The sequence below is a fragment of the Bradyrhizobium frederickii genome (assembly GCF_004570865.1).
GTDB lineage: Bacteria > Pseudomonadota > Alphaproteobacteria > Rhizobiales > Xanthobacteraceae > Bradyrhizobium > Bradyrhizobium frederickii.
The window spans coordinates 1-54320 of the sequence record NZ_SPQS01000035.1 but is presented as its reverse complement, the minus strand read 5'-3'; the positions used below and the strand labels follow the sequence as shown (position 1 = coordinate 54320).

General features: G+C 65.8%; 46 protein-coding genes and 1 pseudogene. 22 read left to right on the top strand and 25 right to left on the bottom strand.

What is annotated here, in order from left to right:
• The 5 genes from E4K64_RS35570 to E4K64_RS35550 all read left to right on the top strand — a co-directional run.
• The coding region (locus E4K64_RS35570; RefSeq protein ID WP_135167438.1) for a tetratricopeptide repeat protein at nucleotides 1–640 on the top strand (640 nt) is incomplete at its 5' end.
• A gap of 144 nt (nucleotides 641–784) precedes the next feature.
• Nucleotides 785–1456, top strand: coding sequence for an OmpA family protein (locus tag E4K64_RS35565; RefSeq protein WP_167772427.1), 672 nt, complete (start codon nucleotides 785–787; stop codon nucleotides 1454–1456).
• A gap of 158 nt (nucleotides 1457–1614) precedes the next feature.
• Entirely contained in the window at nucleotides 1615–2544 is a 930-nt protein-coding gene (locus E4K64_RS35560; protein WP_135167436.1) for an RND family efflux transporter, read from the top strand.
• Nucleotides 2544–5693 (top strand): efflux RND transporter permease subunit, encoded by a 3150-nt coding sequence (locus E4K64_RS35555; protein WP_135167435.1) that lies wholly within the window; start codon nucleotides 2544–2546, stop codon nucleotides 5691–5693. The genes E4K64_RS35560 and E4K64_RS35555 overlap by 1 nt, the downstream gene beginning before the upstream one ends.
• Before the next feature lie 60 nt (nucleotides 5694–5753).
• The gene (locus tag E4K64_RS35550; protein ID WP_135167434.1) at nucleotides 5754–5993 is read left to right on the top strand and encodes a DUF433 domain-containing protein; all 240 of its coding nucleotides are present in this window, start codon (nucleotides 5754–5756) and stop codon (nucleotides 5991–5993) included.
• 133 nt (nucleotides 5994–6126) lie between these two features.
• On the opposite strand, the gene E4K64_RS35545 is transcribed toward E4K64_RS35550, so the two are convergent.
• Nucleotides 6127–6801: a Crp/Fnr family transcriptional regulator gene (locus tag E4K64_RS35545; protein ID WP_028133182.1), complete on the bottom strand. Its 675-nt coding sequence runs from the start codon at nucleotides 6799–6801 to the stop codon at nucleotides 6127–6129.
• Nucleotides 6802–7038: 237 nt separating this feature from the next.
• On the opposite strand from E4K64_RS35545, the gene E4K64_RS35540 reads away from it, so the two are divergent.
• On the top strand, nucleotides 7039–9105 hold the full coding sequence (locus E4K64_RS35540) for an AsmA family protein (protein ID WP_135167433.1): 2067 nt from the start codon (nucleotides 7039–7041) through the stop codon (nucleotides 9103–9105).
• 172 nt (nucleotides 9106–9277) lie between these two features.
• Nucleotides 9278–11725, top strand: a complete 2448-nt coding sequence (locus E4K64_RS35535; RefSeq protein WP_135167432.1) for an adenylate/guanylate cyclase domain-containing protein — start codon at nucleotides 9278–9280, stop codon at nucleotides 11723–11725.
• 780 nt (nucleotides 11726–12505) lie between these two features.
• On the opposite strand, the gene E4K64_RS35530 is transcribed toward E4K64_RS35535, so the two are convergent.
• From E4K64_RS35530 to E4K64_RS35520, 3 genes and pseudogenes are all read right to left on the bottom strand, one after another.
• Nucleotides 12506–12679 (bottom strand): AbrB/MazE/SpoVT family DNA-binding domain-containing protein, encoded by a 174-nt coding sequence (locus E4K64_RS35530; RefSeq protein WP_135167431.1) that lies wholly within the window; start codon nucleotides 12677–12679, stop codon nucleotides 12506–12508.
• Nucleotides 12680–12758: 79 nt separating this feature from the next.
• Complete coding sequence (locus E4K64_RS35525) at nucleotides 12759–13085, bottom strand: transcriptional regulator (protein ID WP_135167441.1); 327 nt, start codon at nucleotides 13083–13085, stop codon at nucleotides 12759–12761.
• A gap of 5 nt (nucleotides 13086–13090) precedes the next feature.
• Nucleotides 13091–13387 (bottom strand): annotated as a pseudogene (locus E4K64_RS35520) (type II toxin-antitoxin system RelE/ParE family toxin); the annotation flags it as partial.
• A 102-nt stretch (nucleotides 13388–13489) separates the two neighbouring features.
• On the opposite strand from E4K64_RS35520, the gene E4K64_RS35515 reads away from it, so the two are divergent.
• Both E4K64_RS35515 and E4K64_RS35510 read left to right on the top strand, forming a co-directional pair.
• Nucleotides 13490–13792: a HigA family addiction module antitoxin gene (locus tag E4K64_RS35515; protein WP_135167430.1), complete on the top strand. Its 303-nt coding sequence runs from the start codon at nucleotides 13490–13492 to the stop codon at nucleotides 13790–13792.
• A 394-nt stretch (nucleotides 13793–14186) separates the two neighbouring features.
• Nucleotides 14187–15011 (top strand): hypothetical protein, encoded by an 825-nt coding sequence (locus tag E4K64_RS35510; protein ID WP_235884891.1) that lies wholly within the window; start codon nucleotides 14187–14189, stop codon nucleotides 15009–15011.
• On the opposite strand, the gene E4K64_RS35505 is transcribed toward E4K64_RS35510, so the two are convergent.
• Both E4K64_RS35505 and E4K64_RS35500 read right to left on the bottom strand, forming a co-directional pair.
• The gene (locus E4K64_RS35505; RefSeq protein WP_135167428.1) at nucleotides 15012–16301 is read right to left on the bottom strand and encodes a Spy/CpxP family protein refolding chaperone; all 1290 of its coding nucleotides are present in this window, start codon (nucleotides 16299–16301) and stop codon (nucleotides 15012–15014) included.
• Between the two features lie 361 nt (nucleotides 16302–16662).
• Nucleotides 16663–17730: a LysM peptidoglycan-binding domain-containing protein gene (locus tag E4K64_RS35500; protein ID WP_135167427.1), complete on the bottom strand. Its 1068-nt coding sequence runs from the start codon at nucleotides 17728–17730 to the stop codon at nucleotides 16663–16665.
• Nucleotides 17731–17909: 179 nt separating this feature from the next.
• Between E4K64_RS35500 and E4K64_RS35495 the strand changes: the two genes are divergently transcribed.
• Complete coding sequence (locus tag E4K64_RS35495; RefSeq protein ID WP_135167426.1) at nucleotides 17910–18602, top strand: hypothetical protein; 693 nt, start codon at nucleotides 17910–17912, stop codon at nucleotides 18600–18602.
• Nucleotides 18603–18930: 328 nt separating this feature from the next.
• Nucleotides 18931–21594 carry a bifunctional diguanylate cyclase/phosphodiesterase gene (locus E4K64_RS35490; RefSeq protein WP_135167425.1) on the top strand — a complete coding sequence of 888 codons (2664 nt, stop codon included), beginning with the start codon at nucleotides 18931–18933 and terminating at the stop codon, nucleotides 21592–21594.
• Between the two features lie 110 nt (nucleotides 21595–21704).
• On the opposite strand, the gene E4K64_RS35485 is transcribed toward E4K64_RS35490, so the two are convergent.
• The 3 genes from E4K64_RS35485 to E4K64_RS40720 all read right to left on the bottom strand — a co-directional run bounded on the left by E4K64_RS35485 (nucleotide 21705) and on the right by E4K64_RS40720 (nucleotide 23383).
• The gene (locus tag E4K64_RS35485) at nucleotides 21705–22682 is read right to left on the bottom strand and encodes a phosphatase PAP2 family protein (protein WP_135167424.1); all 978 of its coding nucleotides are present in this window, start codon (nucleotides 22680–22682) and stop codon (nucleotides 21705–21707) included.
• A gap of 292 nt (nucleotides 22683–22974) precedes the next feature.
• Nucleotides 22975–23097: a hypothetical protein gene (locus tag E4K64_RS41680; protein WP_283812351.1), complete on the bottom strand. Its 123-nt coding sequence runs from the start codon at nucleotides 23095–23097 to the stop codon at nucleotides 22975–22977.
• Between the two features lie 109 nt (nucleotides 23098–23206).
• The gene (locus E4K64_RS40720) at nucleotides 23207–23383 is read right to left on the bottom strand and encodes a hypothetical protein (protein WP_164718949.1); all 177 of its coding nucleotides are present in this window, start codon (nucleotides 23381–23383) and stop codon (nucleotides 23207–23209) included.
• 213 nt (nucleotides 23384–23596) lie between these two features.
• On the opposite strand from E4K64_RS40720, the gene E4K64_RS35480 reads away from it, so the two are divergent.
• Together E4K64_RS35480 and E4K64_RS41675 are read left to right on the top strand one after the other, a co-directional pair.
• Entirely contained in the window at nucleotides 23597–24739 is a 1143-nt protein-coding gene (locus E4K64_RS35480) for a lactonase family protein (RefSeq protein ID WP_135167423.1), read from the top strand.
• A 230-nt stretch (nucleotides 24740–24969) separates the two neighbouring features.
• Nucleotides 24970–25101, top strand: a complete 132-nt coding sequence (locus E4K64_RS41675; protein ID WP_283812352.1) for a hypothetical protein — start codon at nucleotides 24970–24972, stop codon at nucleotides 25099–25101.
• A gap of 8 nt (nucleotides 25102–25109) precedes the next feature.
• Here E4K64_RS41675 and E4K64_RS35475 read toward each other — a convergent pair whose 3' ends face one another.
• Nucleotides 25110–25721, bottom strand: coding sequence for a PAS domain-containing protein (locus E4K64_RS35475; protein WP_135167422.1), 612 nt, complete (start codon nucleotides 25719–25721; stop codon nucleotides 25110–25112).
• Between the two features lie 288 nt (nucleotides 25722–26009).
• Here E4K64_RS35475 and E4K64_RS35470 point away from each other — a divergent pair, with 288 nt between their 5' ends.
• Entirely contained in the window at nucleotides 26010–26900 is an 891-nt protein-coding gene (locus E4K64_RS35470; RefSeq protein WP_167772426.1) for an efflux RND transporter periplasmic adaptor subunit, read from the top strand.
• Between the two features lie 198 nt (nucleotides 26901–27098).
• Here E4K64_RS35470 and E4K64_RS35465 read toward each other — a convergent pair whose 3' ends face one another.
• Nucleotides 27099–27947 (bottom strand): caspase family protein, encoded by an 849-nt coding sequence (locus E4K64_RS35465; protein ID WP_135167420.1) that lies wholly within the window; start codon nucleotides 27945–27947, stop codon nucleotides 27099–27101.
• 442 nt (nucleotides 27948–28389) lie between these two features.
• Here E4K64_RS35465 and E4K64_RS35460 point away from each other — a divergent pair, with 442 nt between their 5' ends.
• The 3 genes from E4K64_RS35460 to E4K64_RS35450 all read left to right on the top strand — a co-directional run bounded on the left by E4K64_RS35460 (nucleotide 28390) and on the right by E4K64_RS35450 (nucleotide 32341).
• A complete protein-coding gene (locus tag E4K64_RS35460) occupies nucleotides 28390–30117 on the top strand; it encodes a hypothetical protein (RefSeq protein ID WP_135167419.1) in 1728 nt (575 codons plus the stop codon).
• 213 nt (nucleotides 30118–30330) lie between these two features.
• Nucleotides 30331–31053, top strand: a complete 723-nt coding sequence (locus E4K64_RS35455) for a thermonuclease family protein (RefSeq protein WP_135167418.1) — start codon at nucleotides 30331–30333, stop codon at nucleotides 31051–31053.
• A gap of 100 nt (nucleotides 31054–31153) precedes the next feature.
• Nucleotides 31154–32341 carry a pyridoxal-phosphate-dependent aminotransferase family protein gene (locus tag E4K64_RS35450; RefSeq protein WP_135167417.1) on the top strand — a complete coding sequence of 396 codons (1188 nt, stop codon included), beginning with the start codon at nucleotides 31154–31156 and terminating at the stop codon, nucleotides 32339–32341.
• Nucleotides 32342–32557: 216 nt separating this feature from the next.
• Here E4K64_RS35450 and E4K64_RS35445 read toward each other — a convergent pair whose 3' ends face one another.
• Both E4K64_RS35445 and E4K64_RS35440 read right to left on the bottom strand, forming a co-directional pair.
• A complete protein-coding gene (locus E4K64_RS35445) occupies nucleotides 32558–33661 on the bottom strand; it encodes a hypothetical protein (protein ID WP_135167416.1) in 1104 nt (367 codons plus the stop codon).
• Nucleotides 33661–35097: an MBOAT family O-acyltransferase gene (locus E4K64_RS35440; protein ID WP_135167415.1), complete on the bottom strand. Its 1437-nt coding sequence runs from the start codon at nucleotides 35095–35097 to the stop codon at nucleotides 33661–33663. The genes E4K64_RS35445 and E4K64_RS35440 overlap by 1 nt, the downstream gene beginning before the upstream one ends.
• 349 nt (nucleotides 35098–35446) lie before the next feature.
• On the opposite strand from E4K64_RS35440, the gene E4K64_RS35435 reads away from it, so the two are divergent.
• Nucleotides 35447–37552: a S9 family peptidase gene (locus tag E4K64_RS35435; protein WP_135167414.1), complete on the top strand. Its 2106-nt coding sequence runs from the start codon at nucleotides 35447–35449 to the stop codon at nucleotides 37550–37552.
• Nucleotides 37553–37739: 187 nt separating this feature from the next.
• On the opposite strand, the gene E4K64_RS35430 is transcribed toward E4K64_RS35435, so the two are convergent.
• The 5 genes from E4K64_RS35430 to E4K64_RS35410 all read right to left on the bottom strand — a co-directional run bounded on the left by E4K64_RS35430 (nucleotide 37740) and on the right by E4K64_RS35410 (nucleotide 42964).
• Complete coding sequence (locus E4K64_RS35430; RefSeq protein WP_135167413.1) at nucleotides 37740–38459, bottom strand: ribonuclease activity regulator RraA; 720 nt, start codon at nucleotides 38457–38459, stop codon at nucleotides 37740–37742.
• A 119-nt stretch (nucleotides 38460–38578) separates the two neighbouring features.
• Nucleotides 38579–40315 carry an L-arabinonate dehydratase gene (gene araD, locus E4K64_RS35425; RefSeq protein WP_209312012.1) on the bottom strand — a complete coding sequence of 579 codons (1737 nt, stop codon included), beginning with the start codon at nucleotides 40313–40315 and terminating at the stop codon, nucleotides 38579–38581.
• The gene (locus tag E4K64_RS35420) at nucleotides 40312–41172 is read right to left on the bottom strand and encodes an ABC transporter permease (protein WP_135167412.1); all 861 of its coding nucleotides are present in this window, start codon (nucleotides 41170–41172) and stop codon (nucleotides 40312–40314) included. Before E4K64_RS35420 ends, araD begins: the two co-directional genes overlap by 4 nt.
• An 11-nt stretch (nucleotides 41173–41183) precedes the next feature.
• Nucleotides 41184–41945, bottom strand: coding sequence for an ABC transporter ATP-binding protein (locus E4K64_RS35415; protein ID WP_135167411.1), 762 nt, complete (start codon nucleotides 41943–41945; stop codon nucleotides 41184–41186).
• On the bottom strand, nucleotides 41945–42964 hold the full coding sequence (locus tag E4K64_RS35410; RefSeq protein ID WP_135167410.1) for an ABC transporter substrate-binding protein: 1020 nt from the start codon (nucleotides 42962–42964) through the stop codon (nucleotides 41945–41947). Before E4K64_RS35410 ends, E4K64_RS35415 begins: the two co-directional genes overlap by 1 nt.
• 94 nt (nucleotides 42965–43058) lie before the next feature.
• On the opposite strand from E4K64_RS35410, the gene E4K64_RS35405 reads away from it, so the two are divergent.
• The 3 genes from E4K64_RS35405 to E4K64_RS35395 all read left to right on the top strand — a co-directional run bounded on the left by E4K64_RS35405 (nucleotide 43059) and on the right by E4K64_RS35395 (nucleotide 47956).
• The gene (locus tag E4K64_RS35405) at nucleotides 43059–43775 is read left to right on the top strand and encodes a GntR family transcriptional regulator (protein ID WP_135167409.1); all 717 of its coding nucleotides are present in this window, start codon (nucleotides 43059–43061) and stop codon (nucleotides 43773–43775) included.
• Between the two features lie 190 nt (nucleotides 43776–43965).
• A complete protein-coding gene (locus E4K64_RS35400; RefSeq protein WP_135167439.1) occupies nucleotides 43966–44385 on the top strand; it encodes a response regulator in 420 nt (139 codons plus the stop codon).
• Entirely contained in the window at nucleotides 44363–47956 is a 3594-nt protein-coding gene (locus tag E4K64_RS35395; protein ID WP_135167408.1) for a PAS domain S-box protein, read from the top strand. The genes E4K64_RS35400 and E4K64_RS35395 overlap by 23 nt, the downstream gene beginning before the upstream one ends.
• A gap of 159 nt (nucleotides 47957–48115) precedes the next feature.
• On the opposite strand, the gene E4K64_RS35390 is transcribed toward E4K64_RS35395, so the two are convergent.
• Nucleotides 48116–48751 (bottom strand): response regulator transcription factor, encoded by a 636-nt coding sequence (locus E4K64_RS35390; protein ID WP_135167407.1) that lies wholly within the window; start codon nucleotides 48749–48751, stop codon nucleotides 48116–48118.
• 256 nt (nucleotides 48752–49007) lie between these two features.
• Between E4K64_RS35390 and E4K64_RS35385 the strand changes: the two genes are divergently transcribed.
• Complete coding sequence (locus E4K64_RS35385) at nucleotides 49008–49211, top strand: hypothetical protein (RefSeq protein WP_347338647.1); 204 nt, start codon at nucleotides 49008–49010, stop codon at nucleotides 49209–49211.
• A 151-nt stretch (nucleotides 49212–49362) separates the two neighbouring features.
• Here the strand turns inward: E4K64_RS35385 and E4K64_RS35380 are convergent, their stop codons facing one another.
• The 6 genes from E4K64_RS35380 to E4K64_RS35355 all read right to left on the bottom strand — a co-directional run.
• A complete protein-coding gene (locus tag E4K64_RS35380; protein ID WP_126260585.1) occupies nucleotides 49363–49866 on the bottom strand; it encodes a response regulator in 504 nt (167 codons plus the stop codon).
• 141 nt (nucleotides 49867–50007) lie between these two features.
• On the bottom strand, nucleotides 50008–50325 hold the full coding sequence (locus E4K64_RS35375) for a PilZ domain-containing protein (protein ID WP_126260584.1): 318 nt from the start codon (nucleotides 50323–50325) through the stop codon (nucleotides 50008–50010).
• A 2-nt stretch (nucleotides 50326–50327) separates the two neighbouring features.
• Entirely contained in the window at nucleotides 50328–51206 is an 879-nt protein-coding gene (locus E4K64_RS35370; RefSeq protein WP_135167405.1) for a CheR family methyltransferase, read from the bottom strand.
• A gap of 59 nt (nucleotides 51207–51265) precedes the next feature.
• Entirely contained in the window at nucleotides 51266–51652 is a 387-nt protein-coding gene (locus E4K64_RS35365; RefSeq protein WP_018321619.1) for a response regulator, read from the bottom strand.
• A gap of 31 nt (nucleotides 51653–51683) precedes the next feature.
• Nucleotides 51684–52160, bottom strand: coding sequence for a chemotaxis protein CheW (locus E4K64_RS35360; protein ID WP_135167404.1), 477 nt, complete (start codon nucleotides 52158–52160; stop codon nucleotides 51684–51686).
• Nucleotides 52161–52184: 24 nt separating this feature from the next.
• On the bottom strand, nucleotides 52185–54320 hold a 2136-nt coding region (locus E4K64_RS35355; RefSeq protein ID WP_135167403.1), incomplete at its 5' end, for a hybrid sensor histidine kinase/response regulator.

The following is a 54320-nucleotide window of genomic DNA, read 5'->3' as shown; positions in this document are numbered from 1 at the left end:
ACCCGCGCCCGCGCCGGCCCCCACGCCGAAGCCGCAGGTCGAGGCAGCCCTGCCCCCGCCGCCACCGCCTCCGCCGGTGAAGCCGATCGATGCCGCGCCGGCGCCGACGAGCACGGACAGCGGGCCGAGTGCCGCGGCCCTGGCCGACGATCCCACGATCAAGAGCCTGACCTCCAAGATTGCCGCCAATCCGGACGACGTGAACGCGCTGTACCGGCGCGGCCAGGTCTACGCCAGCAAGGGCGCCTACAACCTCGCCATCAAGGATTTTGACGATACGCTTCGGATCAATTCGAAGGACGTCGAGGCGCTGAACAATCGTTGCTGGACCCGCACCGTGGTCGGCGACCTCCAGGGCGCATTGAAGGATTGCAACGAGGCGCTGCGGCTGCGGCCGAATTTCGTCGATGCGCTGGACAGCCGGGGGCTCGTCAATCTCAAGTCGGGCGCGGTCAAGAACGCCATCGCCGATTTCGATGCGGCCCTGAAGATCAACCCGCGCCTGACCTCCTCGCTCTATGGACGCGGCCTCGCCAAGCAGCGCAACGGCTCCGCCCAGGAAGGGGCGCTCGATATCGCCAACGCCAAAGCGATGGATCCGAACATCGTTCAGGAATTTGCAAGCTACGGAGTGCGCTAGTATTTTTTTGAGCTGAGGCCGGCGGCGCCTCGAACCCTGGGGGGTCCAGGCAAGACTAACGAACGGATGCCGCAGGCTCCCCACGGGGGGCTGATTGCAGGAATTTTCGAACCGCGCGAACTGGCTGCACTGGAGGGACTGGCTATGAAATCGGCTGCAAAGGGACTTACCGCGATCCTGTCCATCATCGCTCTTGGCGCCGCCCTGTCGCTGCCGGCCCCGCCCGCATTCGCCGGCGACGACGGCAACAGCAAGAACGTCACCGAGGACGACATCGTCCGCGCACTGGCACCGGCGCCGAAGAAGCCCCTGACCCGCGGCCTCTCGATCGCCCCGCAGGCCGATCCCGCGCCGAACGCGGCGGAGACCAAGCTGATCCAGTCGGTGCGCGGCCGCTCGACGCGTTCCCTGTCGTCGATCGAGCGCGAGGAGATCGCGTCAGCCGCCAAGGACAAGCCGAACATCGATCTCGAAATCACGTTCGACTACAACTCCGCCAATATCAGCGCCAAGTCGATGCCGTCCGTGCAGGCGCTCGGTCGCGCACTGACCAGTCCCGACCTGAAGGGCTCCACCTTCGTGGTTGCCGGCCATACCGACGCCGCCGGCGGCGAAGCCTACAATCAGGACCTGTCGGAGCGTCGCGCCGACGCGATCAAGCGCTACCTCGTCGACAAGTACAGCATTTCCGCGACCGATCTCGTCACCGTCGGCTACGGCAAGAGCAAGCTGAAGGATCCGAGCCAGCCGATGGCGGAGGTCAACCGCCGCGTGCAGGTCGTCAATATGGAAAACAAGACCACCGCATCGAAGTAAGCACGACGCAATCCTTTGAAGTGACCGGTCGTGATGTGGTGTAAAGTCTCGCTTCCAAAGCGCGTCCCGCAGCCTTGCGGGACGCCGCTTCGTTTCAGGGAAACGCGTTTCATGGGCCTCGCACGGACGGCCGTGAGCCAGGCCAGGATGATCCGGCGATGAATCTCTCCGAATATCTCAAGCCTGCCGGAACCGTGGTGTTCGTCGTGGCACTCGGCGTCGGCTATTATCTGTTCGAGCATCGCAAGCGCCCCGAGCCGAAGGAGACGCAAAGCGAGGCGCTCGTCATCGTGACGAAGTCGACCAATGCCTGCTTCTCCGACCTGGTGCGTGTGACCGGCTTCTTCGTGCCGCGCCGCGAGGCCGTGGTTATCGCCGACCAGGAAGGCTCCAGGGTCACCGACCTCCTGGTCACCGAGGGCGCAATCGTCGCCGACAACCAGGAGCTGGCGCGCCTGACCGCGCCGCCGCAGATCCCGGGCCAGCCGCAGCGACCGGGCCCGCAAGGTCCGATTTCGCTGAAGGCGCCGGCGCCGGGCCTCGTCACCGAGGTCCGCACCATCGTCGGCGCGCCGGCCTCGCCGCAGGCGGGGCCGATGTTCCGCATCGCGGTCAACAACGAGATCGAGCTCGATGCTCAGGTCCCGGCGGTGCACATGACCAAGCTCAATTCCGGCGCCACCGTGCGCATCAGCCGCGACGACGCGCCCGATCTGATCGGCCGGGTCCGGCTGGTCGCGCCCGAGATCGACCGCACCACGCAGCTCGGCCGGGTCCGCATCAGCGTCACCAACAATCCCTCGCTGAAGGTCGGCGTGTTCGCGCGCGCCTCGATCGACGCGAAGCGAAGCTGCGGCGTCTCGATTCCCAAGACGGCGATCGACCATCTCACCATTCAGGTCGTCAAGGGCAACACGATCCAGACGCGCAAGGTACGGGTCGGACTGTCGTCCGACAGTGCCACGGAAATCCTGGAAGGGCTCGAGGTCGGCGAGATCGTCGTCGCCGATGCCGGCTCTTCGCTCCACGACGGCGACCAGATCAAGACCATGTTCGCCGATGAACTCGATCGCACGCGGGTACGCTGATGGCTCTCAATATCTCGGCATGGTCGATCCGCAATCCGCTGCCGTCGGTCGTCTTCTCGATCATCCTGCTGATTCTCGGCTGGGTCTCCTTCACCAAGCTCGCGGTGACGCGGCTGCCGTCGGCCGACATTCCCGTGATCTCGGTCGTGGTCTCGCAATTCGGCGCGGCACCCGCCGAGCTGGAATCCCAGGTCACCAAGACGATCGAAGACGCCGTCTCCGGCGTCGAGGGCGTGCGGCACATCACCTCCTCGATCACCGACGGCGTGTCGGTCACCACGATCCAGTTTGCGCTGGAGACCAACACCGACCGCGCCCTCAACGACGTCAAGGACGCGGTGACGCGCGTGCGCTCCAACCTGCCGCAGAACGTCACCGAGCCGCTGATCCAGCGCGTCGACGTCATCGGCCTGCCGATCGTCACTTATGCAGCGATCTCGCCCGGCAAGACGCCGGAGCAGCTCTCCTATTTCGTCGACGACGTGGTCAAGCGCGCGCTGCAAGGGGTCCGCGGCGTCGCCCAGGTCGAACGCATCGGCGGTGTCGAGCGCGAGATCCTGGTCTCGCTTGACCCGGACCGCCTGCAGGCCATGGGCCTGACCGCCGTCAATGTCAGCCAGAGCCTGCGCGGCACCAATGTCGACGTCGCCGGCGGCCGCGCCGAGATCGGCAAGAATGACCAGGCGATCCGCACGCTCGCGGGCGCCAAGACGCTGGGTGACCTTGCCGGCACCATGATTCCGCTGTTCGGCGGCGGCGAGGTCCGGCTCGACGATCTCGGCACCGTCACCGACACCATCGCCGACCGCCGCACCTTCGCCCGCTTCAACGGCGAGCCGATCGTCGCGCTCGGCATCAAGCGGTCCAAGGGCGCCAGCGACGTCAAGGTGGCCGAGGCCGTTCAGAAGCGCATCGACGCGCTCAAGGCCGCCTATCCCGACGTCGACCTGAAGGTGATCGACACCTCGGTCGAATACACCAACGGCAATTACCACGCGGCGATCTCGACCCTGTTTGAGGGCGCCATCCTCGCCGTCATCATCGTGCTGCTGTTCCTGCGGGACCTGCGCGCCACCATCATTGCCGCGATCTCGTTGCCGCTGTCGATCTTCCCGGCGTTCTGGGCGATGGATCTGCTCGGCTTCTCGCTCAACCTCGTCAGCTTCCTCGCCATTACGCTGTCGACGGGTATCCTGGTCGACGACGCCATCGTCGAGATCGAGAACATCGTTCGGCACATGAACATGGGCAAATCGCCCTATCGCGCCGCGCTCGAGGCCGCCGACGAGATCGGCCTCGCGGTGATCGCGATCTCGCTGACCATCATCGCGATCTTCGCACCGGCAAGCTTCATGTCGGGCATCGCCGGACAGTTCTTCAAGCAGTTCGGCATCACCGTCTCGGTGCAGGTGTTCTTCTCGCTGCTCGCCGCGCGCTTCGTCACGCCGGTGCTGGCCGCCTACTTCCTTAAGCACGGCCATCACGAGGAGCCGCCGCCCGGGCGCATCTTGCGGTCCTATCACCGCATCGTGGCCTGGTCGGTGAAGCACTATTTCATCACGGTGCTGGTCGGCTTCGGCATCTTCGCCGCCTCGATCTGGAGCATCACGCTGCTGCCGCAGGGATTCCTGCCGGCGCAGGACAGCGCGCGCTCGCTGCTGGCCCTCGAACTGCCGCCGGGCACCCAGCTCGCCTACACCGAAAAGGTCACCGAGGACATCGTCGCGCGCCTGCGCAAACGGCCCGAGGTGAAGAGCATCTTCGTCGACGGCGGGCGCGTCCCGCCGGGCACGCAGGAAGTCCGGCGCGCCGCACTGATCATCAACTACACGCCGAAGGATGCCCGCGACATCACCCAGCGCGAGCTCGAATTCTCGATCAGCCAGGAACTGGAGAACATTCCCGACATCCGCTTCTGGTTCCTCGACGAGAACGGCCTGCGCGCCATCTCGCTGGTCGTGACCGGCGTCGACGCCAACATCGTCAACAATTTCGCGAGCGAGCTCGCGACCCAGATGAAGCGGATTCCCACCATCTCCAACGTGATCTCGGAAACCACGCTGGAGCGGCCAGAGCTGCGCGTCGAACCGCGCGCCGATCTTGCCGCGCGGCTCGGCGTCTCGACCGAAAGCCTGTCGCAGACCATCCGCGTCGCCACCATCGGCGATGTCGGACCCGCGCTCGCCAAATTCGACGTCGGCGACCGACTGGTGCCGATCCGCGTGCAGCTCGAGGATGCCGCCCGCGGCAATCTGAAGACGCTGGAGCAGTTGCGCGTGCCGCTCGGCGAGCACGGCGAGAAGGGCGGCGTGCCGCTCTCGGTCATCGCCGACGTCAAGCTCGACCAGGGTCCGACCAGCATCAACCGCTATGACCGCGAGCGGCAGGCCACCGTCGCCGCCGACCTCGTCGGTTCGGCCGCGCTCGGCGACGCCACCAAGAAGATCTACGACCTGCCGGTGATGAAGAGCCGGCCGAAGGGCGTGAAGGTCTCGCCCTCCGGCGACGCCGAGAGCCTGAACGAACTGTCCGAGGGCTTCGCCACCGCGATCACGGCCGGCCTGATGATGGTCTACGCCGTGCTGGTGCTGCTGTTCGGCACCTTCCTGCAGCCGATCACCATTCTGTTCTCGCTGCCGCTCTCGATCGGCGGCGCCATCGCGGCCCTGCTCCTCACCGGCAAGCAGCTCACCACGCCGGTGTGGATCGGCATCCTGATGCTGATGGGCATCGTCACCAAGAACGCGATCATGCTGGTGGAGTTCGCGATCGAAGCCATTCGCGCCGGCAAGCCGCGCGAGGAGGCCATGATCGACGCCGGCATGAAGCGCGCCCGTCCGATCGTGATGACCACGATCGCGATGGCCGCGGGCATGATGCCGAGCGCGCTCGCGGTCGGCGCCGGCGGCGAGTTCCGCTCGCCGATGGCACTCGCGGTGATCGGCGGCCTGATCTTCTCGACCATCCTGTCGCTGGTGTTCGTGCCCGCGATGTTCATGGTGATGGACGATTTCGGCGCCCTGATCTGGCGCTTCGCCAAGCGGCTGATCGTGCACAGCGACGACGCCGAGACGGACGGCCATCACGGAGCGGCGCCGGCGGAAGCGGGGCCAGCACCGAGGAATATCGTGCATCCCGCGGCGGAGTAGGGTTCGAAAGGCCGCGGTCGTGCACTGGCGAAAGGCGGCCGCTGGCGCTATGTTGTGCCCATGACGTTTACGCGTATTACGATCGATCCCGCGGTCTGCACCGGCAAGCCCTGTATTCGCGGGTTGCGGTTTCCAGTGGCGCGGCTGCTGGGCCTGCTGGCCGCCGGCGAAACCCGGGAATCCGTTCTGAACGACTACCCGTATCTCGAACGTGAAGACATTGACGAAGCGTTGCGCTATGCGGCCTTCCTCGCTGAGGACGAGGCCGTCGAGCTGCGTCCCACAGTCCCGGCTAAGTGAAGTTCCTCGTCGACATGCCCCTCTCGCCGGTGCTGTCGCGCTGGCTCACAGAGCTGGGACATGGCGCCGTCCACGCCTCCGCGATAGGACTTCATGATCGCGTCCGCCGACGCAGGCTGCCGATCGGTTGACCTCACTCGTTGCGCGCGATCGCGGTCAGCTTGGTCATGTTCCGCAGCAATATCCGGCCGCGCTGCAGATCGAGGATCGCCTCCTTGCGCCAGGCCTGGAGCTGACGGTTGACGCTCTCGCGGGCGGCGCCGACGAAGACGCCGAGCTGCTCCTGCGAGATGTGCACCTCGGAGCCGAAATCGGCGGCGAGCGCGCAGAGCCGTCGCGCCAGGCGGACCGGCAGCGGCTGCAGCATGGATTCCTCCATGCGCTCGCTCTGCCAGCGGATGCGCTGGCACAGCAGCGCGATGATCTTGATCGCGACCTTCGGCTCGCGTTCGAGGAAGCTGAGAAAATCTTCGCGCCGCAGCACGAATAATTCGCTGGCCTCGCCCGCGGTCGCATCCGCGGTGCGATTCTGGCCGTCCAGCACCGCGACCTCGCCGAACAGGTCGCCCGGTCCCATGAAATTCAGCGTCAGCCGGCTGCCGTCGGCGGCGCCGGTCTCGATGCGGACCTGGCCACGGCGCACGCCGAACAGCGCGTCCCCGGGGTCCCCTTTCTGGAACAGCACCTCGCCATTGCCCAGATGCTGGGTGTGGCAGAGGTTGGACAGCCGCTGGAGCTCGTCGGCACCGAGATCCGCGAACATCGCGTTCATCTTCAGGATGACCGCAAATTCGGCCTGCTTGCTCATTTGAATGTCCTTGTGAACGTTTCTGGTCCGTTGTCTCGGCAAATCGCTTGAAACCATCACCATCAGGATCGCGTAAAACCGCGTCGGAGAAGTGTGTCATAAGTCACATAACTTTGCAGCACCCCCTGACTATTTTTACGCGCTTGGAGCCGCTTCCCGTCCGGGGATAAACTCAGGGCGCGAAGGATGGGTGGCCGGCGGGATTCGACGCCGACCGTCCGTCATTGGAAAGTCGACATGAGAGCAGTGAAATTCGTCGGCGCGGCTTTGGCCGCCGTCATCATCGTGATCGCAACCCTGCTGGTGATCGGGATCCCATCGGGCTTCCTGACCTCGACGATCGCCTCGCGGGTCGAGAATGCGACCGGCTATCGGCTGTCGATCGACGGCACCACGAAGATCAGCCTGTGGCCGGCGCTGAACGTCACCCTGAACGACCTCACGCTTGCCGACCCCAGGGATCGCAGCGGCATCACGCGCCTGACGGTCGACAGCGTGCAGGCCGAGATGTCGCTCTCCAGCCTGTGGTCGGGCCGCCCCGAGATCAGCGAGCTCATCGTCACCCATCCCGTGCTCTACCAGCCGCTGCTGCGTGAGCGCCTGCCGAATGCCGGATCGTCCTCGAAGCCGCCGACGCTGAACGTCGACGGCGCGACCATCGACCGCGTCAAGGTCACCGACGGCGAAGTCGCATTCTCCCGCCTGCGCGATCGGGTCGATGGCCGCATCAGCGCCATCAACGCCGACGCGATCGTCGGCCGCGACCGCAGGGTCAACGTCACCGGCACCGCGCGCGTCGGCGATCATCCGACCAAGTTCGACGTCAAGGCAACCGCGCCGGCATCGCCGGCCGACCGGCCGACCGTTCCCGTGGATTTCGCCATCGACATGCCTGATGTGCTCAAGTCCCAACTCACCGGCCACGCCGAGATGCGGCTGAGCGGCGACGTCGTGATGATCAACGGCGTCAATGGCCGGCTCGGCGACGGCGTGTTCAACGGCTGGGCGTCGGTCGACATCGCGAGCAAGCCCCTGGTGAAGGTCGATCTCGACTTCCAGCGGCTGGCGATTCCGCTGGCGAAATCGCCGCAGGGCGCGGCCGGACAACCCTGGAGCAATGCGCCGATCGACGTCTCCGGGCTCAATTATGTCGATGCGCAGGTGAGAATCTCGGCGAACGAGGCCGTGATCGGCGATGCGCGCATCGCGCCGCTGGCGCTCGATGCAAAGCTCGCCGGCGGCGTGCTGAAGGCCGGCACCGCCAATCTCGGCGCCTATGGCGGCCAGGTGTCGGGCGAGGTGATCCTCGATGCGACCACCGGCGCGCCGAGCTTCGCCATGCATTCCGATCTGGTCGGCGTGCGGGCGCTGCCGCTGCTTCAGGGCCTCGCCGAATTCGACCGCATCGACGGCAAGCTGCAGGCCAAACTCGCGCTGCGCAGCGCCGGCACCAGCCAGCGCGCCCTGATGGCGAACATGCAGGGCACCGCCTTCGTCAATTTCCAGGACGGCGCCATCCGCGGCATCAACGTCGCGCAGATGATCCGCTCGCTGACGACGGGCACGCTGTCCGGCTGGCAGGACAGCCAGAGCCCCAGTCAGGAGCAAAGCACGGACCTGTCGCAGCTCTCGGCCTCGTTCCGCATCGACAAGGGGCAGGCGGTCACGACCGATCTCAACCTGATCGGACCGCTGGTGCGCGTCACCGGCGCCGGCACCATCGCGCTCGACACCAAGATGATGGGTTTTCGCGTCGAGCCGAAGCTGGTGATGACCACCGAAGGCCAGGGCCGCACCAATGAGCCGGTCGGCTTCGGCATTCCCGTGATGATCCAGGGCTCCTGGTCGCAGCCGCGGATCTACCCTGATATGGCCGGCATGCTGGACAATCCGGACGCCGCCTATGCCAAGCTGCGCGAGATGGGCAAGGGCCTGTTCGGCCCTGACGGCGCCGGGCTCGGCAACATTCTGGGCAGCCTTGGCCTTGGCGGTGCCAATGCGCCGGGCAGCGGCAATGCGGCCGGCAACGCCAATCCGCAGGCCCAGCAGCCCGGGCAGAACAACCTGCTCGGCGGCCCGCTGGGGGAGGCGCTCGGCAATTTGATTCAGCAGGGGTTGTCGGGTGGCGCGGGAAGCAGCACCGGCACCGCGCCAGGCAGCGGCCGCAGCCGCAGCCTGCCGGCGCCATCCTCCACGCCGGCGCCGCAGGCTTCGCCCACAGCCCCGACCCTGGACGACCCGCCGGTCGCGCAGCAGGACAGTCAGCCAATGAACGACGTGCTGCGGCAACTCTTCAACCGCTGATGGGGCTGCGACAATCCCTCCTTCCACCCCGCCCCGGCGTCCACGGCGGGTAACCACGCCGGCTTGTCTCCGGGGCGCGCGGCGGTCCTTTGGCCCAAATTGTGATAGAACGACCCCGCATGGGCCCATCGGCCCTTAGCGCCGGCGTCGATGGCGGCGCAAGAGGATCGGGATGGCGGGAGCGAACGACAAGACACGATCTCTGCGCGGGGGCCTGTTCGCCAAATATGTCGTCTCCCTCGTCGGCCTCGTCGTGTTCGTCCTCGCGGTCAACGGCGCGATGGAGACCTGGATCTCCTACCGCGCAACCAGGACCCAGCTGACCGACGGCCTGGAGGACAAGGCGCAAAGCGCGGCCCGGCGCATCGAGCAGTCGATCTCGGAGCTCGACCGCCAGATCAGCTGGGTGACGCGGGCGAGCCAGGACACGCTCGAGAAGCGCCGCGCCGACTATGCCTCGCTGCTGCACCAGGTCGCGGTCGTCAACCAGCTGTTCCAGCTCAACGGCGAGGGCCGCGAGGTGCTGCGCGTCTCGCGCCAGTCGACCACGACCGGCAGCAACGCCGACCTCTCCCGCGACATCCGCTTCACCGAGACGGTCGCCCGCGGCGTCAGCTACGCGCCGGCCTGGTTCGCCGACGGCACGCCCTTGATGTCGATCTCGGTGGCGCATTCCGGCTTCAATGCCGGCGTCACCGTGGCCGAGATCGACCTCAGCTTTCTCTCCGACTTCCTGTCCGACGCGCAGGTCGGCAAGGCCGCCTTTGCCTATGTGGTCGATCCGCGCGGGCGCGTGCTGGCGACATCGTCGAAGGGGCCCGAGGTCGGCAAGGATCTGTCGAAGCTGCCGCAGGTCGCGGCCGCGATCGCGCCCGGCCACGCGGCCGACACGTCCGGCACCGACTTCAACGGCCATGCGGTGATGAGCGCCGCGAGCACCGTGCCGAAGCTCGGCTGGAGCGTGCTGTTCGAGCAGCCGACCACGCAGGCCCTGATGCCGATCCGCGACCAGCTGGTGCGCATCGCGCTGCTGATCGGAATGGGCCTGATGGTCGCGATCCTCGCCGGCACGCTGCTCGCCCGCCGCATGATCATCCCGATCACGGCGCTGCGCGACGGCGCCCACAAGCTCGGCGAAGGCGATTTCAGCCACCGCATCGACGTGCACACCTCGGACGAGCTTGAAGACCTCGCCAGCCAGTTCAACCGCATGGCCGACCAGATCCAGGAGACCTATTCGAACCTGGAGACCAAGGTCGAGGAGCGCACCCGCGATCTGGCGCAGTCGATCAACGAGCTGAAGGTGCTGGAGGAGGTCGGCCGCGCGCTCGCCGCCTCGCTCGATCTCGACGCCGTCCTGCCGACGATCGCCGCGCGCGCGATCGAGATCACCCATGCCGATGCGGTGCTGATCTACGGCTTCGACGCCGAGCGGCGCCGCTTCAACCTGGTCGAGGCCGGCGGCATCGACCGATCCGCCGACGGCGCGCATGTCACCATCGACGAAGGCGACAACATCCTGAGCGATGCCGCCAGCAGCGGCGAGCCGATCGCGCTGGCCGATCTCGACGAGGCCACCGAGCAGCCGCTGCGCGAGGTCGCGCTCGCGGCCGGCTTCCACTCGGTGCTGGTGGTGCCGCTGGTCGACCAGCAGGGCACGCTCGGCTCGCTGGTGGTGCTGCGCCGCGGCGGTGGCGAGTTCGCTCCCAGCCTGATCGGCCTGATGCGCACCTTCGCCAACCAGGCCGTGCTGGCGATGCGCAATGCGCGCCTGTTCACCGAGGTCGACCACAAGGGCCGCGAGCTCGAGGCCGCGAACGAGACCGTGCGCGCCCAAGCCGACAAGCTGCGGATGCAGACCGAGCAGCTCAAGGACTGGAACAAGTCGCTGGAGGAGCGCGTCAAGACCCAGCTTGGCGAGATCGAGCGCATCCGCAAGCTCGAGCGCTTCCTGGCGCCGCAGGTGGCGCAGCTGATCGCCTCCTCCGACAGCCCGGAAGGGCTGCTCACCAGCCAGCGCCGCGAGGTGACGGTGGTGTTCTGCGATTTGCGCGGCTTCACCGCGTTCACGGAAGCCACCGAGCCGGAAGAGGCGATGAACGTGCTGCGCGAATATCACGCCGCGCTCGGCGGGCTGATCTTCAAATACGAGGGCACGCTCGACAAATATGCCGGCGACGGCGTGATGATCCTGTTCAACGCACCGATCCAGTTCGAAGACCACACCAGGCGCGCCGTGAAGATGGCGGTGGAGATGCGCGACACCATCGGCCCCTTGACCGAGCGCTGGCGCAACCGCGGCCATAGCCTGGGCTTCGGCATCGGCATCGCGCTCGGCTATGCCACGCTCGGCCAGGTCGGCTTCGAGCAGCGGCTGGAATATGCCGCGATCGGCAGCGTCACCAACCTCGCCTCGCGCCTGTGCGGCGAAGCCAAGCCCAACCAGATCGTGGTCAGCCGCCGCGTCTACGGCATGGTCGAGCCCTGGGTCGAGGCCCGCGCGCTCGACGATCTCCAGCTCAAGGGTTTCAATCACCCGGTGCTGGCGATGGAGATCCTGAGCTGGAACGATGAGGCGGAGAACGTGGTGGATGCATCAGTGGTGCGGCGACGGGGATAATCTCCCCGCCTGCGTCATTGCTTGTTCGTTCGCCGGCAGCATGTCGCGATCCCGCGGCACATGGCGCCCGGGTTTTGCGTAGGTCTTGCGACCCTTCGACATGGAAGGGCGCAGGGAAGGCCGGGCACCGGCTGGCACCCGCAAGACCCCTGTGCGTGAGTGCGTAATAGGTCGCTCACAGGGGAGAAACAGGTGTGGCCGAATGCCCGGCCTTCCCTGCGCGATGGTTGAAACGGCTTATGTCGCGCTCTCGCCGGTGAGTCGGTCCCTTTGCCACCGTCGCCTTGCAGCTTTCATCGGATGCGCCGTCCGGTTGGACCCGCGCAACGCCGCAAGACTTGACGCCGGAGATTCGGGCGTCACGACCACACGATTTTGCCGTACGCATGCAGCGCCGTCGTACACGCGCCCGCTGACCACTCACGGGGACTACCCGCCCTGCGACCGCATCTGGCGCCAACGCCGCCCGCGTCCACCGCCCCTCACCCCACGAACCCTGACGATCGCGATCCGTCCCTTACCATGGGATGAGTTGGAGCGGACTATAGGGTGTGTCGCGGTTCGGGTAAAGAGAAATTTTGATTATTCGAATGTGGCCGGCTGCGGCCCGGACACGGAATTTAAAAAACAACCCCATGCACAGTAGACGGGGCCAGCCGGATCAATCGGTTAGAGGACACGAATTCTGGCAGACTGAGGCTTGAGCGGACCGTATGCGTTGATACTCGGACAAACGCCGGCAGAGCGGCAAAGTAGGGAATGGACGATGGAAGCCACAATTCAACGCGTCGGATTCTCGCGCGGACGGTCGCCCGGGTCCTTGGTTTCGGCGGTTGTCGCGCTTCCACCAGTGGCAACGATTTCGATTTCGTCACCGTCTTTGAGTGCAAGTCCGTCGATCAGCTCCTGGGGAAGAACCACAGCCAGATCGTCATCCCATTTGAACACCTTCATCGCGGCCTCCTCAGCGCCGCCTCGTGAATGGCGTTGAACTCAGCGGCGAGGAAGGCGAAGTTGGACATTGGCCGCGCCGTCAGGCCGCACCCGCGACGGCGCGAATCTCGAGATGCACGCCGGTCTCCGTTTGCAGCGCGCTGATGACCCCAAGCAGGTTCTCGGCGGTCGGATTGCCATCGGGACCGAACATGCGCATCAGGCTCTTCTCCGGCCGCCCGAGCACCTCGCTCAACCGCTCGAAGCCAATGGTTGCATTGATATAGGCGCGCAGGGTGGCGCGACCGTCACTGGTGTTTCCGGCGAGCAGAGCCTGCACCGCATCCCGAAACAGCGCCTTGCGAAACGCCGGATCGCGCTCCGCTCGCTTCCGTACCGTGTCACGAAAATCCCGCGTCAACGCCATGATCGTCACCCTTTGCCGCGCTTGCGCGCCTTGTAGTCCCGCCAACGGCCAAGCGCGACCTCGATATCCTTGCTCTGCCTTCGCTTGGTGCCGCCACCCAGAAGGATCACCAGCGTGTTTCCGTCCCAGCCGAAATACACGCGATAGCCGGGGCCACGATTGATCTTCAGTTCGGCGACGCCCTCGCCGATCGATTTGACGTTCGACACGTTGCCGTCGGCCAACCGCTCCAGAGCGACAGTCACGCCGGAGGCCGCCTGGGCATCGAGACCATCGAACCAGCGCCGAAAATGACTACGTCCTTCTGAAACATATTCTTATCCGGATCATATGGTATCATATACGTTACCAATCCGCAACCGAAACGTTGCGGCTACACGCAAGAAGGGAACATGACCCGGACGATGACGAAACGCGAACCGGCGACACCGGGCGAAATCCTCACCGAGGAATTCATGAAGCCGATGGGCCTGACCCAGAGCGCGCTGGCCGAGGCCATGGGCGTGCAGCGCAAGCACGTCAACGAACTCTGCAACGACCGCCGCAACGTCACCGCGGCGACCGCGCTGATTCTCGCCCGCGTGTTCGGCAACAGCCCGGACTTCTGGCTGAACGTGCAGCGGCGAACCGATCTGTGGGAGCCGATGCACTCAGCGCGCGACCGCAAGCGGATCGAACGGGCGCGTCCGCCGACCTCGGCGGCGTGACAACGCACACGGCGAGCTTTACAGCAAACCCGGTGACTTGGTGGCGTCGATCCGCTCGACGATGGGCGCTATGGGGAAAGTGTACCCTCCCCAGGGGTCGTCCCGGCGAACGTCGGGACCCATACCGCGTGATCTATCGGTAGCGGGACGTAGAAGTACCGAACACCTAACCTTCACCAAACTGCTCCCTGTGGTTATGGGTCCCGGCGTTCGCCGGGACGACAGCGGAGATTGAGGCGCGGTCGTCGCGGATCATCGGCGCAGCCATTGGGCCCCTCGCCCACCGAACCACATCCCTGCTCCCCGCGACTAACCCTCGCCTCAACGGCGAGGCGGCTTCGATGGGAGACGGCCTGTGGCGTTTGCCTTGCCTTCGCGTGCTTATGATCTGCAGATGCTGGACCGTCCCGTCGACCGCGCCCGCGACCAGGGCTGGGTCTTTGGGCTGCCGCCGGGCATCGCGAGCGAGCAATGGCCGCTCGATCCCGTCACCGGATATCCGCTGATGCACGGTTTTACGCTTCTGCTGCCAGAAGACTATCGCGTGCATGGCAAGGACATCGTCGCATTGTCGTTCTTCGCCACTCCGGCCGATCACACTGACGGCGGCGCGATCGATGCCCCCGAGATCCGCGAGGCCGTGATGGCGCGGCCGTCGCATCCCCGTCTGTCGCGGATGACCGACATCCTCGACTACGAATATGCTGCGCTGTTGCTGACCAAGAGCGAGTACGAAGGCGCGTTGGCGACGCCGCCGGCGCCGCTTGCGCTGGCGACGGCCGATCGGCCGCGCTGGCTCGATGTCGGCGGCGCCAGCGCCTTCTACGGGGCCGCCCCGCCCTTTGCGCAGAAAATGTTCGCGGGCCCTCCGCGCGCCGATCTGACAGAGAACCTCGGAATTGCCTTGAAGCCGCGGGCGACCGATCCCAACGCCGGCAAGCCTCCGCAGGACCCGCACTTCCCGCGCAACCCGCCGAGCGACTATCAGCCCTACTACTACTTTGTGGGTGCCCCGAGTCCCGAGAATTACCGCCTGCACGAGTGGGCCAAGGACCACGCCCACATCCATCTCGGCGGCACCATGCGGCCGTGCCAGGCCGTGCCGGAGATGAGCCCGTTCTACATCGAGTTCGAGGAATATTTCGGCGGTTACAATTTCGGCACGGGCAATGCGCAGCTCGATTTCAAGCAGATGAAGTTTGACTGGGCGTGCGGGTGATCACGCCCCCCGCTTCGGCCCGATCGCCTCGAAGCCCGCCTTCTGCTCGTCGCTCAGATCCGCCTCGAAATCATCGAGCGCGTCGGTGACGCCGCTCACGGCCTGCAGCATCGTCTCCAGCCGCGCCTTGGCGGCGGTGAGGCGGGCTTGCGGCGTTGCCGCTGACACCGCCGGGCAGGCGCTGAGCGTCTGCATGGTGCGCAGGGCGGTGTCTTGGAGCACCTCGAAGCGGGCGCGGGCGGTCTCGTCGAGGCGCAGCGTGGCGGCGATGTCGTTTGCGGGCCATTGCTGCTGCACCAGCTGCTCGTATTGACGCTGCAGCTTTTCGTCATAGCGGGGATCGCTGTCGGCATCGCAGGCGGCCGCCTGCGCATCCTTGTTCGTGTCCTTGCTCGTGTCCTTGCGCTGCATCGACGCCAGCGCGGCGCGGCGCTCATTGGCGAGCGCATTGAGCCGGGCCTTCTGTTCGTCGTCGAGCAGATCTGTGAACTTCGACAGCGGCGCCGTGACCGCGTCGATGGCCTTGATCATGGCCTCGAGGCGCTCGCGCATCAGGGCGAGGCGCTCGGGTGCCGCGGCCGGCGCCTGCGCCGGGCAGGCCGCGCGAATAATGTCGCGCGCATTGGTCCAGGCGGATGCGAGCTCGTCGAGCGCGGTGCGCTGCAATTCATTGGGTGCCACGGCCGCAGCGATGCGGTCGACCGGCAGGCCGCCGGTGTCGCTGGCCTCGCAGAGGGTCTCGGCGGTCGGCACGCGTCGGCCGCGCCGGCCTTGTGGCGCCGTGTAGGCCGCGAGCTCGGTCGCCGCATAGGGCGCGAAGATCGCGGCATAGATGTCGCCATAGCCGTAGAGCGAGAGGCTGGTGGCATCGCCGAGGATGATTGCATTGGTGAGGTCGTCATGCGCGAACGGCCAGAACACCGGGCCGGTCCAGCCATAGCTGCCGTCGGGATGGCGCCACCATCCTTGCGGGCGGCGGCCGCCCTGCCAGCCCGCAAGCGCGGCCTGCGCCGTGAGCGCCGCGCGGAGGACGTAAGGATTGGCAGGCTGGCCGCGCTCGGCGCCGCGCGGGTCCTGCGATCGCAAGGCAGCGGAGCGGTAGCGGCCGCCCCGCACCGCCATGCGGGAATGGGGCAGCCGCGACATGCCGATCATGTGGCCGACGGCGAAACGCGCAACGCCGAGCGGGCCGCCGCGGATTCCGAATTGCGCCTCGGCTCTCTCAGGCAGCAGCACGGCCGCAATCAGGAGGGTCGCGCCGGTCAGCGCCAGTCCCATGCGTCCCGACATGACCGCCGACCTGACCAATTCGGCCTCCTCCCAGCTGCCCACGCGCGCACTGCGTCACAGGGGACATGACGCGCGAGGGAACCGATTGTTCCGGGGAGAGACAGGGCAAAGCGTCGCGGTGTCCTATGTCGGGGCCTGCACAATGACGCCTTGGCAGCGGCCTGCGCGCGCGCCTCGTCCTTCGAGACGCTTGCTGCGCAAGCTCCTCAGGATGAGGCTAAGCACCATCGGTGTCCGTGGAAATTGGCGCCACACACTCTGTCCTCATCCTGAGGGCCCGCCAAAGGCGGGCGTCTCGAAGGATAGCCGCAGGGAAGCACTCTCGGAGGCCTAGCTCGCAGAAGGACGAGAAGAACCGCCCTCACTCCGGCTTTTGCGGCAGCACGAAAGTCTGGCCGGGATAGATCAGATTGGGGTTGTTGATCTTGTCTCGGTTGGCCTTGAAGATGACGGCATAGCGGGCGCCGTCGCCATAGGCGAGCCGGCTCAGCGCCCACAGGCTGTCGCCGCGGGAGATCACCCGGCTGCCGCCGGCCTCCGGTACAGCGTGAAGCACATCCGCCGGCGAGGCCGATGCCACGGTTGTGGCCGCGGGCACCCGCGCCATGGCCCGGGGTTTCGGCCGGGCCGCTTGCCTGTCGGGCACCGACGCCAGACGCGGCGAGGCCGACGGCAGCGCGGCCACGACGTCCGATTTGTCATCGACCTTCTCGGCCTGCTTCGGCTCCGGCTTGATCTCCGGCTTGGTCTCTTGCCTCGCCACAGGTGCCGGGCGCGCGGGCGGCGGCGCCGCCTCGGCGATGGTCACCGGCATGGTCCGGCCGGACTGCGTGACCGTGCCATCCGGCGCCCTGGCCCGCAGCGTCAATTCATAGGAGCCGGCGGGAAGCCGGGGCGGGGTCATCACGAACTGGCCCGAGGCGTCGGCGATCACCGTATCGAGCGGCTTGCCGTCGCGCAGCAGCTCGACCTTGGCACCCGGCGCGGCCTGGCCCGCGATCACCGCCGCCTCGCCGTGATCATCGACACGGGCGACGTCGAAACGGGGCCCGGTGTCGGCGGCCGCCGGCGGCTTGACCGGCGCGAGATCGGGCAGCGCCGCGGCCTGCTTCGCCGTCTCGGCCAGCGGGGCCGCCTTCGGTGCGAGGGCCGGCGCCGGCGCAGGTTCAGGGCCGGGCGGCGTGACGGCAGCCAGCTTTGGCTGATCCGGTTTGGGCTGTTCCGGTTTCGGCTCGGGCTTGAGGTCGACCTTGGCCTCGACTTTGGGTTCGACCTTGGCTTCCGGCTTGGCTTCCGGCTTGGCGGCGATTGCGGTCTTGGTCCCGTCGTCCGGCAGCAGGCGGCGCAGCTCGGTCGGGCCGATCACCAGCACCGTGCCGACCAGCGCGAGCAGGCAGAAAGCAATGAAGGCCTTGGATGCGGTGATCATCGGAAAAACCTTGGATGGCAAATCAACCGAGGCCGGCAGGGTGCGCCGATTTGGCTGCGGCAGCAAGCCGGTCGAAGGGATGATCGCCGGTCGTTCGCACGCGCCGCGGATGAACCGGCGCCGCCCCCTCGGCGTCAAATCAGCGAGGCCGCGCCGCGGCTCTATTGTAGGATTTTCCCGTGACCGCATCCATTCGCACCGCGCGATGGCTGGCGCTCGCCCTGACGCTCGCCGCCGCCCCCGCGCTGGCGGCCTCCGGCCCGCCGCCCGGCTTCACCCTCACCGACGACGCCGACCTCGCCTTCACCTCGCCCGACGGCGCCACGAGGCTCGAGCAGTACATGAAGGACAATGGCGACTGGGACATTAAATGGCAGGTCTGGGCGCGGCGCGGCGAGCAGATGACGGAGCTGAAGCCGGAGCAGGATTATCCGGCCGGCTTCCGCTTCACCAGCGACTCGCAATGGCTGGTGCGGATGCAGAAAACCGGCTCCGGCGCGCAGGACCTCTTTCTCTACCATGTAGAGAACGGCGCCTTCGTCAGCGCCACCAAGCAATCCCTCGGCGATCTCGCCTGGGCCTATTTCCACAGCCGGCCCGACACCCACAAGATGAAGCTCGACTACCACATCTCGGCCAATCTCGTGAAAGGCACCGAGGAGGCCTATCGCTGGCTCGGCGTCGACTGGCCCAACAGCCGCTATCTCGTGATCTCGCTGTCGGGCGAAATGGACAAGCATCCGAAGAACGTCGCGGTGAAGGGATTGGCGGATTGGAAATGCCGTTATGATCTCACGACCGGCAAATTCGACGTGCCCAAATTGTTCGCCAAGGGCAATGCGGAAGCGCTGAGATGGGAGATCAAGCGGTGAATGCCGCAACGGTGCTCTCTCCGTTCCCTCCCCCCTTGCGGGGGAGGGTCAGGGAGGGGGGGCCACGCGGGGACCCCTTCCGTCGCTCGCCACAATGAATGCGTCGTCAATAATTGGCACCTTTTCCTGAGCCACCCCTCTCCCTAGCCCTCCCCCACGAGGGGGGAGGGAACATACTTCCGTCGCGGCGCCATGTGGGTCTCGATCAGCGGTCGCTTTCGCTAGAAACCAACCCCACTGACTCCGCTCCGATTCATATTTCCCTAACCCTTGCTGGTAACGGGGTCTTGTCGGTTTTGCCGCATCTTGCATCCCACGGGAGGGCTGGATGGGCGCATCGATCCGATGGACCGCGCGACTACGCGCGTTGCTTCGCCGTTGGCAGGGAGCCCCGCTGACGTGGCTGATCGTCGGCGGCTTCGTGCTGATGGCCGCGATGGCGATCGGCACCGCGCTCACCGTCGACCGCTTCCGGCAGAATGCGATCGAAAGCGGCCGCGACCACCTGGAAAGCTCCGTGCGCCTGCTGGCCCGGCATTTCGACCGCGAGTTCGACGACTTTGCGGTGCTGCAGAAGAGCATCATCGCCGAACTCGAGAGTCGCGGCATCGAATCCGCCGATGTGTTCCGCAGCGAGATGGGCACGCTGGCCGTGCATGAGGTGCTGCGCGCGAAAGCTAGCGGCTGGGCCGACGTCGCCGGCGCCAATCTGTTCGATTCCGGGGGCATGCTGATCAACTCGTCGCGGCAATGGCCGGTCGCCGACATCTCCGTCGCCGACCGCGGCTATTTCCGCCGCCTCAAGAACGATCCGGCCGCGCAGGAGGAGATCGAGGTCGTGCAGGGGAGGCTCGGCGGCGGACCGGCCATCGTGCTGGCGCGGCGCGTGTCCGGGCCGCACGGCCAATTCCTCGGCATCGTCGCGCGCGCGATCGCGCCCGAGCAGCTCGAATCCTTCTTCGCCTCGGTCGGGCTCGGCGAGGAATCCTCGATCGCCATGCATCACCAGAACGGCCAATTGCTCGCGCGCATCCCGCGCGTCGATGCGATGATCGGGCAGAACTTTCGCAAGGGCACGCCGGAGCAGATGGCGGTGTTCCAGCGCACCTTCGTCTCCACGCAGCTCGCAAGCCCGATCGACGGCAAGGACCGCATCGTCGCCTCGCGGCTGCTCGCCGGCGTGCCGCTGGTCGTGGTCGCGACCAAGTCGCTGGACGCGGCGCTCGCGACCTGGCGCACGCAGACGAAATTCTTCGTCACCATCGCCGTGCTGTCGATCAGCCTCCTGGTGCTCACGCTGTTCCTGATCTTCCGCCAGGTGACGCACCGGCTTTCGCTGGAGAAGCAGCGGCTCGACACCGCGATGAACACCATGACGCAGGGGCTCCTGATGTTCGACCGGCACGAGCGGCTGATCGTCTGCAACCGGCGCTACATCGAGATGTACGGCTTGTCGACCGACGCGGTGAAGCCCGGCGTCTGGTTCCGCGACGTCATCCAGCATCGCCATGACACCGGCTCGTTCCATGGCGACGTCGAATCCTATTGCGACGACGTCCTGAGCAATGTCGGCCGCACCCAGTGCGCCATCGTGGAAACCGCCGACGGCCGCCTGATCGAGATCAAGAACCAGCCTGCCGCCGCCGGCGGCTGGCTCGCGACCCATGAGGACGTCACCGACCGCATCCGCGCCGACGAGCGCATCGCGCATATGGCGCATTACGACGCGCTGACCGACCTGCCCAACCGCGTGCTGATGCGCGGGCATCTGGAGCGGCGCGTTGCCGAGCTCGGCGAGGGCAAGCCGTTCGCCATCCTCTATATCGACGTCGACGAGTTCAAGGGCGTCAACGATTCGCTCGGACACGAGGTCGGCGACGAGCTGCTGCGCCAGGTCGCCAACCGGCTGCGCGCCTGCGTCGGCGGCAACGACCTGGTCGCGCGGCTCGGCGGCGACGAGTTCGCCATCGTCAAGGCCGGCACCAGCGATCAGGCCGAGCTGACGGCGCTGGCGGAGAACATCCTTGCGGCGTTGCGCGCCCCGGTGGATTGCAAGGGCCAGGAGATCCCGACCGACGCCAGCATCGGCATCGCGATCGCGCCCGACCATGGCGACAATCTCGACGACCTGCTCAAGTGCGCCGATCTTGCCATGTACGCAGCGAAGTCGGAGGGACGCCGCACCTACCGGATCTTCGCGCCCGAATACGACGCCAAGGCGAAGCAGCGCCGTCAGCTCGAGCTCGATCTGCGTCAGGCCCTGCTCCGCCGCGAGTTCGAGGTGCACTACCAGCCGCTGGTCGACCTCGCGGCCAATGTCGTGACCGGCTGCGAGGCGCTGTTGCGCTGGCGCCATCCGCAGCGCGGCATGATCTCGCCGGCGGACTTCATTCCCGTCGCGGAAGACACCGGGCTGATCGGCGAGATCGGCGAGTGGGTCTTGCGGCAGGCCTGCCTCGAGGCCGCCTCCTGGCCCGGCCAGATCCACATCGCCGTCAACGTCTCGCCGGTGCAGTTCCGCTCGCGGACGCTGGCGCTCAAGGTCGCCGCCGCCCTCGCCGAGTCAGGCCTTGCGCCCGGACGGCTCGAGCTCGAGATCACCGAGACGGTCCTGATCCGCGACGACGAGGAGGCGCTGACGATCCTGCAGCAGCTGCGCGAGCTCGGCGTGCGCATCGCGCTCGACGATTTCGGCACCGGCTATTCATCGCTGAGCTATCTGCACCGCTTCCCGTTCGACAAGATCAAGATCGACCGCAGCTTCATCAACGACATCGGCGAACCCGAGGATTCCTCGCCGATCGTGCAGGCCGTGGTGCACATGGCCGCCGCCCGCCGCATGGCGACGACCGCCGAAGGCGTCGAGACCGAAGCCCAGCGCGAGGTGCTGCGCCAGCTCGGCTGCAGCCAGATGCAGGGCTGGCTGTTCAGCCCGGCGGTCCCGGCGACAAAACTGAAGCAGTTGCTGGCGGCGCAGGCGGCAGCGGCCTAAAAGCGCGATGCGATCAGGATGAATGCGTCATCGCGCTTCAGGTTGTTGTTCAAGCATGATCTCTGCGGAAAACCTGCGCACTTGTCCGGATCATGCTTTAGCGAACGCGATTATTTCGGAACGCGGGCGAATACGGCGTCGGCTTCGACGGGCCCGGCAGGCTGCATGCGTTCACCCGCCAAGCGGGCGAGCGCGCGTTGCACGGCGACCCAGCTCAACAGCGCAATCGCCAGGCCGGCGATGACGTCGCAGAAATAGTGGCTTCCATCCACCGGCGTCGCCGCGATCATCGCGACATTGAGCAGGGCGGCGATTCCGCCGATATACTTCACCGGCCACAGCGCCAACAGGAACAGCAATCCGAGCGCGGCATGCAGGCTCGGGAAGCTGATGATGCCGTCGGCGCCCTCGGCGACCAGCTGGCGGATGGTTCCGTCGCGCAATCCGAAGAATACGGGAAGCGGCAGATCCCGCGTCACCGGCACGATCGCCGGAGAGTTCACCGACGACAGATGCAGATAACCCCAGACGCCCTGCGCCGGCATCAAGGTCGACACGCCGATCGTCACAAGGGTCGTCAGCACGAAGCTCAGCATGAAGACGCGCAATCGCAGGCCATGCCCCGCGGCGGCCAGCACGAGAACGATAGCGGTCGCTTGCAAGGCAAAGCTCGCATAGGCAAACGCCAGCGTCCGATGCAGAAGCGGCGCGGCGTTCATGGCGTCGAGCCACGACATCCAGTCGAAGCCGAGGCGCCGGTCCAGTGCGGCGAGCTCATTGTCCCACAATGGCAATGCCGCGCTCGCCGCGACATAGGACAGAGGGGCGGCCACCGCTGCAAATGCAATGAGCTGGGCCGCCGCGATCAACGCGCCGGCGAGGGCCGCGTCCTTTCGGACGGCCGTGTAGAACCAGCTCATCGTTATGAGCAGGACGCCGACGAGCGCAGGTTTCCAGAACGAAATCCATTCGATCCGGAACGGCCCCAGCATTGCCGCGATCAGCACGACACCGGCCGTGGACCCGATCGCGAGCCAGGCGATGCGATCGGCGTGCTTCGACGCGTCGGGGGCAATGGGGTGGGTCATGGACGGCGATCGACCAGGGCGGCAACGGGAGCGACCGGCGGGATGACGTATGACAATGCGGCCGCCAGATGGGGCCAGCTTTATCGGACGAAGATTAAAAGAGTCGTTCCTGGGACCCTTCAATTGCCTTCAGCCGGCGGTGCCGGCGGCACGATCGAAGCCGTCGTCCCAAAAACGGACATTGCATCACACCCATCGCAGGCAGCCTTTCGCCTGCGCCGTGGCGCGCGCGTGCATGGAGGACGATTCCGCCCGGAGATGGCCGACCTTGCGCTTTGAGGATAGCGCGGGCCTAGAGCTTCTGTTTGGCCGCGCGGATCTCGACGAACTCGGCGTCGGGATGGCTGACGATGGTGGCGACCCAGATGCCGCTGATGATCAGCGACCAGGCGGTGTTCCAATAGATCCAAAACACGAGCCAGCCTCCATTTTCGATCGCCGTCCGCGGCATCGGGATCGCGACAAGCCGAGGGCTGCTCTTCCCAAGGCGGGGTGCGGTGCGGCCACCGGCGCTATGTTGGCCACTATTTAGATTTGGTCGGCGGCGACACATGATCGGTTTGGCCGGTGTGGCGCTTTGCCACGACGTCCTCATCGCGCTCGCCGTCGCGCGGACGCGGCGGCGACTTGGGGAGGCCGGCCTGGCCGCCATGCTTGCCACCCATGTCGGGCTTACCTTCGAGATCGTTTTCACGTGGCATGCGGGTTCAATGCGCTGGCGCGGCTTTGGTTCGCATGGTGCCGGCCAATTTGGCTGCGAGCGATCCCATGGGATGGCCGCACTTTGCATCCCGCGGCGACCGATACGATTTCGGCATCGATCAATTCCAATTCGAATTTGGTGCGGCGGTGCGCCGCCCGCTATCCTCCTGGGCAAAAGGACAAGGCCGCGATGCGGCCTTCAGGAGGAGCCCATGTCGAGACCGCCCCGAGGCAGCGCAGCCACGGCGCCCCGCGCTGCGATCGCCGTCACCCTGTTCGCTTCCCTCACTCTCTTTTCTGGAGTCCGCGCCGGCATGGCCGAAACCTACACCTATGTCGGCAACGCCGACAGCAACGACATCAGCGTGTTCAAGATGGCCGAGAGCGGCGAGATGATTCCGCTGCAGACGGCCGCCTTCAAGGGCGTCGACAAGCCCGGCTCCTCGACGCCGCTCGCGATCACGCCCGATCGCCGCGTGCTGATTGCCGGTGTCCGCTCGCAGCCATACCTCGCCGTGAGCTTCGCGATCGATCCCAAAACGGGCCAGCTCAGCCCTGTCGGCAGCGGGCCGCTGGCCGACAGCATGGCCAATATCGCCGTCGACCGCAGCGGCAGGTTCCTGTTCAGCGCCTCCTATGGCGGCAACAAGGTCGCGCTGAATCCGCTTGTTGCAAACGGCGTCGCCGGCGAGCCGAAGCAGGTGATCCCGACCGGGCTGAACGCGCACGCCTTCCTGCCCTCGCCCGACAACCGCTTCGCGTTCGCGACCAATCTCGGCTCCGACCAGGTGCTGGCCTTCGCGTTCGACGCCGCGACCGGCACGCTGACGCCGAGCGATCCGCCGGCCCGCAAGGTGCCGGAGAAATCAGGGCCACGGCACTTCGTGTTCCACCCCAATGGCAGGTTCGTCTATCTCGTCCACGAGCTGAACGGCGACGTCGCTGCGTTCGCCTACGAGGCCAAGAGCGGCGCCTGGGACGAGATCCAGCGCATCACCGCGCTGCCGGAGGGTTTTTCCGGCAAAGAGCCTGACAAGAAGCCCTGGGCCGCCGACATCCACATCACCCCGGACGGCCGCTTCCTCTACGCCTCCGAACGCAGGACGAGCACGCTGACCGCCTACAAGGTCGACGCGGCCAGCGGCAAGCTGACCACGATCGGCAGCGTGCCGACCGAGAAGCAGCCGCGTGGCTTCCACATCGATCCCTCCGGCCGCTACCTCGCCGCGGTCGGCGAGCTCTCCGACAGCATGACGGTCTACGCGATCGACCAGAGCAGCGGCGCGCTGGCCAAGCTGAACTCCTATCCCACCGGCAAGAAGCCGAACTGGGTGGAATTCGTAACCCTGCCGTGAGCAGGGCAATCGTTTCGAGCCCTGCACTTTCGAGCACGATAATTCCCCATCGTCATGGCCGGGCTTGTCCCGGGCATGACGACCTCCCGTGCAGGCGCATACGATCACCCTCCGCCGTGAGGGGCGCCACGACCGACCTACGTAATCATCCGTAATTTCGGAGAGCGCGCCTTGTCGTCATATCATCGGCCATGGACCGTCATATCGTCTTCAAATGCCCGCAGACGGGCATGAACGTGCAGCATCGGCTCGCCGACGAGCCGACCGACCGCACGCATGAATCGGTGTCCTGTCCGGCCTGCACGCGGCTGCATTTGATCGACCGGGCCAGCGGCAAGCTGCTGGGCCAGCGCCGCGGCTGACGGGCCGTTTACGGCCGGGCCGCGACCTGCGCCGTGACGTCTTCAACGTGGTGCAGCAGGTAGAGCAGACGGCCCGCCGCATCGTGGATCGGCGAATTGATCGGCTGCCAATGGCGCTCGACGAAGACGCCGCCGGGATCCCGAATGTCGTAGCGCTGGACCGCCATGGCGTGCGCCCGGCCGGTCTCGCCGACGATCTTCAAGCTGCTGTAGAGATTGCTGACGCCATCGGCGAGCGGATCGTCGGGATTATCGGGAAATATCTCGAACAGCGACCGGCCGGCGATTTCGTCCCGGTCGGTCAAGGTCGCCGCGGCATAGGCGTCGTTGATGTCGATGATCACGAGGCCCGGCCCGGGGTCCAGCAGCATATAAGGATGCGGCGAGGCATCGAATTCGGGCTGGAATTGCCGCCGGATCGTATCGGCGTCGCCGTGCTGCCGCCGCCGCTGTTCGAACGGCGCCGTATCGGCGCCGGACTCCGCCGAACTCAGCAGCGCCAATTGGCGCTTCGCCGATGCCAGCAGCCCCCGCACGGTGTTCTGGACCGTCAGATCGGTCGCTTCATGGAGCAGCCGCTCGAAATGAGCGATATTCTGCTCGCAAACGAACCGTTGCATCCCACCTGAACCATGCGCTGTGCGGCGGCATTACCGCGTTATCCCGATCCCAATCCCATACAGGCGGCTCTGGTCTGTGAGAAGGCCGCCGGAGTCGCACTTTGGGAGTAGCGCCGGCCGCGGGGCGCCGCCCGCAGGAAGCGAACCTGTTCTCCATTCCTGCGACTAATCAAGGACTTGCTGCGGCGGCCCGCGGCGGCGTGGCCTCCTTTTGGGGGACAACGCTGCCGTAGTCCGCGACCCGGCCATCTGCTATCGATTGGAGGCATAGAACCCGTGGAATTTCCGATGCGTCATTTGCCCCGTGCCGTTGTTCGAAGCCTGTGTCCCGCAGCCGTCGCCGGCGCGCTGGTCCTCGGTTCATTTCCGGCCAGAGCCGCCGATGACGAGGCGCCCAAGGGGCCGGCGGTCACGGTGCTGAAGGTCGCAAAATCCTGCTTCTCCGACATCGTCGAGGCCACCGGCACGATCATCGCGCGGGAGGAGACCTCGGTGCGGCCGGAGCGTCCGGGCCTGAAGGTCACGGACGTGCTGGCGGAAGCCGGCGACACCACCACCGCCGGCCAGGTGCTGGCGCGGCTGGCGCTGCCCGAGGGCGGCACGCTGCAGGTCACCGCGCCCGTGGCGGGCGTGATCGCGACATCGACCGCCCAGATCGGCAATTTCGCCTCGGCCAAGGGCGAGGCGCTGTTCACGATCGTGGCGCGCAGCGAATACGATCTCGTCGGCCTCGTGGCGACCTCCGATATGCGCAAGCTCGCCGTCAATCAGCCGGCGTCGGTGCGGATCGCAGGCAGCGGCGACATCGACGGCAAGGTGCGCCGCATCGGCCCGACCATCGAGCCCAACATCCAGCAGGGCATGGTCTATATCGGCATCTCCTCGCAGAAGCGCCTGCTGCTGAAGGCGAGCGGGCGCGCGCTGATCAAGACCGGGCAGAGCTGCAACGTCGCGGTGCCCCTGACATCAGTGCAATATTCCTCCGCCGGCACCGTGGTGCAGGTGATCCGCCGCAACCGCGTCGAGACCAAGCGTGTCGAGGTCGGCTTGATGTCGGGCGGCAATATTGAGGTCCGCGACGGCCTCAACGAAGGCGATGTCGTCGTCGCCCGCGCCGGCGCGCTGCTGCGTGAAGGCGATCCGGTGCGCCCGGTCATGGCTGCGGAAGCGGCGAAGTAGCCGCCACAGCCGTCATTGCGAGGAGCTCTGCGACGAAGCAATGATGTTGTGGGAGCAGAGCGCGCCAGAGCACGGCAATCGTAGGGTGGGCAAAGCGTAGCGTGCCCACGACTTTCTCTCGCAATCCTGGGAAAAATGGTGGGCACGACGCTTACGCGTCTTTGCCCACCCTACGAGAGCTCGCGAGCCCGCGAAAAACTAGCCGCCGGCTTCGCCGAAATGGACGTCTTCGAGCAGCGAGGAGGAGACGGTCGGGACCTGGTCGCCTTCGCTGGCGCGGGAGATGGCGAGGCGGGTCTTGTTGAAGACGCTTTCGGCGCTGCCCTTGGCATTGAGGTTGCTCAGGAACTCGCTGACCAGCACGCTGTGGTCGCCCTTGCCGTCGTCGACGACCTTGCCGGGCGAGGCCGAGGAGAGGATCAGCGCATTGTCGGACGCGCTGATCGGCGCCAGACCGTGGCTGTAGGAGCGGAAGCGGCGCTCGTAGGGGTTACGGCGGGAGGCGTCGACGACGACGAGCTTGGCCTTGGCGCCCTGCTCCTTCATCATGTCGAGCACGCCGTCGATCGAGACGCCCTGGCGGCGGACGTCGCTTTCCTTCCAGATCACGGCGTCGACCGGCAGCATGTAGCTCTCGCGGCCGGCCTGCACGCCGTAGCCGCCGAAGAACAGCATGACGACGCTGTCGGGCTTGATCCGGGACTTCAGGCGGCTCACGGCACGGACCATGTCGTCCCGGGTCGCGTCTTCCACCATGTCGACGTCAAAGCCGTTCTTGCGCAGGGACGAGGACAGCGCGCGGGCGTCGTTGATCGACTGCGTCAGCGGCGCGCTGGCGTCCGGATAATGTCCATTGCCGATGACCAGCGCGAGGCGCGAGGACTGGCCGATCGAGCCGGTGATCTGGTCGGTCGAGACGGCCTTGGCGGCATCGATCGCACGCATGTTGAGAGCAGCATGGGCGCCGATCACCAGCGAGACCGTGCCGATCAGGGCAGCGGCCACCGCGATGGTGCGTCGGGAAAGGTCGAGCTGCTTTACATTCATCTCGGTTCGTTTCCTGTGCCAAAGACCAGCCAAGCGCGCGCACACTGTTTGAGTAGCGCGATAGCGTCTTTAGGTTTGAGGGATTGGCCGGGGATGTGCCCCCGAATTGCGCGCAATTTGCGGCGCCGCACCAAACAAACCTTTAACCGGATATAGGGCGCCCGGCAACAGATTGCTCAGAATTTCAGCTAAGCTGCTGAAGATCCTTGATAATTCCGTTGCCTGGATTGCTGCATTTCCTGCTCTCCCCGTACCCTTCCGGGCCCGATCATGCAGCCTTCGTGCCGGCTTCTTCCGTGACTTTCATCACATTTGTTTTTCCTGCGAATCCGGATAGCTTTTTCAACGACTTGCAGGGGGTGGCGCGCGGCTGGGAGTGCGCTGGCCGGCCCCTGGCCAAGACCCGCCAAGACCCCGCCAAAGCCCCGCGACCAGGTACTTCATGAGCTTTCATTATTTTGCCGGCGCTGCCTGCCGGGCGCTGCTGGCGCCGAAGGACGGCCCTTCACTTTACGACGTGTGCGATCCCGTCCTATCGGGCCCGGCCAGCGGCGATCCGCATCTGGCCAAGTTCTACAAGACCGCGCTCGGCAATCCCGCGCTGCGGGTGCTGCTGCGGCGGGCCGGGCTGCCCGAGCTGCGCGACGAGGCCAGGCTGACGGCGCTGCGCGAGGCGCTGGTACGTGCCCGCGACGAGGCCGAACCCGACTGGGCGGCGGTGGGCCAGCCGGTCGCCGATCTCGTCGACAGCATCGCGCTCGACCATCCCAAGCCGCCGCCGGCGATGTTCACCGGTTCCACACCGCCCGAGGCGCAGATCGACGCCGTGATCCGGGATTGCGCGCAGCATCTGCTCGGCTCCTACCGCAAGAACGGCTTCCTGCCGACCTATGCCGCCTTCAATCTGATCGGCGATCCCGATTTTCGCGGCCGCGAGCTGATCATGGCGCTCACGGGCCTCAATGCCCGCGGCTACAAGAATTCCTCGCTGCTGTTCAACCTCGCCCGCGTCTTCATCGCGCGCTCGCCGGCCCGGGCCGTCGTCAATCCGCCGTGGCGAGGAATCGCCGAGCCGATGTGGGAGCCGATGCAGATCCGGCACCGCTCGGCCTATTACGACGCGTTCTTCATCGAGGCGCTGCTGAGCTACGGCGAGACCGGCCTCGCCTCACCCGCCGACAAGGTCGCAGCACAGCGCGCCATCGCCGACATGGTGGATTTCTGCGTCAACACCAGCCGCGAGGAGGTCGAGGGCATCGACGGCGCGCGCTTCAACGTCGTCACCGCGCTGGCACCCGCGCCGCATCCGCGCTTCTCGCGCTACTTCGCGCAGATCAAGCAGGATCTCGGCTTCGGCATCTACGTGCCGGATTGCGACACCACGGCGTGCTCGATCTCGGCAGCGACGCAGGCCGGCTGCCTTGATCCGATCATCGACCAGCCGCTGCTCGACTTCTATTCCGGCTACCAGGTGCGCGCCGGAATCAACGCGCCGCGCGTGACCGTGCCGCTCAACGACAATATCGATTACGAGGGCGGAGTCGCGACCTGGATCGACAACCTCGAGGGCGAGCGGCCCTACGGCAACGATCTCGATCCGACGCTCAATCTCGACATTCTCGAGGTGAGCTTTCGCAACCTCGCGCGCTGGAAAGTCCTGGAGACGCCGTCGCGGCTCGCCACGGTGCATCGCATCATCGGCTTCCAGAAGCGGCTGGCTGCGAGCGCCGCCTTCGCCAATCCGCGTTCCCACATCTATTACCTGCCGGAACTCTACAGCGCCTATTTCGGCCGCTGCTATGCGGCCTTCCTGGCGCTGCCGCTGGCGGCGCAGGCCGCGATCGATCCCGGCGGCGATTTCGACTTCATCCGCGATCGCGTGTTGTCCTACGTCAAGGGCGAGCTGATGGCCGCGGAGATGAACGTGTTCGACGCCGCGCTGGCGCTGATCGCACTCGGCCATCTCGGCGCCGACCCGCGCGCCTTCGCACCGGCGCTGAGCGTGATCGTCAGTGCCATCGGCGAAGGCGGCCGTCGCGGCCCGTTCCGCGCCTATGAGTGGAACAAGATGAAGACGCCGACGCGGATCCTGGTGGGCGGGCCGGAGGTGACGTCGGCCTTCGTGCTGATGGGGCTGGCGCTGGCGAAGCGGGCGATGGCGCGGGGGTAGGTCTCGTAGGGTGGGCAAAGGCGCAGAGCGCCGTGCCCACCGGCTTTCGACGAATTGCGAGAAATGGTGGGCATGCTCCGCTTTGCCCACCCTACGGCACCTCCCGCAATGACGGGAAGTTGAAAGGCTCTCTGCGAAGCAGAAGCTGGCCGACCGGCCAAAAGCCGACCACAATTGCGCCGTCTATCGAGATTTCATCACACGCGGACCGGCATGTTGCGAAGATTCCTGATTGCGCTTGCTTTGCTCGCCCCCTCGCTCGCGCACGCCGCCGACATCACCGGCATCGCAAAAGTTCGCGCCGGCGATGCCGTCGTGATCGGCAATACGCGGATCCGGCTCGGCGGCATCGACGCGCCGGCGATCGACCAGCTCTGCCTCAACACCAAGACCGAGCGCTGGACTTGCGGGATCGCGGCGCGCGACGAGCTCGCCAAATATGCCGACGGCAAGAACTGGGTCTGCCACACGCGGTCGATCGACCGCCGCGGCCGCACCGTGGCGCGCTGCGAGGTTGACGGCGAAGACATCCAGAAATGGCTGGTGCGCAGCGGCTGGGCGCTGGCCTATACCCGCGTGTCCCACGATTACGAAGCCGACGAAAAGGCTGCGCGCGAGGCCAAAGCCGGGATGTGGCAGGGGGCCTTCATCGCGCCCTGGGACTGGCGTGAGCGCAACAAGAAGACGACCATCCTCGGCGCCACCAAGGCGCCCGACGGGGCGCATGCGGTGCTGCTCGCCTCGGCCTCGGGCCCGGTCGCCCCCTCCCCGGATTGCACCATCAAGGGCAACGTCAACAGCGCCGGCGAGTGCATCTTTCACCAGCCGACCAGCCGCTGGTACACCCAGATCAAGATGAAGATCAGCAAGGGCACCCGCTGGTTCTGCTCGGTCGAGGAGGCCGAAGCCGCCGGCTGCCGCGAGACGAAGCGATAACCAGACCTGCGTTTTACGTGCTTTTCTCAAACCCAAGCCGCGCGTAAAACGTGATTCAGCGACCCACCATCCTGTTCTCTGACAACAAGGACTGACAGCAATGACCGTTCGCGCGGGCCGGGAGTTTCTGGCCATCCCCGGGCCCACCACGATGCCCGACGAAGTGCTGCGGGCGATGCACCGTCCGGCGATCGACATCTATTCCAAGGAGATGCTCGACCTGACCGAGAGCCTGCTCGGCGACATCTCGAAGCTGTTTGCGACCAAGGGCAAGTCCTACATCTACATCGCCAACGGTCACGGCGCCTGGGAAGCCGCGCTCAGCAACGTGTTGTCGCGCGGCGACAAGGTGCTGGTGCTGGAGAGCGGCCGCTTCGCGATCGGCTGGGGCAATGCGGCGGCGCTGATGGGCGCCGAGGTCGAGGTGCTCAAGGGCGACTGGCGCCGCGCGGTACGGCCGCACGAGGTCGAGGAGCGCCTGCGCCGCGACAAGGAGCACACCATCAAGGCCGTCGTCGTGGTCCAGGTCGACACGGCCTCAGGCGTGCAGAATGACATCGAGGCGATCGGCAAGGCGATCAAGGCGTCCGGGCATCCCGCGCTGTACATGGTCGACACCGTGGCCTCGCTAGGCTGCATGGAGTTCGAGATGGATAAATGGGGCATCGACGTCGCGATGTCCGGCTCGCAGAAGGGCCTGATGACGCCGCCCGGCCTCGGCTTCGTCGCCGCCAATGCCCGTGCGCTCGAGGTGCACAAGAAGGCCAATATGTCGACGCCCTATTGGAGCTGGAGCGAGCGCGAGGGCACCGAGAATTATCGCAAATATGCCGGCACCGCGCCGGTGCATCTGTTGTTCGCGCTGCGCCGCGCGATCGACATGCTGCACGAGGAAGGGCTTGAGAATGCCTTCCGCCGCCACAGCCTGCTCGGCGAAGCCGCGCGCCGCGCCGTTGCCGTCTGGGCGGAAGGCCAGGTGCTCGGCTTCAACGTCGCCGAAGCGAGCGAGCGCTCCAACACCGTGACCACGGTGACCATGAGCAACGGCTACGATCCCGCGGTGCTGCAACGCTATTGCAAGGACAAGTGCGGCGTGGTGCTCGGAACCGGCATCGGCGACCTCTCCGGCCAGGCCTTCCGCATCGCCCATATGGGCCACGTCAACGCGCCGATGCTGCTCGGCACGCTCGGCGTGATCGAGGTCGGCCTCAACGCGCTGAAGATCCCGCACGGCAAGGGCGGACTGGAGGCGGCGGTGTCGTATCTCGGCGACGAGGTGGCGGTGTAACTGGAGCCAAACTCCGCTGTCGTCCCGGACAAGCGTAGCTCTGGCAACGCGCAGCGTCGTCAGCGCGGAGCGCAGATCCGGGATCCATAGCCACAGGACGTGGTTTGGCGAAGACTCGGAGTTACCAGCTCGCACCAATCTCCGCCCTGTGGTTATGGATCCCGGATCTGCGCGCGCTTGAGGCGCGCTTGTCCGGGACGACGGCGGAGTGTTGGGTTACGGCTGTGGCACGCGATACGCCTCGACCTGCGCCTTCAGCTCCTCCAGCGACGCGGTCGGCTGCTTCGGATCGGCGCGATACTCCCCGCTCGCCAGCCATCTCAGCACCATGGCGTCCACCACCGGCGAATGGTGGATGACGTCGCCGTAATTGTTCAGATCGTGCGTCACCGATTTGATCGCGCGGAAATCGTGCAGGTGCACATTGGGAAGCTGGGTCAGGCGCTGTGCGATGACGGCCGTGAGATCGGTAACGATCTTCAGCGTGGCAGGCGAGGCCTCGCGCATCGCGACGAATTGCAGGATCGAATAGGGCGGGAAGTAGACGTCAAAGGTCACGTCGGGGTGACGCGCGATCAGGCCGACGGCATCGCGCTCGAAATGCCGGACCATGGCCTCATAATTGTAGCCTTCGCCGAGGAAGCGGCTGCGCGTGGGATTGGTAATGTAGGCGAAGGCAGCGAGCGTCTTCTTCGCATTGTAGTCGCGCGCGACGTCGAAATCCCGCGGCAGCGCGTAGATGTCGTTGACGTCAGGCAGCGCGAATTTCACAGGCAGGAACGGCGCCGCCCGGGTCAGCGGCTGCCGCAATGGCGGGACCGAGCGCAGCAGCGCGAACATGGATTCCTTCGCCATCGCGGCGCTGAACAGATAGGACGCAACGCCCTTCGCCGTCCCGCGATAGAGATCGACGGAGAGATAAGGATCGGCCTCGATATCGGCGGCATCGATGAAGATGAAATCGTCCATCGCCCAGATCACACGCCTGGCGCCGCGCCCGATCGCCTGCTCCAGCACGAAAGCCTGCTGGCGCGAGTTGGAGCCGGTCATCGCCAGCTTGAGCGAATGCACGCCGAGCGCGCGGTCAATGTCGCTCTGGCGGAAATGGATTGCGAGCGAGGTGCCCATGAAAGCAGTGTCGAACGACTGGCTGCGGATCAGCCCGGCATTCTGCATGCGCGTGTCGTCGGAATAGAAGGCAAGACGCGAAGGGCGGAACAGCTGCAGGGGATCGACGGCATAGGTGAGCGCTGCGGCGCCCAGCACGCACACGATGCTCGCGAGCAGAAGACGCGCCAGATGTGTGAAATTCCCGCGCATCAGAACCGGAAATAGATGAATTCGCTGTGGCTCTGGATGCCCAGGATTCCGAACGCGAGCACCAGCGACGCCGCATAGAGGAACAGCGGCCGCATCCGCCCTGCCCGCAAGGCTTCGCCGACCCTGCGGCCGGCGTGATCGTATCCCATGAGCGTTTGCGTGTTCGGCGCCAGCCACACCAGCGCGGCGTAGATGGCGACCATTACCAGGGCCGCGATCTCCTCGCGGCCGAAGACGATATTCGAGGGATCGGCCATGGCCTGCAGCACGCGCAGCGCCCATGTGACGCTCTCGGCGCGGAAGAACACCCAGGCGACGACGACGGCCAAGAATGTCAGCGCAGCTCCCGCGATACGGGCCGGCCGCGCGAGACCAGATGGGATCGTCGGCACCAGCGCATTGAAGGCGTGATTGACACAGAGATAGGCGCCGTGCAGCGCGCCCCAGATGACGAAGGTCCAGGCGGCGCCGTGCCAGAGCCCGCCGAGCAGCATCGTGATCATCAGATTGGCGTAGCGCAGCACGCGTCCCCTGCGATTGCCGCCGAGCGGGATGTAGAGATAGTCGCGCAAGAATTGCGACAGCGTCACGTGCCAGCGGCGCCAGAACTCGACGATGCTGGTCGCCTTGTAAGGCGAGTTGAAGTTCACGGGCAGGAAGATGCCGAACATCAGCGAGATCCCGATCGCCATGTCGGAATAGCCGGAGAAGTCGAAATAGAGCTGGAACGTGTAGGCGAGCGCACCCAGCCACGCCTGGTCGAAGCTCGGCGAGCGCGCCTCGAAGGCGAGCGCGACCAGCGGCTGGATGCCGTCGGCGAGACAGGTCTTCTTGAACAGGCCGATGGCGAAGATGATGACGCCGCACAGGATGAGATGCGCGTCGGGATGTTTGGATTTTTCCTGCTCGAATTGCGGGATCATGTCCTTGTGGTGGAGGATGGGCCCGGCGATCAGATGCGGGAAGTAAGTCACGAACAGCGCGTAATGCGGCAGCGCGTAGGCCGCGACCTGGCCGCGATAGGCATCGACCAGGAACGCGATCTGCGTGAACGTATAGAAGGAGATGCCGACCGGCAGCAGGATGTGGACCGCGACATGCGTGCCGAACAGCGCGTTGACGTTCTCGGTGACGAAACCGGCATATTTGAAGATGCCGAGCACGACGAGATCGCCAGCGACGCCAAGCGCGAGCACCGCCTTTCGTCGTGACGGGCCGAGCTCCGACACGATCAGAAGATGGCCGACGCCGTAGTTGAAGGCGATCGACAGAAGCAACAGGGCCACGAACTGCCAGTTGCCGATGGCGTAGAAGGCGAGCGAGGTCAGTGCCAGCCAGATCACCGGCGTGAGATTGCTGCGCCGCCCGAGCCAGAAATAGCCTGCCAGCACCAGGGGCAGGAACAGCAGGATGAACGGGTAGGAATTGAACAGCATCAGGCTGGACCGGGGGCGAGGATATGGTCCGTAAAGCATAGACGGGGCCGATCAACAACCCGGCGGCCTGGCGCGGACGCGCTGGCAATTCGCGGAATCGGGACGATATAAGGGAAGGCGCGAACAAAGCGGCGGCGTCTCTTCTCCCTCTCCCCGTTCTTACGGAGTCGGGACGAGCTATGCTCGCCCTGTGAGGGTTGGGGGTGAGGGGCCTCTCTCCGCGGATAAGATCTGTCGAGGGACCTGTACCCCCTCACCCGGAATTTGCGCTCGCAAATTCCGACCTCTCCCCGCAGGCGGGGAGAGGTGAAGAAAAGACACTGCGCGAATGAGACACAATGAGGACCGAGTGACCCAAACCAAGATGCCTTCCCAGCCCCCCGTCGCCCCGCGCCGGCCGCATTCCTTCACGCGGCACGGGATCACCGTGACCGACGACTATGCCTGGTTGAAGGACGCGAAATGGCAGGAAGTGCTGCGCGATCCCGCCGTGCTCGATCCCGATATCCGCAAATATCTCGACGAGGAGAACGCCTACACCGAGAGCCTGCTCGGCCACACCGCGCCGCTCCAGAAGACGCTGGTGCGCGAGATGCGCGGACGGATCAAGGAGGACGATTCCAGCGTGCCGTCGCCCGATGGTCCCTTCGCCTATTTCCGCCGGTTTCGCGAGGGCGGGCAGCACGAGCTGTTCGGCCGCATGCCGCGCGAGGGCGGCGACGGCGAGATCGTGCTCGACGGCGATGCGCTGGCCAAGGACCACAAATATTTCAAGTTCGGCGGCAGCCGGCACTCCTATGATCACAAGCTGCAGGCCTGGAGCGCGGACACCAAGGGCTCCGAATATTTCTCGATCCGCGTCCGCGACTGGGCGAGCGGCAAGGATCTCGACGACCTGGTCGAGGAGACCGACGGCGGCGTGGTCTGGGCCAAGGACTGCAAGAGCTTCTTCTATGTGAAGCTCGACGACAATCACCGGCCGATGCAGGTGTGGCGCCACAGGCTCGGCACTGGGCAAGCCGACGACGCGCTGGTCTATGAAGAGCAGGATGCCGGCTGGTTCACCCATCTGCACGAGAGCACCAGCGGCCGCTTCTGCGTGATCGCGGGCGGCGATCACGAGACCTCTGAGCAGCGGCTGATCGATCTCGCCAATCCCGAGGCGCCGCCGCGCCTGGTCGCCGCGCGCGAGGAAGGCGTGCAATATTCGCTCGCCGACCGCGGCGATCAGCTCTTCATCCTCACCAATGCCGATGACGCCATCGACTTCAAGATCGTCACCGCGCCGCTCTCTTCGCCCGAGCGCAAGAACTGGCGCGACCTGATCCCGTATCGGCCCGGCATCTACATCATCGACCTCGATCTCTATGCCGGCCATCTGGTGCGGCTGGAGCGCGCCAATGCGCTGCCCTCGATCGTGATCCGCGATCTCGCCTCGAACGAGGAACATGCCATCGCCTTCGACGAGGCCGCCTACTCGCTGGATACGATGGGCTCCTACGAGTTCGAGACGACGAATTTGCGCTTCTCCTATTCGTCGATGACGACGCCGTCCGAAGTCTACGACTACGACATGGCGAAGCGCACGCGCACCTTGCGCAAGCGCCAGGAGATCCCGTCCGGCCACAACGCGGCCGATTACGTCACCACGCGCATCATGGCGAAGGCGCATGACGGCGCCGAGGTGCCGGTGTCGATCCTCTATCGCCGCGGGCTCAAGCTCGACGGCTCGGCGCCGCTGCTGCTCTACGGCTACGGCTCCTACGGCATGGCGATGCCGGCCTCGTTCAACGCCAACCGCCTGTCGCTGGTCGACCGCGGCTTCGTCCACGCCATCGCGCATATTCGCGGCGGCGCCGACAAGGGCTGGGGCTGGTACCTCGACGGCAAGCGCGAGAAGAAGACCAACTCGTTCGACGATTTCGCGGCCAGCGCGCAGGCGCTGATCGATGCGAAATACACCAGCGCCAAGCGCATCATTGGCCATGGCGGCTCGGCCGGCGGCATGCTGATGGGCGCGGTCGCCAACCGCGCCGGCGAATTGTTCGCCGGCATCGTCGCCGAAGTGCCGTTCGTGGACGTGCTCAACACCATGCTCGACGACACGCTGCCGCTGACGCCGCCGGAATGGCCGGAATGGGGCAATCCGATCGAGAGCGGGAAGGATTTTCGCACCATCCTGTCCTACTCGCCCTACGACAACGTCGCCGCGAAGGACTATCCGGCGATCCTGGCGATGGGCGGCTTGACCGATCCGCGCGTCACCTATTGGGAGCCCGCCAAATGGATCGCGCGCCTGCGCGCCACCATGACCGGCGGCGGCCCGGTCCTGCTCCGCACCAACATGGGCGCCGGCCACGGCGGCGCCTCAGGCCGCTTCGACCGGCTCGACGAGGTCGCGATCGTCTATGCGTTCGCGCTGTGGGCGGCAGGGATGGCGGAGGCGGGGGTGTAGCGACAGCCAACGCCGTCGTCCCGGCGAACGCCGGGACCCATACCGCGTGATTTATCGGTGGTGCGCAGGTAGCAGTACCTCGGCAAGGCCTCTTAACTGCAGACCTTCGCCAAACTTCTCCCTGGGGGTATGGGTCCCGGCGTTCGCCGGGACGACAGTAGAGAATGTGGCGCGACCTTCCATCCTACTAACGCCCGTTCTTCTTCCGCCACTCCGCAAAGTCGGTGAGCGTCTGCGGATCCGTGGCGGGATAGAGGCCGAAGATGCCGCGGCCCTTGCCGACCTCCTCGGTGACGAAATCCTCGAACGCGGTCATCTCGAAGGTCTCGCTCGCGATCTCGTCCGCGAGATGCGCCGGGATCACGATGACGCCGTCGGCATCGCCCAGGATGACGTCGCCGGGAAACACCGGCGCGTCGCCGCAGCCGATGGGCACGTTGATCTCGATCGCCTGGTGCAGCGTCAGATTGGTCGGTGCGCTGGGGCGATGGTGGTAGGCGGGAATGCCGAGCCTGGCGATCTCGGCGGAATCGCGAAAGCCGCCGTCGGTGACGACGCCGGCGACGCCACGCTTCATCAGCCGCGTCACCAGGATGGCACCGGCCGACGCCGCCCGCGCGTCCTTGCGGCTGTCCATCACCAGCACGGCGCCCGGCGGGCAATCTTCCACCGCCTTGCGCTGCGGGTGCGAGCGGTCCTTGAAGACCTCTATCGTATTGAGATCCTCGCGCGCCGGCATGTAGCGCAGCGTGAAGGCCTCGCCGACCATGGTCGGCTGGTTGGGTCCGACGGGATGGACGTCCTGGATCATCTGGATGCGCAGGCCACGCTTGAACAAGGCGGTGGCGACCGTGGCGGTGGAGACGGATTTGAGCTTGTTGCGGGTGGCTTCGGAAAGTTTTGTCATTTGGCATACTCTCTCGTGGTCGTCATTCCGGGGCGCGCGCAGCGCGAACCCGGAATCCATCGGGCCGCACGTACGGCGGTGAAATGGGTTCCGGGTTCGCTTCGCGCCCCGGAACGACATCAATAAATCGACGGCTCGCCGATCGGCGCGCCGAAATCGGTCTCGAGGAAGTCGAAGTCGCAGCCGTCATTGGCCTGCTTGATATGCTTGGTGAACATCCAGCCATAGCCGCGCTCGAAGCGGCGCTCGGGCTGCTTCCAGGCGGCGCGGCGTTTTTCCAGCTCGGCTTCGGGAACATCGAGATTGATGGTGCGCGCGGCGACGTCGAGCGTGATGCGGTCGCCGTTCTGCACCAGCGCGAGCGGGCCGCCGACATAGGATTCCGGCGCGACGTGCAGGATGCAGGCGCCGTAGCTGGTGCCGCTCATGCGCGCATCCGAGATGCGCACCATGTCGCGCACGCCCTGCTTCACGAGCTTGGTCGGAATCGGCAGCATGCCCCATTCCGGCATGCCCGGCCCGCCTTGCGGCCCGGCATTGCGCAGGATGAGAATGTGGTCCTCGGTGACGTCGAGATCGAGATCGTCGACCGCCTTCTTCATCGACGGATAGTCGTCGAACACCAGCGCCGGCCCGGTGTGCTTGAGGAAGCGCGGCGCGCAGGCGGAGGGCTTGATGACGCAGCCGTCGGGCGCGAGATTGCCCTTGAGCACGGCAAGCGCGCCTTCCTTGTAGATGGGATTGTCGATGGAGCGGATCACGTCTGCGTTGTGCACCTCGGCGCCGTCGATGTTCTCAGCCACTGTCCTGCCGGTGACAGTAATGCAGTCGAGATGCAGATGCGGCTTGATCTGGCCCATCAGCGCCGGCAGGCCGCCGGCATAGAAGAAGTCCTCCATCAGGTAGGTGTCGCCGCTCGGCCGGACGTTGGCGATGACGGGCACCTTGCGGCTCGCGATCTCGAAATCGTCGAGGCCGATGTCCTGGCCGGCACGGCGGGCCTGCGCGATCAGATGGATGATCGCATTGGTCGAGCAGCCCATCGCCATCGCGACCGCGATCGCGTTCTCGAAGGCCTTGCGGGTCTGGATCGTCTTTGGCGTCAGGTCTTCCCACACCATCTCGACGATGCGGCGGCCGCATTCTGAGGCCATGCGGATGTGGTTGGCGTCGGCGGCCGGAATCGAGGAGGCGCCGGGCAAGGTCATGCCGATCGCTTCCGCAATCGCGGTCATGGTCGAGGCCGTGCCCATGGTCATGCAGGTGCCGTAGCTGCGCGCGATGCCGGCTTCGATGTCGAGCCAGTCCTTGTCGGAGATTTTTCCGGCGCGGCGCTCGTCCCAATATTTCCAGCCATCCGAGCCGGAGCCGAGCGTCTTGCCCTTCCAATTGCCCCGCAGCATCGGGCCCGCCGGCAGATAGATCGCCGGGATGTTCATCGAGGTGGCACCGAGCAGCAGCGCCGGCGTGGTCTTGTCGCAGCCGCCCATCAGCACCACGCCGTCGACGGGATGGCTGCGCAGCAGCTCCTCGGCGTCCATCGCCAGCAGGTTGCGATAGAGCATGGTCGTCGGCTTGAGCAGCGATTCCGACAGCGACAGCGCCGGCAATTCCAGCGGCAGGCCGCCGGCCATCAGGATGCCGCGCTTGACGTCGTCGACGCGCGACTTGAAGTGCATGTGGCAGGGCTGCGCGTCCGACCAGGTGTTGAGGATCGCGATGATCGGCCGGTCCTTCCACTCTTCCGGCGCGTAGCCCATCTGCATGGTGCGGGAGCGGTGGCCGAACGAGCGCAGATCGTCGGGCGCGAACCAGCGCGCGCTGCGGAGCTGATCGGGTGTTTTCTTCTTGCTCATGATTGAGTGCCCCATTTCTGGACCGTGTTCCGCTCGATGGCGCGGAAGATCAGGTTCTCGACAAAGAGCCCGATGATGATCACGGTCAAGAGGCCTGCGAAGACGGCAGGTATGTCGAGCAGATTGCGGTTCTCGAAGATGAACCAGCCGAGCCCGCCCTGGCCGGAGGAGACGCCGAACACCAGCTCGGCCGCGATCAGCGTGCGCCAGGCAAACGCCCAGCCGATCTTGAGGCCGGTGAGGATCGAGCCGAACGCCGCCGGAATCAGGATTTTGGCCACGTATGGCAGCCCGCGCAGGCCGTAATTGCGCCCGACCATGCGCAGCGTGTTGGAGACGCTCTTGAAGCCGGAATGGGTGTTGAGCGCGACCGGCCACAGCACGGAATGGATCAGCACGAAGACGAGACTGCCGTTGCCAAGCCCGAACCAGATCAGCGCCAGCGGCAGCAGCGCGATCGCCGGCAGCGGATTGAACATCGCCGTCACCGTCTCGAGGAAATCGGTGCCGATACGGGTCGAGATGGCGAGCACCGTGAAGATCGCGGCCAGCACGATGCCGGCCGAATAGCCCATGAACAGCACTTTCAGCGACGTCCAGGCCCGCATCGGAATAGTGCCGTCCTTGACGCGCTCGAACAGCGTGATCGCGGTGTCGTGCAGCGTCGGGAACAACAGCGGATTGTCGAGCGCGACGCCGTAGGCTTCCCAGACCGCCCCCAGGAACAGGATGATCACCGACTTGCGGACGAAGCCGTCGTTCCAGAGCAATTCGGCCACGCTCAGCTTGCGCTCGACCTCGCCTGTGCCCGAGACAGCGGCCGGCTCGGCCCGCAGCAATATCCTGGCTTCACCCATGGCGGGCTCCTTCAATGCGCGGTGGCTTCGCCGGCGAACAGGAGATCGTGGATCTCCTTCTCCAGCCGGCCGGCGCTGCCATCGGCGCCGGAGACCTTGTCGACGTCGATCACCTCGGCCTTGACCCGCCCGGGATGCGGCGACAGCAGCAAGATACGGTTGCCGATGCGGATCGCCTCGGCGATCGAATGGGTCACGAACAGCACGGTGAACCTGGTCTCGCTCCAGAGCTGGAGCAGCTCGTCCTGGCAGGTCCGGCGCGTCAGCGCGTCAAGCGCGGCGAACGGCTCGTCCATCAAGAGGATGTCCGGCTCCATCGCCATGCCGCGCGCGATCGCGACGCGCTGCTTCATGCCGCCCGACAGCGTGTGCGGATAGGCGTCGACGACGCGGGTCAGGCCGACCTTCTCGATATAGGCCCGCGCCTTTGCCTCGGCGTCCTTGCGCGACAGCTTGCGCGCGGTCAGCAGCGGAAACATCACGTTGGCGAGCACGCTCTTCCAGGGCAGCAGCTGGTCGAACTCCTGGAAGATCATCATGCGATCGGCGCCGGGACCATGAATCTCGCGATCGTTGATGGTCATGCGGCCTTCGCTCGGGCTCATATAGCCGCCGACGGCCTTGAGCAGGGTCGACTTGCCGCAGCCGGAGGGACCGAGCAGCACGAAGCGGTCGGACTTGTCGACGGTGAAGGAGACCCTTTCGGTGGCGGTGACGACGGCGCTGGAGGTCTTGTAGCGCAGCGTCACGGAGCTGACGTCGAGCAGCGCCATCAGTTGCCCTTCAGATCGTGCGCGACGGGCAGATAATAGTCCGTCCATGCCTTGGGCTGGCTCTTCAGCGTGCCGGCCTTGAACAGATGGGCGGCGAATTTCATCGTGCCCTGCGGCTCGAGATTCCACTCCATCATGCCGGGCTCCTTCAGGAGCTCGAGCAGCTCGTCCACCGAGGTCTTGTCGCCGGTGATCTCCTTGTAGATTTCGACCGCCTGCCTGGTATCGCTGCGGATCAGGTCCTGCGCCTCCTTGGTGGCGTCGCGCACGGCCTGGATGATCTTGGGGTTGGCGTCGGCGAACTTCGTGGTGGTGAAGAACTGCGCCTGGCTGAGCGGCCCACCCATCACGTCCGGCGACGACAGCACAATGTGCGCGCCCGGCACGTTCTTCAGCTCCAGGAAGGTGAAGGGCGGGATCGAGAAATGGTTGTGCACCTCGTGCTTGACGTTGGACAGCGCCGCATAGGCGTCGGGATGGCCGAGTTGCACGGTGTTGGCGTCGAGCTTCGACCATTGATCGGCGCCAAAGGCCTCGGCGGCCGCGATCTGCAGCACGATGGCCTGGGTCGAGACCTTGACGGTCGGCACCGCGATCTTGTCCGCCGGACCGAAGTCCTTGATCGACTTGATGTTCGCGTCGCGGCTGATCAGCGTCATCGGCTGCGCAGAGGTGGCGACGATGCCCTTCACGCCGCCGCGGGTGCGGTCCCAGAGCAGCAGGAGGTTGCCGGTGCCGGTGTTGAGGATGTCGACGCCGCCTGCCAGCAGCGCATCGGTCTGCGCGCCGCCGCCGGAGAAGGTGATCCATTTGGTGGTGACGCCGGAGACGCCGAGCGAAGCTGCGTGCTTCTCGATCAGCTTCAGCTTCTCCATGATGTGGCTCGGCATGTAGAAGATGCCAGGCTGGCGCGACAGCGCGATCTCGGATTTCTGCTGCGCGTGCGCAGGCAAAGCCGCCAGCACGGTTGCGGCGATCAGGGCGATGGCGGCAGCGCCGCGCTGAAATGGCTTGATCATAATTGTTCGTTTCCTCCGGCCGCCATTGACGGGCAACCCTGCTGATGCACTAATGTATTAGTGCATCAAAGGCAAGTCCGCCGGAGCCCCTCGCATGGAACCCGCCCATCCCGCGCCCCGCGCGACCGTCCGCCGAGGGCCGCGGCTGGACCGGGCCCGGCAGGCCGCACCGCAGGTGTTCGAGCGGCTGCGCAACGCCATTCTCGCGCTCGAGCTGCCCCCGGGCGCGCCGCTGTCGCGCACCGATCTCGCTACGCAATTCGGCGTCAGCTCGACGCCGATCCGCGACGCCCTGATGCGCCTCGAGGAAGAAGGGCTCGTCGAGGTGTTTCCGCAGCACGCGACCGTGGTCAGCCGGGTCGATGTCGGCCGCGCCGAGCAGGCGCATTTCCTGCGCCAGGCGCTCGAGCTCGAAATCGTCCGGCTGCTTGCGGAGCAACACGACCAGGCCCTGGTTCTCCGCCTCGACCACGCCATCGCGCTGCAGCAGCAATTCGCCAAGGCCGGCGATTTCGAGAGCTTCATCGCCGCCGACAATGATTTTCATGCGCAGCTTTATGCCGCGGCCGGCAAGCAGGAGCTGTGGACGCTGGTGCGCAGCCGCAGCGGACATATCGACCGGCTGCGCCGGCTGCACCTGCCCTCGCCCGGCAAGGCCCAGAACATCCTCCGTCACCACCGACTGATCACCCGTGCGATCGAGGCCGGCGACCCTGACGCCGCGCAACAGCATCTGCGCAAGCACCTGTCGGGCACGCTGAGCGAGCTCGACAAGATTCGAAGCCATTATCCGGAATATCTAACCGATTAGACGGGCGATCCCGGCGCTTATGCACGAAACCGTGCATAAGCATGCTGCATTTTGTTTCGGCTTAGGCGAGCGTTCACCGGCCATTCGCGAAGTGCTTGCAGGCCGGGCGGAATCCGCGCAACAATTTCATCTTAGATGGCTTGATTTGCGGCCGATGGGAATGTCCTGTCCGGCGCGGAGGAATGCAGACGTGGCCAACATCCTGATCGTGGATGACGACTCGGCCGTTCAAATCACGATCCGGCTGCTCCTGGAGAGGGCCGGTCATCACGTCACCCTCGCCGGCGATGGCCGCAAGGGGCTTGCGCTGTTCGAGGCCGGCCGGTTCGATCTGCTGTTCCTCGACATCTTCATGCCTGGCATGGATGGGCTGGAGACGATGCGTCACATCCGGGCGTTGGCCCCGGCCATTCCCATCATCGTCATTTCCGGCCGCTCGGCCGCGCCGGATGCCTATGCGGAACCCGATTTCCTGAAGATGGCGACCAAGCTCGGCGCGGTGGCAAGCCTGCAGAAGCCATTCCGGCCCGGCGCACTGCTCGCCGCAGTCGATGGCTGCCTGAAGGCGGGCGAGCCGGAGGGGTCCGATGTCAGCTCCGGCCGCCGATAACGAGGGCTCCTCTGCTTCAGGCCAGATCGGCCGCGATCATCCGGGAAGTCCCGCGAGCATCCCCATGACGCTCACCACGCGGCTGGCCATCGCCATGATCCTGCTGGTGGCGGTCACCGTGGCCGCGGTCGGCTGGCTGGGCTATCGCAACACCACGCAGGCGGTCATTCCGCGGGTCCTGGAACGGGTCGAGGCCCAGTCGCGCCTACTGGCGACCAATCTTGAATCCTACGTTTCCGGAGCGCGCGGCGATCTGCTCGGCTATCGCGCCGCCGCGGCCATCCAGGGCCTCATCCGCGCTCACGCCGGCGGCGGAATTGATCCTGTTGACGGCGTCTCGGAACAAACCTGGCGCGAACGTATCGCCACGCGGCTCGCGGCCGAGATCGAGGCCAAACCCATCTACGGGCAGTTTCGGATCATCGGCGTCGATAACGACCAGCGCGAGATCGTCCGTGTCGATCGCTCCGGACCGGACGGAGCAGCCCGGATCGCCCCGGACAACGAGCTGGAGAGCAAGAGCGGTCGACCGTACTTTCAGCAAACGATCCGGCTGCCGCCTGGCGAGATCTATGTGTCGCCCGTCGATCTTGCCACCCGCCAAGGGGGCACCACGACCCCTCACGTTCCGACTCTCCGGGTGGCGATGCCATTATTCGCACAGGACGGCAAGCCGTTCGGCATCATCGTCGCCAATATCGACATGCGCCCGGCCCTCGACCACGTCCGCGCGACGACGAGCTCGGGAGGAGAGATCTACGTCGTGAATTCGCGCGGCGACTATCTCGTCCATCCCGATCGCACGAGCGAATTCGGCACGCTGCGTGATCGTCCCAGCGACTGGCGCAAGGACTTTCCCTATTTCGCGGCTCTGACGGGCACGCGGGATGTATCCACGCGGCTCATGACCGACGGGTCGGGCCGGCCGAGCGGCGCGGCCCTCGCCCCTGCGCTGCTTGCCGGCAAGGAATGGGTCGCCGTCATCGAAACAATTCCCGCGCCTGTGTTCGGCCTCGTACCGGCAGCGATCCAGAAGACGTCCCTGCTGGTCGGCATACTGGCCGTTCTCGCCGCAGCCGGGCTTGCGGTGCTGGTGGCGCGCTCGCTCACGCGTCCGATCGGCCGCTTGACCGCGGCGGTCCAGGCCATCGGCAGCGGCCGTCCGGCGGACATCCCGGTCGATGCCAGCGGTGAGACGGGCGTGTTGGCGCGGGCCTTCGCGCAGATGGTCGAGGAAACAAGGGTGAAAACCGCTGCGCTCGAACGCGAGATCGAGGAGCATCGCCGCACCGAGGCCGCGCGCAGCCATCACGCGGCGCGCGAGCGCCTGTTCAGCGCCGCGATCGAATCCTCCGACGATGCGATCGTGATGCAGACGCTCGATGCCATCATCACGGGCTGGAATCCGGCCGCCGAGCGTCTGTATGGCTATTCGGCGGACGAGGCGATCGGCAAGCCGACATCGATCATCGTCCCGGCGGACCGCCGCGAGCAGGGCAAGGTATATCTGGCGCGGATCGCGGGGGGCGAGCCGATCGAACGCTTCGAGACGGTGCGCCTGCGCAAGGACGGCACGCCGGTCGAAATCTCGCTCAGCCTGTCGCCGATCAAAGGTCCGTCGGGCGAGATCATCGGCGTCTCCGGGACCGCGCACAGCCTGACCGAGGCGCGGCGGGCCGAGCGGCAGCTCCAGCAGCAGCTCGAAGAGCGCCGGCAGATCTTCGACACCTCGCAAGACCTGATCATGGTCATGGACTCGCACGGCCACATCGCGCAGATCAGCCCGAGCAGCGAGACCATTCTTGGCTATCGGCCGGACGAGATGATCGGCCGCAGCGGCGCCGACTTCATTCATCCCGATCATCTGGAGGGCTCCCGCGCCGAGATGCGCGCGCTGCGCCGCGGCGAGCGCGTCAAGATTGCCGACACGCGCTGCCTCCACCGCAACGGACACGAAGTCTGGCTGTCCTGGCTCGGCAACTGGTCCGAGCAGGCACAGCGCTATTTCTTCGTCGGGCGCGACATGACGGAGGCGCGGCTCGCGCAGGAATCGCTGCGCGAGAGCGAGCGGCTCGCCCGCAACATCATCGAGACCTCGCTCGACGCCTTCATCCAGACCGATGAGACCGGCAGCATCCTGAACTGGAACTCGCAGGCCGAGCAGCTGTTCGGCTGGCGCCGCGAGGAGGTGCTCGGCAAGAGCACGATCGACCTCATCGTCGCCGAGAGCGAACGCGAGCGAGTGAGGTCGGGTCTGCAGCAGTTCCTGGTGAACGAAAACGGCAGGACGCTGAACCGCCGCCGCGAGCTCATATGCCGCCGCCGCGACGGCAAGGAATTCAAGGCCGAGCTGAGCGTCACCGCGCTGAAGCGCCGCGAAGGCCTGCTGTTCAACGTCTTCTACCGCGACCTCACCGACAAGATCGCCGCCGAGGAGCGCATCCGTCATGCCGAGAAGATGGAGGCGATCGGCCAGCTCACCGGCGGCGTGGCGCACGATTTCAACAACATCCTCACCGTCATCACCGGGACGATCGAAATCCTCGCGGAGGCCGTCGAGAAGGAGCCGCAGCTTGCGGCCATCACGAAGATGATCGACGAGGCGGCCGCGCGCGGCGCCGATCTGACCCAGCACCTGCTCGCCTTCGCGCGCAAGCAGCCGCTCCAGCCGCGCGAGATCGACATCAACTCGCTGGTGGTCGACACCGCGAAGCTGTTGCGGCCGACTCTGGGCGAGCAGATCCAGATCGAATCGGTGTTCGAAGACGGGAACTGCGTCGCGATCGTCGATCCCAACCAGCTCACCACCGCGATCCTCAACCTCGCGCTCAATGCCCGCGACGCCATGCCCGGCGGCGGCAAGCTGATCCTGGAGACCGGCGCTGCCTATCTCGACGAGGTCTACGCCAGTGCGAACGATGTGCCGCCGGGGCACTACGTGTTGATTGCCGTGAGCGACACCGGCACCGGAATCCCCGCGCACCTGCTGACCAGGGTGTTCGATCCCTTCTTCACCTCGAAGGGACCGGGCAAGGGCACCGGACTCGGGCTGTCGATGGTCTACGGCTTCATCAAGCAGTCCGCGGGCCACATCAAGATTTACAGCGAAGAGGGCCACGGCACCACGATCAAGATGTACCTGCCGCCCGGCAAGACGCCGACGGCGGCCGGCGAGGGCGTGACGCCGGCGACCATCGAGGGCGGACACGAGACGATCCTGGTGGTCGAGGACGACAGGCTGGTGCGCGACTACGTGCTGGCGCAGCTGCATTCGCTGGGCTACGTCACCTTGCAGGCCGCGAACGCCGCGGAGGCGCTCGCGATCGTCGCCGCCGGAACGCCGTTCGACCTTCTGTTCACCGACGTCATCATGCCCGGCAAGATGAACGGACGGCAGCTGGCCGACGAGCTGATGAAGACGCGGCCCGATCTCAAGGTGGTCTACACATCGGGCTATACCGAGAATGCGATCATCCATCACGGCCGGCTGGATTCCGGCGTGATGCTGCTGGCCAAGCCTTATCGCAAATCGGATCTGGCGCGGATCATCCGCAAGGCGCTGAGCCCTTGAGGCTACGATTTCGTGTCCCGGACAAGGCGCAGCGTGGAACGCTGCGACGCAGAGCCGCGACCAGAACTGTCAGCAGTGAAATTGGAGAGATGGACCCCGGCTCAGCGGCGCATCATTTCATGATGCACCGCGTCCGGGGCACGAAAGAGAACCGACCGCTTACGACGCGCGCTGGGCCGCGGTCATCACGATGCGGATCAGATCGGCGGCGTTGCGCGCGCCGAGCTTCTTCATGATGTTGGCGCGGTGATCCTCGATCGTGCGCGGGCTGATGCCGAGCGTGCGACCGGCTTCCTTGTTGGACGCACCGGAAGCAAACTGCTCGAGCACTTCGCGCTCCCTGCGCGTCAGCGGCTCGCGTCCGGGGAAATGCAGGGAGCCGAATTTCGGCGAGGCGTTCTCCGCCTGCCTGCGCGCATAGGCGCCGATCGCCTCGTCGAGCCGGCCGACGATCTCGCTGCCGCGGAACGGCTTCTCGATGAAGTCGAGCGCGCCGCTCTTGATCGCGCCCACCGCCATCGCGATGTCGCCCTGTCCGGAGATCATGAAGATCGGCGCCGGATAGTCCTCGCCCTGCAGCTCGTTCAGAATGTCGAGCCCCGACTTTCCGGGAATGTGCACGTCGAGCAGGATTGCAGCCGGCGTGCGGTTTCGCGCGACGGAGAGCAGCGCTGCGCCGTCCGCAAAACAGATCACCTCATAACCCGCCGCCTTCAACACCATCGACAGAGTGTCGCGAACGGCAGGGTCGTCGTCGACCACGAAGATTTCACCGCGAGAGCTTTGTTCGGCCATGTGCCACATCCGGTTGGCATGAAGGACTCGCGTCCGCGCCAACCGTTATGGCGTTCGGCGCGGATTCGGCCCACCCGTATTTGTACGGGACATGGACTTAACGCACAAGTAGCGGCAGGGTGCCTAATTGCGGGTAGGGAGACTATCCATGCAAAATTTCGCTGGCGCACCCCCGATCGTCGCGAGGCCCGAAACCGACAGCCGTCAGTTGATCGCCGCCGATCTTCGCGCTCTGATCACACGGATCGAGAGCAGCATGCGCCTGATCGACGCAGCCATGATGGAAGCCAGCGCGTTGGAAACGGGTCCGGCGCGCGGCGATCCGGCCGGTTCCACCGATATTTTCGTGCTCGACGACGTCACGCCGCGTTATGCGACGGCGAGCGCCGCCCTCAATGCCTGTCGGGCGGGCCTTGGCCACGCCCTGCGATGTCTGTCTGATTCCGGCAACTCGGCATAGAACGCGATCGGCGCGGCCACTCGCATCCCATCGCATGGCGGTTCCGCACGCCTAAAGCAGGATCCGGAAAAGCGCGCGGCGGTTTTCCGAGAAGATCACGCTTAAACAGCAAGCTGAAGCGCGATGGCGCTTCATCCTCATTGTATTGTGCTTAGGCGCGGTGCCGTTCCACGATCGCGTCGGTGGCGACACCGCCCCAGGTGTGGATCGCGGGAAGGCCCATCGCGATCTTGCCCAGATTGGCGAGGCTGATGCGCAGGGCCGCGAGGTCGAGCGGCTTCGGCAGGCTCTGGAGCTCGATCCCGACGGACCTGGCGAAGCTGCGAGCGGCGCTGCGGCGCTTGCCGTCCATGCCGCTGATGACGATCACGGCGCCGCCGAACTTCGCCGCCGCCATCTCGCGCAGCACGTCGATGCCGTCGCCATCCTCCAGCACGAGATCCAGCGTCACGCAATCGAAGCGGGCGGTGCGCAGCTTCTCGATCGCATTCGCCACGGACGGCGCCACGGTGACTTCGTGGCCGGCCTGCTTGGCGGCGACGGTGATCAGGCTGCGCTGCGTGGCGTCGTCATCGACCACCAGAAGCTGAAGCGCACGCCGTTCGGCGCCGTCGGGCAGGTTTGACGTCATGGGCGAAAGAGGACTTCTGGGCATTTCCGTATCCTGAGATTGAGACCGGCAACGGATACAATGTTCGCGCTTAGGCCCCGTAAAGCTGCCGCCGCGAATTCGCTTTGAAATCTTCAGAAAGTGTGAAGCAAGAGATCGGAAGGGACGGCAACGGACGCGGGCGGATCACGCCGCGGCGTCATGGCCGCCGGCCGCACCGCGCTTCTTCCTGTTCTTGCCGCGCAGGAACTGGATGTCCATTTCGGCGCCGTTGACGCGGACCAGCTCGCAACGACGATAGGCAAGGCCCGTGGACGACAACAGCAGGAAGAACTCCTTCAGGTTCAACCCCTGGATCGAGCCTTCCACCGTGAGAATGGCGTCGGTGTCGGAGATCGCGTTGAGCTTGCAGTCGCGGCGCCAGGTGCCGTCGATGGCCATGATGCAGACATCGTAGCCGCGACTGAAAGTCACGCGTTCGCTACCCTTGCCATCCTCGGCCATGTCTATCGTCCTGCCATCACCGCGAGGCGCGGCGCCGCGCCGGCGAGAACCGGCTTGGCGGCGGCGGCACGCGGATCGTTCGGCTTGTAGAGGCCGCGCCGCTCAGCAATCGGGCGGAACGTATCGGTCAGACCGACCACGGTTTCAGCCGCGCCCAGCACCAGGAAGCCATCGGGCTCGATCTGGCGCGCCAGCCGGTTAAAGATGTTGATCTTGGTGTCCTGGTCGAAATAGATCAGCACGTTGCGACAGAAGATGACGTCGAAGGTGCCGAGCTGGGAGAAGTCGTGCAGCAGGTTGAGCTGGCGATGCTGGATCATCGCCCGCAATTCGGGATTGACCTGCCAGGTCTCGCCGGTCTGCTTGAAGTATTTGACCAGCATCTGGATCGGCAGGCCGCGCTGCACCTCGAACTGGCTGTAGACGCCGGCCTTGGCCTTCTCCAGCACCTCCTGCGACAGATCGGTCGCGATGATCTCGATGCGCCAGCCGGTGAGGGCTGCGCTCATCTCCTTCAGGCACATCGCCAGCGAATAGGGCTCCTGCCCGGTCGAGCCGGCGGCGCACCAGATCCGCACGCTGCGCTTGCTGGCACGCGCCTTGATGATCTCGGGCATGATGTGGTCGCGGAAATGATCGAACGGGACCTTGTCGCGGAAGAAGAAGGTCTCATTGGTGGTCATGGCTTCGACCACGTCGGTGATCAGCTGACGCGAGCCGCCTTGCAGCTTCTGCACGAGTTCGGCGATGCCGGAGATCCCGGCCTTGCGGGCGAGCGGCAGCAGGCGGCTCTCGATCAGATATTGCTTGTCTGCGGACAGGTCGAGACCGGAATTGTCCTTCAGGAACTTACGCAGGTACTCATACTCGGTCGGGGTCACTGATCGCCTCTTCGAAGCTGCACTGGAACATTCTGGCCAAATGCGCGGGCCAGATTCGCTCAGACCATGGCTTGTCCGACCGGGATCAAGCCGACTTCAGCAAATTTGTCGGCGATAATGTCCTTGTCGAAGGGCTTCATGATGTACTCGTTGGCGCCGCCGCTGAGCGCCTGGGCGATATGAGCCACATTGTTCTCGGTGGTGCAGAACACCACCTTGGGCTGGTCGCCGCCGGGCAGGCGGCGCATGTGGCCCATGAACTCGAAACCATCCATCACGGGCATGTTCCAGTCGAGCAGCACCGCATCGGGCAGCTGCCGCTGGCAGATCTCGAGCGCCTTCGAGCCGTCCTCGGCCTCGGTCACCTCGAATTCCAGGCCTTCCAGGATCCGGCGCGCGATCTTGCGCACCACGCTGGAATCATCGACCACCAAGCAGGTTTTCATTTCGGTTCTCCGGCTCCGATGTTTCGTTGGCTCACGCGGCCATCTGCACTTTGGTTTCGAGCTCGAGGACGCGATCGACGTCGAGCACGACCATGAGCTGTCCGTCGAGGCGGTGGACGCCGCCGGCGAGCTTGGCCATGCGGGGATCGAGGTTGACGGGGTTCTCTTCCATGCCGGCCTCGGGCAGGCGCAGCACCTCGCCGATCTGGTCGATCAGAAGACCGTAGGATTCGCCGCGCAGATCGACGCCGACCGCCATCGGCACCTTGCCGTCCTCAGGCTGCGGCAGGCCGAGACGGGCGCGCATGTCGACCACGGTGACGATGCGGCCGCGCAGATTGAGCACGCCGGCGATCTCGCGCGAGGACAGCGGCACGCGGGTGACGCGCTCGGGCATGAACACGTCCTGGACGCGGGAGATCGGCAGGCCGAACAGCTGGCCGCCGATCATCGCGGTGACGTATTCGACCATGGCGCCTTCGCTGGACTGGGTCTTGTTGCTGGCCATAAGCCTATCTCCTGATCCCCTGGGTTACGCCGCCGCCCGGCTCAGCTCGGAGGCGCCGGCGGCGCCCGCGGTCTGCTCCTTCAGCGCCGCGATCAGACCGGGACGGTCGAACTTGGCGACATAATCGTGGAAGCCGGCCTGACGGCCGCGCTCGATCGCCGCCGGCGACACCAAGGCGGACAGGCCGATGATCGGCATCGACCCGAGATTGTTGTCGGCGCGGATGGTCTCGGCGAACTCGAACCCGTTCATGTCGGGCATCTCGATGTCGGTCAGGACCACGTCGAAGCTCTGGGCCCGCAGCGCGGCGAGGCCCTCCTGCGCGGTCGGCGCGGTGCGGACGCGGTAGCCGGCCGCCTTCAGCACCGGGGCCAGCATGTTGCGGAAGAACGCGGAATCGTCGACCAGCAGCACCGACTGCGAGTGCAGCGACGGCTTCATCTCCTTGCGGGTGAACCAGTCGGCGAACGCCATCGGCAGGAAGTGGCCGACATCGATCACCTCGGTGGCCTGGCCCTTGATCACGGCCGAGCCGAGAATGCCCTGGCTGGAGCCGCCGACCTCGATGTTGAGCCGTTCCTCGACGATGTCGATGATCTCGTCGACGACGAGGCCCATGGAGCGGCCGTCGTCGGCGAACACCAGGATCGGCTGGGCGCCCTGGCTCGCGATGGTGACGCCTTCCATGGCCACCAGCGGCATCAGCTGCTCGCGGTACTGCACCATGTAGCGGCCGTTAGAGAACTCGATCTTGTCGGCCGGGAGCTCTTCCAGGCGGGTGACGAGCCCGAGCGGGACCGCCTTGGGCTGCGAGGAGCCGGCGCGGAACACCAGCAGCGAGGTGGTCTGCTCGCCCGAGCCGATGTGATGGGCGCCGTTCTCGTCGCCCATGTCATGGGCCGAGGAGCCGGCGGCGCCGAGCGCCTTGGCAATGCCGTTGGGGTCGATGATCATGATGACGGCGCCATCGCCCAGAATGGTGTTGCCGGAGAACATGTCGATGTGACGCAGCTTGGTCGACATCGGCTTGACCACGATCTCCTCGGTGTGGAACACGCCATCGACCACGATGCCAAAAGTCTGGCTGCCGACCTGCGTGACCACGATGAAGCCGTTCTCGGGATCGGAGGCCGCGCCGTCGTCGATCTTGAGCAGCTTCTTCAGATGGATCAGCGGCAGCAGCTTGTTGCGCAGGCGCAGCACCGCGGTGTCCTTGATGCGCTCGATGCGGTGCTCGGAATTGGCGCGGGCCCGCACCAGCTCGACCACCGAGAGCTGCGGGATCGCGAAGCGGTCGCCGGCGGCTTCCACGATCAGGGCGGAGACGATGGCGAGCGTCAGCGGGATCTTGATGGTGACCGAGGAGCCTTCGCCGGCCACCGACTTGATGTCGATGGTGCCGCCGATCTGGTCGATATTGGTGCGCACCACGTCCATGCCGACGCCGCGGCCCGACACCGAGGTGATGGCGGCCGCGGTGGAGAAGCCCGGGGCGAAGATGAACTTGTGGATCTGGGCTTCGCTCATCTTCTCGAGCTCAGCCTCGGTAACGAGACCCGAGGAGACGGCCTTGGCCTTGATCTTCTCGGTGTTGAGGCCGCGGCCGTTGTCGGCGATGCAGATGATGATGTGGCCGCCCTCGTGATAGGCGGACAGGCGAATGGTGCCCTGCTCGCCCTTGCCGGCAGCCAGGCGCTCGGCGGGGGTCTCCAGGCCATGATCGGCGGAGTTGCGCACCATGTGGGTGAGCGGGTCCTTGATCAGATCCAGCACCTGGCGGTCGAGCTCGGTGTCGGCGCCGTGCATCTCCAATTCGATCTGCTTGCCGAGTTCGCTGGAGAGGTCGCGGACGATGCGGGGCAGCTTCTGCCAGGCATTGCCGATCGGCTGCATGCGCGTCTTCATGACGCCTTCCTGCAGCTCGGCGGTGACGTTGGACAGGCGCTGCAACGGCACCTTGAACTCGGTGTCCTCGTTGCGGCGGGAGATCTCCAGGAGCTGGTTGCGGGTCAAGACCAGCTCGGAGACCATGGTCATCAGGTGCTCCAGCGTATCCACGTTGACGCGGATCGACTGGTTGGCGATGCGGTCGCCTTCGCCGGCACTCTCGTCGGCCATCGACTTCTTCGGCGCGGCCTTCTCCTTGGCGGCAGGCTTCGC

Bases quoted from the DNA above. Each gene is read 5' to 3' on its own strand.
- E4K64_RS35565 (WP_167772427.1), top strand. From the start codon at position 785: ATGAAATCGGCTGCAAAGGGACTTACCGCGATCCTGTCCATCATCGCT.
- E4K64_RS35560 (WP_135167436.1), top strand. From the start codon at position 1,615: ATGAATCTCTCCGAATATCTCAAGCCTGCCGGAACCGTGGTGTTCGTC.
- E4K64_RS35555 (WP_135167435.1), top strand. From the start codon at position 2,544: ATGGCTCTCAATATCTCGGCATGGTCGATCCGCAATCCGCTGCCGTCG.
- E4K64_RS35550 (WP_135167434.1), top strand. From the start codon at position 5,754: ATGACGTTTACGCGTATTACGATCGATCCCGCGGTCTGCACCGGCAAG.
- E4K64_RS35545 (WP_028133182.1), bottom strand. From the start codon at position 6,801: ATGAGCAAGCAGGCCGAATTTGCGGTCATCCTGAAGATGAACGCGATG.
- E4K64_RS35540 (WP_135167433.1), top strand. From the start codon at position 7,039: ATGAGAGCAGTGAAATTCGTCGGCGCGGCTTTGGCCGCCGTCATCATC.
- E4K64_RS35535 (WP_135167432.1), top strand. From the start codon at position 9,278: ATGGCGGGAGCGAACGACAAGACACGATCTCTGCGCGGGGGCCTGTTC.
- E4K64_RS35530 (WP_135167431.1), bottom strand. From the start codon at position 12,679: ATGAAGGTGTTCAAATGGGATGACGATCTGGCTGTGGTTCTTCCCCAG.
- E4K64_RS35525 (WP_135167441.1), bottom strand. From the start codon at position 13,085: ATGGCGTTGACGCGGGATTTTCGTGACACGGTACGGAAGCGAGCGGAG.
- E4K64_RS35515 (WP_135167430.1), top strand. From the start codon at position 13,490: ATGACGAAACGCGAACCGGCGACACCGGGCGAAATCCTCACCGAGGAA.
- E4K64_RS35510 (WP_235884891.1), top strand. From the start codon at position 14,187: ATGCTGGACCGTCCCGTCGACCGCGCCCGCGACCAGGGCTGGGTCTTT.
- E4K64_RS35505 (WP_135167428.1), bottom strand. From the start codon at position 16,301: ATGTCGGGACGCATGGGACTGGCGCTGACCGGCGCGACCCTCCTGATT.
- E4K64_RS35500 (WP_135167427.1), bottom strand. From the start codon at position 17,730: ATGATCACCGCATCCAAGGCCTTCATTGCTTTCTGCCTGCTCGCGCTG.
- E4K64_RS35490 (WP_135167425.1), top strand. From the start codon at position 18,931: ATGGGCGCATCGATCCGATGGACCGCGCGACTACGCGCGTTGCTTCGC.
- E4K64_RS35485 (WP_135167424.1), bottom strand. From the start codon at position 22,682: ATGACCCACCCCATTGCCCCCGACGCGTCGAAGCACGCCGATCGCATC.
- E4K64_RS40720 (WP_164718949.1), bottom strand. From the start codon at position 23,383: ATGCCACGTGAAAACGATCTCGAAGGTAAGCCCGACATGGGTGGCAAG.
- E4K64_RS35480 (WP_135167423.1), top strand. From the start codon at position 23,597: ATGTCGAGACCGCCCCGAGGCAGCGCAGCCACGGCGCCCCGCGCTGCG.
- E4K64_RS41675 (WP_283812352.1), top strand. From the start codon at position 24,970: ATGAACGTGCAGCATCGGCTCGCCGACGAGCCGACCGACCGCACGCAT.
- E4K64_RS35475 (WP_135167422.1), bottom strand. From the start codon at position 25,721: ATGCAACGGTTCGTTTGCGAGCAGAATATCGCTCATTTCGAGCGGCTG.
- E4K64_RS35470 (WP_167772426.1), top strand. From the start codon at position 26,010: ATGCGTCATTTGCCCCGTGCCGTTGTTCGAAGCCTGTGTCCCGCAGCC.
- E4K64_RS35465 (WP_135167420.1), bottom strand. From the start codon at position 27,947: ATGAATGTAAAGCAGCTCGACCTTTCCCGACGCACCATCGCGGTGGCC.
- E4K64_RS35460 (WP_135167419.1), top strand. From the start codon at position 28,390: ATGAGCTTTCATTATTTTGCCGGCGCTGCCTGCCGGGCGCTGCTGGCG.
- E4K64_RS35455 (WP_135167418.1), top strand. From the start codon at position 30,331: ATGTTGCGAAGATTCCTGATTGCGCTTGCTTTGCTCGCCCCCTCGCTC.
- E4K64_RS35450 (WP_135167417.1), top strand. From the start codon at position 31,154: ATGACCGTTCGCGCGGGCCGGGAGTTTCTGGCCATCCCCGGGCCCACC.
- E4K64_RS35445 (WP_135167416.1), bottom strand. From the start codon at position 33,661: ATGCGCGGGAATTTCACACATCTGGCGCGTCTTCTGCTCGCGAGCATC.
- E4K64_RS35440 (WP_135167415.1), bottom strand. From the start codon at position 35,097: ATGCTGTTCAATTCCTACCCGTTCATCCTGCTGTTCCTGCCCCTGGTG.
- E4K64_RS35430 (WP_135167413.1), bottom strand. From the start codon at position 38,459: ATGACAAAACTTTCCGAAGCCACCCGCAACAAGCTCAAATCCGTCTCC.
- araD (WP_209312012.1), bottom strand. From the start codon at position 40,315: ATGAGCAAGAAGAAAACACCCGATCAGCTCCGCAGCGCGCGCTGGTTC.
- E4K64_RS35420 (WP_135167412.1), bottom strand. From the start codon at position 41,172: ATGGGTGAAGCCAGGATATTGCTGCGGGCCGAGCCGGCCGCTGTCTCG.
- E4K64_RS35415 (WP_135167411.1), bottom strand. From the start codon at position 41,945: ATGGCGCTGCTCGACGTCAGCTCCGTGACGCTGCGCTACAAGACCTCC.
- E4K64_RS35410 (WP_135167410.1), bottom strand. From the start codon at position 42,964: ATGATCAAGCCATTTCAGCGCGGCGCTGCCGCCATCGCCCTGATCGCC.
- E4K64_RS35405 (WP_135167409.1), top strand. From the start codon at position 43,059: ATGGAACCCGCCCATCCCGCGCCCCGCGCGACCGTCCGCCGAGGGCCG.
- E4K64_RS35395 (WP_135167408.1), top strand. From the start codon at position 44,363: ATGTCAGCTCCGGCCGCCGATAACGAGGGCTCCTCTGCTTCAGGCCAG.
- E4K64_RS35390 (WP_135167407.1), bottom strand. From the start codon at position 48,751: ATGGCCGAACAAAGCTCTCGCGGTGAAATCTTCGTGGTCGACGACGAC.
- E4K64_RS35385 (WP_347338647.1), top strand. From the start codon at position 49,008: ATGCGCCTGATCGACGCAGCCATGATGGAAGCCAGCGCGTTGGAAACG.
- E4K64_RS35380 (WP_126260585.1), bottom strand. From the start codon at position 49,866: ATGCCCAGAAGTCCTCTTTCGCCCATGACGTCAAACCTGCCCGACGGC.
- E4K64_RS35375 (WP_126260584.1), bottom strand. From the start codon at position 50,325: ATGGCCGAGGATGGCAAGGGTAGCGAACGCGTGACTTTCAGTCGCGGC.
- E4K64_RS35365 (WP_018321619.1), bottom strand. From the start codon at position 51,652: ATGAAAACCTGCTTGGTGGTCGATGATTCCAGCGTGGTGCGCAAGATC.
- E4K64_RS35360 (WP_135167404.1), bottom strand. From the start codon at position 52,160: ATGGCCAGCAACAAGACCCAGTCCAGCGAAGGCGCCATGGTCGAATAC.